Source organism: Amycolatopsis saalfeldensis, from assembly GCF_900110575.1.
GTDB lineage: Bacteria > Actinomycetota > Actinomycetes > Mycobacteriales > Pseudonocardiaceae > Amycolatopsis > Amycolatopsis saalfeldensis.
The window spans coordinates 56463-113679 of sequence record NZ_FOEF01000020.1; the positions used below are offsets into that span (position 1 = coordinate 56463).

Sequence of the window (57217 nt, forward strand, 5' to 3'; positions counted from 1 at the left end):
CGCGCGTGCGCTCGGCCCGGGCCGAGGCACCCGTGGACGCCGCACTGCCCGGCAGCGGGGCTGCCGGGCAGTCTGCGCTGTTCTCCGAGAAGGCCGGCCGGCGCAGCCCGGGACGGCCGGTTCACGCGCCCGTGACGGAAGCGGCGGAGCCGCGGTCAGCGCCGCCCGGGAGCCCGCTGCTCCGCGACGAGGTCTTCGAGCACTCGGACCGTGTCGTTCGGGCTCGGCACGCTCTTGGCTTCCCGGCTCAACCTGATCGCGTTGGCCGCCATGCCGGGATCGCCGAGCGCCTTGACGAGGTGGTCGTGCAGCAGCCCGGCGGTCAGCTGGTCGGAGTCGCAGACGTAGGCGCCCGCACCCTGCTCTTCGAGCCCGTTGGCCAGTGCGATCGGGCCCCACCACTTCTCCGTCGATTCGACGTTGGGGACGATCAGCTGCGGCACGCCGTATTCGAGGGCCGCGGCCATCGCGCCGTAACCGCCGTGGTGCACCACGGCCGAGCAAGTCGGCAGCAAGACGTTCAACGGCGCGAATTCGACGACCCGGACGTTGGGCGGCACCGTCCGCGAGCCGATCTGCGCCGGGTTGAACAGCGCGATCACTTCCGCGTCGAGGTCGGCGACCGCGTCGAACGCCGTGCCGACCCAGCTGTTCTGGCCGAAACCGTGGTCCCGGTGGGAAATACCGAGTGTCACGCAGACGCGCGGCCGCGCGGGCGCCTCGTGCATCCAGCGCTCGACCCGGTACGGGCCGTGGAACGCCAGCGGGCGAGTCGGGAGGTAGTGCACGTCCGGCGGCTGCCAGGTCCAGGCCGGCCAGCCGATCACGGACCGCAGGCCGAGCACGATCTGCTCGTCGAAGGTCTGGCCATGGCTTTCGAGGATCGGCTGCAGCCAGTCCCGCACCGGATCCGGTTTGCCGAGGCTCCGCTGCCGGCCGTTGCCCGCGCCGAAGCAGGCGGCGCGGATCTGCCCCATCGTGTCGGAGCCGAAGAGCATGCGGACGTCCACGGCGCCGCAGACCCTGGCGGCGACCGCCGCGGCGAGCACGAAGGGATCGCGGATGATCAGGTCGGGCTGCCAGTCGCGGCCGAGCTTGATCAGGTCGTCGAAGATCTTCTCGTGGTTGAACAGGGTGCGATGGCCCCAGGCGGTGTACTCGAGTTCGGTGAAGGGATCGTCCTGGGTGTACTCGGTCTGCGCGGGTTTCCGCACCGGACCGGATCGCGGCGGACCGGGTTGCTGCTCCGGCGCCGACATGATGGCGGCGAGGTCGATGGTCCCGCCCACCGGGAAGCCCGGCAAGCCGGTCGTCGCGATGATGTCGGCCATGTCCGGCGCGGCGGCGACCCGGACGTCGTGCCCCGCGTTCCGGAAGGCGGCCGCCAGCGGCACCTGCACGTACAAGTGCGCTTTGAAGGCGGCCGTCACGAACAAGACGCGCATCGGAGTCTCTCCTTTGAACGTACTACGGGACGAGGGCACGCAGCTGTCGCCGACGAGTGTGGCGGGACGCCGGTGCCGTGAGCACCTCTTCGGGTGCTGCCTTCGGCCTCGGGTATCGCCTGTGGCGGACCCTTTTCGCCTGCGGCAAGGGCAGGCGACGAGTTGGCGGCAGCGCGGACGGCGCGTTCTACTTTGGCCGCAACAGGAACACCCATCGCGAGGAGGCATCGTGACTCAATGTTCCGGACTTTCCGAGTGCCACCAACGGAAACGTGACCGCGGCGAACAACCGAAAACCCTGGTTCGCACCCAACCAGCCGGCGACGACTTGCCGTGAGCACGGTCGAACACCAATTGACCTGCGCTGCCTGCGGGGCACCTTTCCGCTGTGGTGAACTGCCCGATCTCGAGCCACTCGTCGACGGTGCGATCCGCTACGTCGCCGTGCACGCCGGGCACAGCACCTACCCACGGCGGGATGCACGGCCGGAGCTCGGTCGCGTCGAGGCGCCGGCGAGCGCCGCGGCCGATGATCGTGAAGCCGTTGGGGGACAACCGCTATCCCGCCGCGGAGCCGAGCGGATCCCGTTCGCCCTCCTCCGCTGACCCGGCGCACCGCCGGCGACAGAGCATGGATGAAGGTGCGGCGAGTGTAACAAATCCGGACGATGAATCCCATCATCTGGGCATCGACGTGATCGACCGAAGGAGCAACGGCTTGCTACGAGAGAGCACAGTGGAACTGGTGCGATGGCCCGCGGAATCCGAACGTCGTAAGCGTTACCACCGGACTCGGACCCCCTGTCTGCTCGTCGTCGAAGGGGGAGCGGCCGCGCCCCTGTGCCGTGATCCGTGGGAGGACTGGGTTCGCGCGCCGATTTCCGCGCGGGACCTGGACATCCGGATCACTGCCATCGAGGAACGTGTTTCCGCGAACCCGCGCCTGGACGCGAGCGGCCTGCTGCGGTTCCGCGGCCGGTCGACCGAGGTCTCGGCCACGCAGTTCACGCTGCTGGAGCCACTGGTCGCCGCGTTCGGCAAGGTGATACTGAGGGAAGTCCTCCATGCCAGGCTGAGGACGCCACGACAGCGCCGTCCGTCCCGGAACGCGCTCGACCTGCAAATCCTGCGGCTACGGCAGCGAGTCGATCCGCTGGGGCTGGTGATCAGCACCGCGTGGGGGCGTGGTTACGCGCTCGAGTCCGGGTCGACCGGGTGAGTTCGTCGTGATTGGCGGCGAACTCGCGGACTGAAGCGGAGCCGCGGTCAGTGAACATCCGGTATTTCCGGTCCGGAATATGTCAGCCGTGACATAGGGAGTCTCGGCTCGATCGCGCCTGGGGGTGCCATGCAAGGTGAATCCATAGAAAAACTGGTCCTCGGTGAAATTCTCCAATCCCGGGCCGAATCACACCGGGACGAGACATTCCTCGAATTCCGGAACGGCACGCTCAGTTTCGGCCAGGTGGACGAAGAGTCGAATCGGGTGGCTCAAGGGCTCAGCTTCGCCGGGGTCCGGGCCGGCCACCACGTCGCGGTGATGCTGCCGAACTGCCCGGAGATCGTCTTCGTGATCTTCGCGCTGGCCAGGCTCGGTGCGGTGGCGGTGCCGGTGAACGTCGCCTACCGGGGCGAGCTGCTGTGGCAGCTGCTGGCCGGTTCCGACTGCTCCACGCTGATCATCGACGAGCAGTACGCGGATCGTCTGCCTGGCACGCCGGCCGCTCTGCCGGATCTGCGGCGGGTGGTGGTGCGCGCGGATGGCCTGCCGCCGGACCGGGCAGGCAGCGGCGGCGAACACCCACCGCGCGACCGGGGCTGGCAGCAGCTCAGGCTGTCCGGTCTCCTCGTCCACGGTGCCGCGCGGCCGGCGCACCGGGCCCGCTTCTCGGACCTGCTGGCGATCATGCACACCTCCGGCTCCACCGGTCCGTCGAAGGGAGCGCTGGTTCCGCACGCGCTGGCACTGACCTGTGCGCAGGACGTGTTCGATTTCGTGAATCCGGGTGGTGGGCGGATCTACTGCCCGCTTCCGCTGTTCCACGCCGCCGGGTTGTGGGACGGCGTGCTGTCCGCGCTCCTCAGCGGCGGCTCCATCGCGGTGGTGGAGCGCTTCAGCGTCTCCAGGTTCTGGGACGACGTGCGCCATTTCGACGCCAAGGTGGCGATTTCGGTCTTTTCGATGCTGCCGATCCTGCTCAACCAGGCGCCGACGGCTCGCGACAAGGACCACCCGCTGGAGGTCTTCTACACCGGGAAGTCCACTTTGGACGCGAAGCTCCACGAGCGGTTCGGGGTCCGCTCCGTGGAGGCCTACACCAGCACGGAAGCCGGGGTTCCGCTCGCCAGTCCCTTCGGGCACTGGCGGACCGGGTCGTGCGGGCAGGTCAACGGGCGGCGGTTCGAGGCCGCGGTGGTCGACGAGTGCGATCACCTGCTGCCTCCCGGCGTCCCCGGTGAACTGGTGCTCCGCCCGAAGCAGCCGTATGTGCTGACCGGTGGCTACTACAAGCGTTTCGACGCCACCGCGCACGCGTTCCGCAACATGTGGTTCCACACCGGAGACCGGGTCCGGCAGGACGGTGACGGGTATTTCTACTTCATGGACCGCATGAGCGACGGGATCCGCCGGTGCGGCGAGAACATCTCCGCCTTCGACATCGAACTCGAGGTGAACACGCATCCCGCGGTCCAGGAGTGCGCGGCGATCGCGGTGCCGTCGGAACTGGAGGAGCACGAGGTGAAGCTGACGGTGGTGTTGCGGCAAGGAGCCTCGCTCACCCATGAGCAGCTCCTGGCCCACTGCCTCGAGAAGCTGCCCAAGTTCATGGTGCCGCGTTATCTCGAATTCGCCGCCGCGTTGCCGCGGACGCCGACGGACAAGGTGGCCAAACACGAGCTGCGCGCCGCCGGTGCGCGCGGGATCACCGCGTCCACTTGGGACAGGCAGCGGCCGGGTTTCGTCCCGGTCCCGCGGGCGCAGGCAGGAGCCCCGGTGTGAACTGGGACGACACTCCGGCGGAGGCCGCGTTCCGCACGGAGGTGCGGCAGTTCATCAAGGACAGCTTTCCGGCGGCCTATTCGCCGGACGTGCACGCGGAGCAGGGCCTCGAGCCCGAGGACGTCCGGGGCTACGACTGGCCGGCCGACCGCGACTGCGCCGACCGCGCGCGGGCCGCGGGTGCTCGCGAATGGGCGGCCGCGCTGGCCGCGCGCGGCTGGATCGCTTCGCGCTGGCCGGTGGAGTACGGCGGCGCGGCCCTGCCCGTGGCCGCGGAGTTCGTGCTCAACGAGGAACTCGTGCGCGCCAAGGTACCCACGGTGAACAGCCTCGGTGTCTCCCTGCTCGGGCCGACCCTCCTCCGGCACGGCACGGCGGCCCAGAAAGCCACGCACCTGCCGCCCATCGCCCGTGGTGAACGGACTTGGGCCCAGGGGTTCTCCGAGCCGGACGCGGGCTCGGATCTGGCCGGCCTGCGGACCAGGGCCGTGCGTGACGGCACGTACTACGTGGTGAACGGCCGGAAGGTCTGGACCTCGCTCGGGCAGCACGCGGACTGGTTGTTCATCCTGGTCCGCACCGGCACGGACCCGGCGGAGCCCCGCCACCGGGGGCTGACCTACCTGCTGGTCGACGCGCGCAGCGAGGGGGTGACAGTGCGCCCGATCAAGGACATGCGCGGAGCCGAGCCGTTTTCCGAGATCCTCTTCGAGGACGTGCGCGTGCCGGTGGCCGATCGCGTCGGCGAGGAGAACCGGGGCTGGTACGTGGCGATGGACACGCTCAGTTTCGAGCGAGCGGCCATCAGCACGGCGGTCAAGCTTGAGCAGGCGCTGACCGGGCTGGTGGATTACGTCAACTCCGAGTCCGGTGCCGGCCGGCTGCACGAAGGCTGGGGGAGCGGCATCCGGGCCGAGGTCGCCCGGCGGTACACCGAGGTCCGGGTGCTGTACAACGTCGCCCGCTACACCGTCTCCCGACAGGCGGCCGGCTCGGTTCCGGGCTACGAGGCGTCCGTCAACCAGCTCTTCGGTGCCGAGCTGCACCAGCGCCTGGCCAAGACCGGGGCGCGGGTTTTCGGCCAGCACAGCCTGATGTGGCGCGGGGACAAGGCGTCGGGGGCTCCGCTGGACGGGGAGTTCACCCACCGGCAGTTCGACGCGGTGGCCGCCACCTTTCTCGGCGGCACCTCGGAGATTCAGCGCGGCATCATCGCCACCAGGGGCCTCGGGCTGCCCCGGGCCTGAACCGGGCCGGGCCCGGCAAGGAGCGTCATGGACCTTACTTTGACCGAAGAGCAGGCGTTGATCCAGGAAACGGCCAGGAGGTTCCTGGACGCCAACGCCGGTGTGCGTATCGGCGGGGCGTCGGTGGCCGGGGAAGAACCCGGCTGTTCCCCGGGATTGTGGCCGGAGCTGGTCGAGCTGGGGTGGCCCGGCCTGGCCGTGCCGGAGGCCTACGGCGGCGTCGGCCGGGGCTTTCTGGAGAGCTGCTTGCTGTTCGAGGAACTGGGTGCCGCGCTGGTGCCCAGCCCGCTCCTGGTCACGATCGCGTGTGCGGCCATGCCGATCCTCCGGTTCGGCACGGCCGCGCAGCGGTCGCTGTGGCTGGGCCGGATTGCCGCGGGGCGCACCGCGGCCTACGTCCGGGCCGCTCCCCGGGCCCACTGGGGTGCCGACGGCTCGACCGTCACCGCGACCCTGCGCGGTCACGGCTTCGTCCTGAACGGCACGGCGGGCTTCGTGCCGTTCGGCGGAACCGCCGACGGGCTCGTCGTAGCCGCGGACACCGGCGCCGGGCTGACTGTCTTCCTGGTCGGCCCCGGCCGGCCGGCAGGCATCGCGGCGGAGTCCTTGCCGGTGATCGGCCCGAATCCTTACCACCGAGTGTGTTTCGACCACGTCGAAGTCCCGCATGAGGCCGCGCTGGGGCCGGTGCACGGCGGTCGCGACGTGGTCCGGGTGATCGAAGCGTTCGGCACCGCGGCCACCTGCGCCGAGATGGTGGGCGGGGCCCGGCGCGTGCTGGACCGGACGGTCGAGTACGCGGGCCGACGCCGGCAGTTCGGTCGGCCGATCGGCAGTTTTCAAGCCGTGCACCAGCACTGCGCCGACATGGCGACCGACACTCTGGGCGCGCGGCTCATCGCCTACGAGGCGATCTGGCGGCTCGCGGCCGATCCAGCCGGCGACGGGACCGCACTGACCGTGTCGGCGGCCAAATCCTGGGTGAGTGAGGCCTACCAGCGGGTGTGCGCCCGCGGCCACCAGGTGCACGGGGCGATCGGTTTCACGGCGGAACACGATCTCCACCGCTATTCACGACACGCGCTCTCGGCGTCACTGGCGTTCGGCGACGCGGACGTGCACACCGGCCGGGTCGCCGATGCGCTCGGACTGCCGAGATGAGGAACTCAACTCGCACCACCGAAGATTGGACAGTTCCAGTATGACTGACACAGCGCTCGACGAGCGTCGGAATTCCTGCCGGGCGTTCACGATTCCCGACTGCTCGTCACCGGGGGACCTGCGTTTCGCGTATCTCAACCTCGAGTCCCACCCACGTGGGGAAATGATGCTCGAGCGGCTCATCGCCGCCGGGTTCGTACCCGATCTGGTCATCGACGAGAAGTCCCAGCTAGCGCGAACCGGGCGTGATTCACAGCTGAAGAAACTCTGCCGGGTTCCCGCGTTCAGCCCGTCCACCTCGACCGTTTCCCAGTGCGTGAAACATGAAATCCGATACGTCAGCGTGGAGAATCACAATGACGCCGCGACGCGGATCGCGCTACGGGAAATGGACCTCCACGTCGCTGTGCTGGGTGACACCCGTATTCTGAAATCCGACGTGATCGAGAGCGTGCCATACGGGATCATCAACGTGCATCCGGGATTTCTGCCGAAGGTCCGGGGGAACAATCCGTACGTCTGGTCGATCATCCACAATCTGCCCCAGGGGGCCACCGCGCACCTGATCAACGACGGCGTCGACCGCGGCCCGATCCTGGTCGCCCGGGAGATGCCGCTGCCGGCCGGCTGCACGATTCCGGAACTGGTGCGCCTGGTCAACCAGCTGTGCGCCGATCTCGCCGTCGAGAGCCTCGGCCAGCTGGTCAAAGGCGAGGCGACGCTGACGGAACAGCCTTGCGACGACGGCGTGACCTTCCGGGAAGCGCGCCCGGAAATCTGGTCGCTCGCGGAGAAGATGCTGCGGGAGAAGGCGGCGCGGCATTCCGGCCGGCCGTATGTCCGGTAACGAGGCCACCCGTCGCCCGCCGGATCGGAAACCGAGAGGAACCTAGGCAATGTCCACAGTAGAGGCCACTGAAGACTGGGCCGACGTCGTCCTGGAGGACGCCACCCCCGATGGCCGGGTCGGGCTGCTGGCCCTGGCCACCGATGCCAACATCGAGGACAACCTGCGCGCACTCCTGCCGGCGAGCGTCGGGATGTACACCACCAGGCTCTCGCACACCAATCCGATCACCGTCGGGACGCTGCGATCCACCGCGAGCGGGATCACCGAAGCCGCCCGGGAGATCATGACCGGGTCCGACCTCGATGTCCTGGTCTACGGCTGCACGGCGGGCGCCGCCGCGATCGGGCACGAGGAGATCGTGCGCCTGCTCAAGGAGGCCAAGCCCACGGCGCACTGCGTTTCACCGGTCAGTGCCGCGACCGCGGCACTGCGGCACCTCGGGATCACCCGCCCGTCGATCCTCACCCCCAACATCCCCGAGATCAACGACGTGATCGCCGGCTGCTTGTCCCATGCGGGCTTCGAAGTGCAGACCGTCGCCGGGCTCGGCATCCGCGACGACCCGGACATCACCCGGGTCCCGCCGCAGTCCCTGCTCAAGGCGGCGCGGCACGTCTGTGCCCCGGAGTCGGACGGGCTGCTGATCTCGTGCACCTCGCTGCGGGCGACCGCCGTGATCGACCGGATCGAGGCCCTGATCGAGCGCCCCGTCGTGACCAGCAACCAGGCGCTGGCCTGGGCGATCACCCGCGAACTCGGCGTCACCCTGCCCGGGGCCGGGCTGGGGCGGCTCTTCGCCGTGTAGCGCCGGTCGCGCCGCGCCGGGTCACCGGCCGGCCTCCGGGGGGAGGCCGGCCGGTGCGCGGGATCTCCCGTTCGCCACGACGAGCCGTACCGCACGCAGCGCCGAGAGGTCGGTGAGCGGATCGCCGTCGACCACCACGAGGTCGGCGCGGTACCCCGGCGTCAGCTGCCCGGTCCGGTCTCCGATCCCGAGCAGACGGGCCGATTCCGCGGTGGCGAGTTCGACGATCGCCTCCGCGGAGAACCCCAGCCACTCGTAGAGTTCGAGCGTGCCGACGAAATCGTCGAAGACGGCGGCGTGGATGCCGGCGTCGGTCCCGACGATCAACGGGACGCCGCGCTCGTGCATCCACCCGATGCGTCCGTAGAAGGCCCGGGCCGCAGCCTCGCCTTCGGTTTCGACCTTCCGGCGCCAGTCGTGCCCGCTGACGGTGCAGCACGCGGCGATACCCTGTTCGGCGAGTGCGCGGACGTGCTTCTCGGGCCTGGTGACCCGGTCGTCCTCGTCCAGCCAGAGACAGTGCTCCACGGTGCGCACCCCGGCGTTCGCCGCCGCGACGATCGAGGCGATCCCGTGCGCGTGGGCGGCTACCGGCAGCCCGAATCGGCCCGCCTCGGCGACGATCAGGCCGAGCTGCCGCTCGTCGAACTGGGACTCCCGCATCTCGGCCCCGCCCGCGGTGATGTAGCCGCCGCTTGCCATCACCTTGATGACGTCGGCCCCCGCCGCGGCGTTGCGCCGGACCTTCGCCAGGATCTCCTGGTCTCCGGAGACTTCCCCGCCGAGGAACCAGCAGTGGCCGCCCGGCGGCGTGAGCGGCGCGGAAGCCGCGAGAATCCGCGGCCCCGGCAGCGCTCCCGCGCTGATCTCGTCGCGCAACCGCACCGCGGCGTCGGCACGGTCGCCGAGGTCGCGCACCGTGGTGACGCCGGTGCTCAGGAGCAGCCGCGCGCGTTCGGCCACACCGGCCTCGAGCGCGGCGGGCCCGGACCGCAGCAAGGCATCGACGGGATCCTCCCCGCCGTCCAGGCTCAGATGCACGTGACCGTCCACGAAGCCGGGCAGTACCGTGCCGTGGGGGTAGACCAGCCGTGTGGCGGCCGGACCGGCCATGGCCGCCACCTCCGCGGCAGGACCGACGGCCGCGACGACACTGTCACGAAGCAGGACACCGCCGTGCGGCAACCGCAGGCCGCGTGGTCCGCGCAGGACCCATCGCGCGGTGATCAGCAGCTCCGACGGCGTGGTCATGACTCCGCCCGCGCGCCGCGGACCATGCGGCGCAGGATCTCCTGGAGGATGGGCCGGGAAGTCGCGAAGTTCAGCCGGACGAAGCCTTCGCCACCGGGATCGAACCCGGTGCCGGAGCTGAGCCGGACATCGCAGTGCGAGCGGAACCGCCGGGCCGGATCGCTGCCCCAGCCGAGCGCCCGGCAGTCCAGCCAGGCCAGGTAGGTCGCCTCCGGGCGGTGCATCGTGATCTCGGGCAGTTCTTCGCGCAGGGTTTCGGCCACCAGGCGCCGGTTGGCGGCCAGGTAGCCGAGTACCGACGTCAGCCAGCCGTCGGCCTCCGTCCAGGCCGCAATGCTCGCGTGCACGCCGAACGTGCTGGGCTCGCCGAGCACCTCGGCCGGCAGCCCGGCCAACCGGCGGCGCAGCCTGGCACAGCCGACGTGGCCCACCGCGCAACGGGTACCGGCGAGATTGAACGCCTTGGCGGCCGAGGTGATGGTGATCGTGCGCGCTTCGACCTCCGGATCGAGTGAAGCGAACGGGATGTGTTCGTCCGGGGGGAAGGCCAGGTCGGCGTGCACCTCGTCGGCGATGACGAGCAGGTCGTGCCGGTCGGCGACCTCCGCGAGCGCCCGCAGCTCCTCGCGGGTGAACATCCGGCCGGTCGGGTTGTGGGGGTTCACGAGCAGCAGGACCCGGCATCCGGTGGCGGCGACGTCGTGCGCGAACCGGTCCGCGTCGAACGCCCAGCCGGTGCGCGTGTCGATCATCGGGATCGGTACGAGGGGCCGTCCCAGACCGGCCAGTCCCTGCCGGAACGGCCCGAACGCGGGGGTGTGCATCGCCACCGGGTCGCCCGGTTCGGTGGCGAAGTAGAGCGCGGCGTGCACGCCCTGTGTGACGCCGGTGAACTGCACGACTTCCCCGACGGGCGGCTTCCAGTCGTAGCGTTCCGCCATGCGGAGGGCGAAGCGCTCTCTCAGCTCGCGCAGGTCGGCGGACCGGGGGTAGCCCAGCGCGCCACCCCCGGCGATCGCGGACAGCCGCCGCCGGATGGCAGGGGCGATCGGGAAGTCCATGTCGGCGATCCAAGCCGGAAGCACGCTTCCGTTGTCGTCACGCCACTTCTTGCCGGGCCCGGATCGCAGCACTGCCGGGTCGAGGCGGTCCAGCTCGGCCGCGAGGCGGGCATCGTCCTGCGCGTCAAGCGAAGCCACCGGATTCTCCTTCGCGTTCAGGTGGGTTTTCACGCTATTCGGTGCGGGGAACGGGGCCGGTACATCTTTCATGAATCTTTTGAAACCCTGCGCCCCGTCGGAGAGCTGTGAAGAATGGCGCCGGGCAGATGATTTCCGCGATTGTTCCGCGTGAGGTGCTATCCGTGGAGACACGATGACGACGACGGTGCCCGGCCTCGCCGGGCTGACCGGGCTGGCCGGTATGGATCTGGGGCGTACGGCCTGGGTCCGGCTGACGCCGGATCTCGTGCGCGGCTTCGGCGTCGCGACCGCGAACCCGGCCTCCTCGCACAGCCCGGACGCCGACGCGCACGACGGCCCGTACGGGTTCGCCGTCGTGGACGGGTTCCACACCCTGGCGCTGGCCGGCATGTTGTTCGACCGCCTGCTGGAGGTCCGCGACATCAGGATGACGGTGATCTACGGGGTGAACAAGCTCCGGTTCCCGGCTCCGGTGCCGGTCGGGGGACAGGTCCGGCTGGCGGCCGCGATCGGCACCGTCGAGTCGATGGGCGGCGGCTGCGTGCAGCTGGTGGCCGACTGCGCCATGGAAATGCCCGAGGCGGAAAAGCCGGCCTGCGCGGGGAGCATCGTCTACCGGTTCTACGCGTGACCAGGCCGGTCGAGGGGAACGGAGTGCCGAATGGCCGTGTACGCGTTGGGGGACCTGTGCCCGGAGATCCACCCGGACGCCTACGTGCACCCGGATGCCACGGTGATCGGCGATGTGCGCATCGGCGCGCACGCGTCGATCTGGCCTCAGGTCGTGCTTCGGGCCGATGACAACCACGTGCGGATCGGCGCGCGGACGAACGTCCAGGACGGCAGCGTGCTCCACGCCGCGCCCGAGACGCCGGTGACGGTCGGCGAAGGCACCGTCATCGGGCACTGCGTGCACATCGAGGGCGCGAGCATCGGCGCCGGGTGCCTGATCGCCTCGGGTTCGATTCTGCTGAACTCCACGGTGATCGAGGACGGGGCGGCCGTGGGTGCCGGGGCGCTGATCTCCTTCGACGGTCACGTCCCGGCCGGGCAGATCGCGCTGGGAGTCCCCGCACGCAATCGGGAGAACACCTTTTTTCCGATGGCGGAAGTCGCGACGATCGTGGCCGACTATGTGCGCAACGCCGAACGTTTTCGGGCGCGGTTACGTCGCTTGGATTGAGCCGGGCAGCGTGCGGAGCACGGTTGAATCGTTTATCATGGTCAACAACGTGACCGACCTCGGCGGCGAACAATTCCGGCTCGATGCCGCGGCTGCAACGGTCCGTTCGTCTGGGGCAAAGGGGATTCTGCGGATGGTACTGGCTCGTCGGCGTCGGCTGCGCAAGGAGTTCGTCTCCCCATGACCGGAAGCCAGGACAGGGTCATCGGCGCGGAGAGCGGCGTGGCCTCGGTGCGCCGGCCGCAAGCGGCGTTCGCACTGCTGGGAACCGTGCAGGTGACCCTGCTGATGGCGATGATGGTGATCGCCGTGGCGCTGCCGACCATTCAGCGGGAACTGGGGCTCGATCGAGCCCAGCTGGCGCTCGTCAACAGCGCGTACCCGGTTTCGTTCTGTGGCCTGCTGTTGCTGGGCGGCAGGCTCGGCGACGTCTTCGGTCACCGCCGGGCCTTCATGTGGGGCACGGCGATCTTCGCTGCCGGTTCGGCCGCGACGGCCGTGGCCTCGGGACTCGGGCTGATCCTGCTGGCCCGTTTCGGCCAGGGAATCGGTGCCGCACTGGCCACTCCCGCCGCGATGGGGCTGCTCGGCCCGGTGTTCCCGGAGCGCCGGGCCTATGCCAGGGCGATGGCCGTGTGGGGCGGTTTCCCCATCATCGGCGGTGTCGTCGGGCTCCTGCTGTCCGGTCCGATCGTCAGCTGGGCGTCGTGGCGCTGGGCGTTCCTGCCCCCCGTGCTGGTCGCCATCGCCGCGGTGGCCCTCGCCCCCGTCCTGCTGCCCGGTGTCCGGCCGTCCACCCGGCAGCGGGTGGACGTGGCCGGCGCCCTGCTGGTGACCGCCGGGCTGGCGGCGACCTGCTACAGCCTGGAGGAAGCGGGCGAAGGCGCCTCGAGTTCCATCGTGGTCCCGTCGGCTTGTTCGGGCGTGCTTTTGCTGGTGGCGTTCGGTTTCGTCGAGGCCCGGCGGCGGAATCCCTTGCTGCCGGTCGTTCTCCTCGCCTCCGTGCGCAGGCTGGCCGCACTCGCCTGCATAGCCTCGGGGGCGGCGGCCGTGTTCTCGTTGTCGTTCTTCCTGCCGCTCTACTTCCAGCAGACGTACGGATTCTCGCCGGTCGCCACTTCGGCCGCCTACCTCCCGTATGCCTTCATGATGTTCCTGACCTCATCGTTGTCCGGTCGGCTGGTCGACTGGATGGGGCCCCGCGTGACGACGATCGCCGGCTTCGCGATCGGGTCCGCCGGATTGTTCCTGCTCGGCACCATGAGCACCGGACAGCCGTATTTCGGGCCGATTCTCGCCGGGATGATAACGTTTCCGCTGGGAGCGGTGCTCATTTTCTCCGGTACCACAGTCGTGATCATGGAAGGCGTGCCCGCGGAGCACGCCGGGGTCGCGGGTGGACTGCTCAACGCCACCATCGAACTGGGGCCGACCATCGGGTTCGCCGCGCTGGTGTCGATCGCGGCGTCGTGGACCGCGGGCCTTCTCGATGTGGGCATCGCGCCGGAAAAGGCCCTGCCGGCGGGATACGGAGCCGCGCTGACGATCGGCGCCGTCGGTTATCTCGCCATCGCGATGTCCTCACTGGTGTACATCTGGCGCCAATCCTCGCGGCGGCGCGCAAAACCACGGCCGGTACCTCACACCGGAGCGTGATCGACCGGGCCACCCCGGACCGTGCGAAAGAACTTCCGCACGTCGCCCACGTACAGCTCGGGTTGTTCCAGCGCGCTGAAGTGCCCGCCTCGCTCGAACTCGGACCAGTGGGTGATGGTCGGGAGATCGCGGTCGGCGAAGCGCCGGATGGGCACCACCATGTCGTACGGGAACACAGCCACCCCGACCGGAACGGTGACCGGCGGATCGGGCACCGGGGACGTCATCAGCTGCTGGAGGTATTCGTAGTACAGCTGGGCGGAGGAGCCCGCGGTGCCGGTCAGCCAGTAGATCATGACATTGGTGAGCAGGTGGTCGCGATCGACCGCGTCCTCGGGGCTCTTGGCCGAGTCGGTCCATTCCCAGAACTTCTCGACGATCCAGGCGAGCTGCCCGGCCGGCGAATCCGTCAGGGCGTAGGACGGCGTCTGCGGCCGGGTGGACTGCAGCTTGAAGTGCCCGGCCAGATCGGTGTCGAACCGGACGTGCTGGGCGAGGCGGGCCCGGTCCTGCTCGTCGAGCGTCGCCAGCTCCGCCGGGTCGCCGGACGGTGGCGCGACCAGCATGCTGGTGTGCACGCCCACCACGTGCGCGGGGTCGGCCCGGCCGAGTTCCAGTGAGATCATCGAGCCGAAATCACCGCCCTGCGCGCCGTACCGGTCATAGCCGAGCCGGCGCATCAGCTCGGACCACGCCCGGCCGATCCGGCGGATGTTCCAGCCGGGTTCCAGTTCGGGGCCGGAGAACCCGTACCCCGGAATGGACGGGATGACCAGATCGAAGGCGTCCGCCGGGTCTCCGCCGTGCGCGGCCGGGTCGGTCAGCGGCCCGATGACGTCCGTGAACTCGACGATGGAACTGGGCCAGCCGTGGGTGAGCAGCAACGGCAACGCATCCGGTTCCGCCGAGCGCACGTGCAGCAGGTGCACCGTCGCGCCGTCGATCTCGGTGCGGAACTGGGGAAATCGGTTGAGCGCCGCCTCGGCCCGGCGCCAGTCGTAGCCGTGGCGCCAGTGCTCGACGAGTTCCTTGAGGTACTGCGGCGGGACGCCGCGGGCCCAGCCGGCCACCGGCGGCTCGGCCGGCCACCGGGTGGCGGCGAGCCTCCGCTGGAGGTCGTCGAGGTCGGCCTGCGGGATCTCGATCCGGAACGGTTGCACGACAAATCCTGCCTTTCGGATCGCCGCATTAATGAAAAATGCGCGGGGATTTTCCGGTGGCTCGAGAATGGCCACACGGCCACGATACGCTCATTCCAGGAAGTTCCTCAAGCAATGGCGTTCGGCAGAATCAAGCATGACCGAAGACGGCATTTTACGAGATGGTGACCCGTAGGGAATCCCGTACCGTTCGACAAAGGTGCACGACGGATCACCGAGGGCATTGCCCGGCCGGCGGAGGGATGAATCAGATGATCAACGTGTTCCAGCCGTCGCTGGGGGAGCAGGAACTCGCCGCGGTCCGCGAGGTCTTCGAAAGCTGCTGGATCGGCAAGGGCTCCCGGGTCGCGGCGTTCGAGGCGGCGTTCGCCGCGCACCTCGGCGCCGCGCCGGAGCAGGTCATGTCGACCAATTCCTGCACTGAGGCGACCTTCATGGCGATGGAACTGCTCGGCGTCGGACCGGGTGACGAAGTCGTGCTGCCGACGGTGTGTTTCGTCGGCACGGCCAATGCCGTCGCCGCGCACGGAGCCCGGCCGGTCTTCTGCGACGTGGACCCGCGCACCCTCAATGCCACGGCCGAACACGTGGCGGCCAGGCTGAACCCGGCGACCAAAGCCGTGATCCTGCTGCACTACGGCGGCTACCCCGGGCAGGTCGCGGAGGTCGCCGAGCTCTGCCGCGACCGTGGCGTCAAGCTCGTCGAGGACGCCGCGAACGCCCAGGCGTCGCGAGCCGGCGGCCGGGCCTGCGGCACGTTCGGCGACGTCGGCGTGTGGAGTTTCGACCACGGGAAAATCGCGGTCGCCGTGGACGGCGGCATGCTCTACGCCCGCGACCCGGAGCTGGCCGGACGAGCGCGGAAGCTCGCGTATTTCGGGCTGGAGCAGACGAGTGGCTACGACCAGGCGATGCGCGCGCAGACCCGCTGGTGGGACTTCGAGATCTCCTCCTTCGGCCGCCGGTCGGTGATGAACGACGTGCTGGCTGCCATCGGCCACGTCCAGCTGGGCAAGCTGGGCGACTTCGTTGCCCGGCGGCGCGAGGTGGTCGCGGCCTACGACGAGGCGTTGCGCGGCGTTCCCGGCCTGCTCACTCCGCCGCCCCTTCCCGACGGCCACGAGACCTCCTTCTACCTCTATTGGGTCCAGCTCGCCCCCGGTCTCCGGGACCTCGTGGCCAGGCGGCTCTACGAACGCGGTATCTACACCACGTTCCGCTATCCGCAGCTCCACCGGGTCCGCGCCTACGGGGCGGACGATGTCGCGCTGCCGGGAGCGGAACACGCGGCGGCCGTCACCCTCTGCCTGCCACTGCACCAGGGACTCGGCGACCGGGACGTGGAGTTCGTCAGCACCGCCCTCGTCGAGGCGGCGGCGGGCCGCCGCGGCGATACCCCGGACGGCCAGGTCGCGTGACGCCGTCAGCGGGAGGCGGCGCCCGCGGCAGCGCCGCGCCCCGATTCACCGGGCCGGCGGCTCGAAGCTGGACCTGATCGCGTCGATCAGCTCGGCCTGGTAACGGGAATCGTCGTTCGGCCGGGCCCCTGAACGCACCGCGGCGGCGAACGAGGCGACCGTGTTGGCCACCTGGTCCTCGGCGCGAAGCCGGACCACCCTGGTACCGCCCCGATTCTCGACCAGTACGACCGGTTCGTGGTCCGCGGGCGGGGTGAACGCGCGCTCTACGCTGATCGAGCCCTTGCTGCCGTCGAGCCGGTAAGCCGAACGGTAGCCGTGGTCGAGGCCGAAGGTCAGCTGCGCGCTCACCCCACCGCGGTCGACCAGCAAGGCCGCGCCACCGGTGTCCACCGGGAACTCCGGCCGCCGCCACTGCACGGCGCCGGCGACGCGCAGGCTCGCGCCCAGGAAGTCCAGCGCGACCCGGACCGGGTAGACGCCGGTGTCCCACAGCGCGCCACCGCCCAGATCGGATCGGTACCGGATGTCGTCACCGCTGCGCAGCGGTACCGTGAAGGCGGCGTGCAGGGACCGGAGTTCGCCGATCGTGCCGTCGTCGAGCAGGGCCCGGACCGTGGCGTGCTGACTGTGGTGGACGAAGGACAGGTTCTCCATCAGCACCAGGCCGCGGGAGGCGGCAAGGGCGAGCAGACCGGTGGTCGAGGCCGCGTCGATGGTCATCGGCTTCTCGGCGAGCACGTGCTTGCCCGCCAGCAACGCCGCCTCGATCCAGCCGGCGTGCAAGGCGGGCGGCAGCGGCAGGTAGACGGCCATGACCGAGGCGTCGGCCAGCAGTTTGTCGTAGCCGCCCACCGCGCGGCACCCGTGTTCCGCCGCGAGGGGCATCGCCTTGGCGAGGTCCCGGCTCGCGATCGCGGCGATCTCGACGTCCTTCGCGGCGGCGAACGCGGGCAGCATCCGCCGCCGGGCGATGTCCGCGCATCCCATGACTCCGATCCGCACGGGTTCCGTCACAACTCGACCGCCCTCGTGTTCAGGATCGCCAGCAGGGTGCGCGCCTGCACGTTGAGGTAGTGCCCGTGCCGGGCCAGCAGGTTCAGCTGACCCGGGGTGACCCAGCGATAGCCGGGCGGCGGCTCGGCGGGGGCGCTCGCCTCGTCGGCTTCGACGAGGACGTACCGGACGTTCGCGTTGAGGAACCGGCCGCCCTCTTCGGACAGGATCGTCGAGAAGCGGACCCGGCTCGAACCGGCCCCCAGCACCAGGTCCAGGAACGGCGGGCGGTCGGCGGCGGCGAGGTGGGCATAGCTTTCCGCCGTGTACTGGGCGGTCGGGCCGAGTTCCACCGTGTCCAGGAAACCGCCTTCCGCCCTGGCGTGCGCCAGCACGTGGGCCACCCCGTGGAAATAGCGGAACACGAACGCGGCGAGGCCGGTCGCGACCGGTTCGATCAGCGGCTGGGTCCACTGGGCGACCTCTCGGTTGTCGGTCCGCACCGACACGGCCACCACCCGGAAGTAGCGGTCCAGCTCGTGCTTGACGGACCACTCGCCGCGCTCCCAGTTCTCCACCTTGCTCAGCGGGATCCGCTCGGCGTGCATCTCGCGCCGCGCGCGCTCGGTGGTGAACCACGACAGCAGCTCGGTGTCGGAATCGCGCGCGGCAGGCTCGTCGGGCGCCAGCGGCGCGCAGGCCAGCACGGTGCGCGAGTCCATGTTGACGATGTTGTCCTGGTGGAGCAGCTGCCCGATCTGGCCGAGCGTCAGCCACCGGAAGTCGTCGTCCGCGGGCACGTCGTCCTCGGTCTCGACGATCACGTTGCGGTTCGACTTGCGGAAGAACCACGCGCCGTGCTCCGACTGCAGCACGTCGGTGAGGACGCGGCCGCGCCGCCGGTTCGTGAAGTATTCGAGGTATTTCACACTCCGGCCACTGTGGACCTTGGTGTAGTTGCTCCTCGTCGCCTGCACGGTCGGCGAGAGCTGCAGCTTGTTGGGATTCCCGGGTTCCATCTTCGCCTGCATCAGAAAGTGCAGCACGCCGTCGAATTCCTTGCCGAGGATGCCGAGAATGCCCACCTCGGGTTGCACGATGATCGGCTGGTGCCAGCGGGCGCCGTCGGCGCCCATCGACACAGCCAGCCCCTCCACCGAGAAGAACCGGCCACTGCGGTGAACCAGGTTTCCCGCTTCCGGGGTGAAGGACCAGGCGTCCAGCTCGTGGAAGGGGATGCGGTCCACCTGGAAGCGCTGCGCGGCGCGGCGGGATTCGAACCAGTGCCGGAAGTCTTCGGTGATCGGACGTGAACCGGCCGTCCCGGCGGCCGCGGACCTGGCGAACCGCCGGTGCAGCCCGTCGTCGGCGCGTGGCCGTAACTCGCTACCGGTGGTCGTCGTCATCGTGTCTCCCGAATTCTTCGGCTCATGATGCAGGCGTGTCGAACCAGTTGGGCGCCACCGTGGTCAATGGTCGCCCGGTGCACCTGGCCGTGCACCTCTAGCCTTGCGCTACCGCGGTGGTGACCAGCGCACGATCGGAAAAGATTCGCCACGCGCGGCCGGGTAACGTTGTCACAGCGAATGCGACCTGACTCGAGACGCCCGAAATCTGCGAATCGGGTACCCTGCGTGACAGAAGGGCGAATTGGGTGGACAGCGACAGTAAAATACAGTACGGGTGCCGTATTTGTGGTGGCCGGTTGCGGGAATGGTGTGATTTCGGCCGGCAACCGGTTTCCCAGTCGTTCCGCGATCCGGGCGCGACCGACAGCGAGTTCTTCTTCCGCCTCGCGGTCGGGTTGTGCCTGTCCTGCACGATGGTTCAGCACGTCGAAGAGGTCCCGCGAAGCCTGATGTTCCACGAGAACTATCCATACCGCTCGTCCGGATCGGAGTTCATGCGCCGGCACTTCGAGGAGGTGGCCAGGCATTTCCTGAAAACGGAGCTGGCCGATCCGGGCTCCTTCGCCGTGGAAATCGGCTGCAATGACGGAATAATGCTCCGCACGATCAGCGAAGCGGGCGTCCGGCATCTCGGCGTGGACCCCTCGCGCCGGGCGGTGGAAGTCGCTCAGGCCAGTGGGATCCGGGTGCGGCCGGAGTTCTTCGAAGAGGAGACGGCCAAGGCGATCCGGGCGGCCGAGGGGCCGGCCGACCTGATCTATTCGGCCAACACCATCAGTCACATACCGTACCTGGACTCGCTTTTCCGCGGAGTGTCCGCGCTGCTCTCGGCAAACGGGGTGTGCGTCTTCGAGGACCGCTACCTCGGCGACATTCTCGGCAACGCATCCTTCGACCAGATCTACGACGAGCATTTCTACCTCTTCTCCGTGCGCTCGGTGCAGGCCATGGCCGTCCGGTTCGGACTCGAGCTGGTCGGCGCCGAGCGGATGACCGTGCACGGTGGCTCCATCCGCTACACCCTGGCGCGGCCCGGCGCCCGGGCGCCCCGGCCGGAGGTCGCGGAACTACTGGAGCAGGAACGGGAACAGGGACTCGACGGGACCGAGCAGCTCCAGCGGTTCAGCGCCAGGATCGAGGAGATCCGGGTCGACCTGATCCGGCTGCTCGGCGAGCTGCGGGCCGACGGCAAGCGGGTCGTCGGCTACGGTGCGACCGCCAAGAGCGCCACCCTGACCAACTACTGCGGGATAGGGACCGGCCTCGTCGAATTCGTCTGTGATTCGACGCCGGGCAAGCACGGTCTGCTCACCCCCGGCATGCACCTGCCGGTGCGCCCGCCGGAGGCGTTCGCGAGTCCCTATCCGGACTACGCCTTGCTGTTCGCGTGGAACCACGCCGAAGAGATCATGGCCAAGGAGCGGGTATTCCAGGAGCAGGGCGGCAAGTGGATCCTCTACGTGCCCAAGGTGCACGTGGTCTGACTGCCCGGGCGAGGCCGGTGCGTGGCCGGGAACCCGGCTCACGTACCGGCCTGGCCCTGACCGGCCAGGTCTTCGAGCGTTCCGACGACCTCCAGCGGGGAAGGCTGTGCGGCGATCTCACGGGCGACGAGCGAGGCCGCGTCCGTGAACTCGGCCGTTTCGAGGATGCGCAGACAATGGCCGACCACCGTGTGCGGCACGATCTCCGGGCGCAGCAGGCGGATGCCCGCACCGGCTTTGACCACGGCGTCCGCGTTCTCGAACTGGTCGTCGAACTGCGGTAGCACCAGCTGGGGCACGCCGGCCGCCAGTGCGGTCAGCGTGGTGCCCTGGCCGCCGTGATGGATCAGCAGAGCACACCTGTTCAAGACTTGGACCATGGGCAGCCAGCCCACGTGCCGGATGCCCGCGGGCCACGGTCCCCACGCGGCGGCCGTCTGGTCGTCGATCGCGACGACCAGCTCGAAATCCAGCCGCACCAGCTCGCGGACCACGGACATCAGCTCCTCCCGCAGCAGGTCCAGGCCGAGTTTCGGGACCAGGGTGCCCAGCGTCAGGCAGATCCGCGGCCGGGCACCCGGTTCGAACATCCAGCGGCGCAGGCGGGCGGTGCCGCCGTAGGACACGTGGCGCAGCCCGACGTGGTCCGTGGCGTGCGGGAGACGCAGGCTCGGCGGCCAGGAGGCGAGCATCAGGTCGGGCTCCGGCAGGCCGTCCATCCCCAGCTCCGCCAGGTCGTGTCCGAGCACTTCCGCGGCGGCCGTGCGGTACTCGGCCAGGTCGGCGACGCCCCACCGCAGGTCGACCGAGTGCGTGCCGTGCCGGGCCGCCGCGACCGGGCCGGCGAATTCCGCGCGCTCGTGCACCACCAGCCGGGGTTGCCATCGCTCCACAATGGACATCGTCGCGGGCAGGGTGACCGAGCCGATCCGGCCGAACATCCGGCCGTGGGCATGGCGGAGCAGCCCGTCGGGGCGGTCCGAGCCGTTCGGGGACAGGTCCAGGAACTCGGTCGGTGGCCCGCTCGAAACGGCGGGAAGGCCGGCGCGCAGCACCGTGTCGGCGAAGTTGTCCGGGACGGCGACCAGCACGTCGTGGCCGCTCGCCCTGGCGGCCCAGGCCAGCGGGACCAAGGGGAAGAAGTGTCCTGGCAGCGGCTCGGTGGTGAACAGGATCCGCATGAACCCCTCCGTTCGTGTGCCCGAAGAACGTGTGCCCGGCGGCGGCGCGCGCCGGCTATTTCCGAGTGCCGACGAACAGCCCCGGGCTGTTGGGCCTGCCGCTGGCCAGCCGCAATCCCGGCACGAACTCGACGGTGCAGCCGGCCCGCTCGAACGCGGACCGGTAGTCGTCCCGCTCGAACAGGGTCACCTGCAGCAGGTCGGTGAAGTCGGTGATCCCCGAGGCGTCGGCGACAGTGAACTTCACCTCCATCCGGGTCACCCCGCCCTCGCGCACGGACCGGGTGATCCGGGAGACCACCCGGTCGTTCTCCTTCATCAGATGCCCGTCGACGTACCCGTCGATGAAGTCGGCGGGGAACCACCACGGTTCGACGATCACGACGCCGCCGGGGACCACGTGCGCGGCCATTCCGGCGATCGCCGTGTCCAGGTCCGCCGGGTCCGGCATGCAGGCCACGGAATTGCCCATGCACACCAGAACGTCGAAACTCCGGCCGAGTTCGAGGCGCCGCATGTCTCCCGCGTGGATCGGGACGTCCGGCAGCCGCGCCTGCGCGACCGCGCGCATGGCCTCGGCCAGTTCGAATCCGGCTACTTCGTCGAAGAGGTGCCGGAAGGTCTCGAGGTGCGCGCCGGTGCCGCAGGCGACGTCGAGCAAGGACCGGGCCGCCGGGAAACGCGAGCGGGCCAGCTCGGTCAGCGCCTCGGCCTCGGCCGCGAAGTCCTTCCCACGGCTACGGAAAACCAGGTCGTAGAGCTCGGCGTGATCCTTTGCGTACTGCATCAGATCTCCTTGAAGTCGTGGGCGTGAGGCCGGGTGGCCACGCGGGCGAGAGCACCGCGGCTGCGGGTCGCTCAGCTGCCGGGAGGCCTGGCTGCGGCGAACTGGCCGGGGGCACGGCCCGGTCCGGCCGGCCCCCGGTAGGCCTGGGCGATGGTGAGCCAATGGTTCGCTTCGGCGCCGGTCGCGGAGAGCCCCAGGTCGTCGGGGTGCCGTCGCCGGGTGACGAGCAGGCAGAGGTCCTCGGCCGGGCCGCTGATCGTCTGGGCCGCATCGGCGGGCCCGAACGTCCAGAGCTCGCCGGAGGGCGCGGCGAGCCGGTAGCGGAATTCGACGTCCGGCACGGCCAGGCCCCGGGCGAGGTAACCGAAGTCCCAGGTGCGGGTGGCGAACGCGCAGAGGTGGCGGATCCGGTCGGTCCGGTTCCGGCGGACGGCGAGTGCGTCGGCGATGTCCTGCCCGTGGCCGAACAGCTCCATCAACCCGGCGGCGGCGAGCACGGACGGCGGAAGCGGCCGGACGAGCCACGGCACGACATCCTCCGGCGCGCGGGCGGCGAGGGCTTCGGTCGCGGTCTTGAGTTCCTTGCGCCACCGGCCGAGGAGGACCTCGGGCGAGTCCGCGAAGTACGGGGCCAGCGCAGCGTCGACGTTCGCGTCGAAGTCGTCGCTCAGCCGGCCGATCATCGTCCGGAAGGCCGTGGGATCGCCGGCGGCGAGGCCCGCCATGCGGAAGATCGCGGCGAGGTGGGCGATCTGGTGCTTGACGGTCCAGCCGGGAGCAGGTGTCGGACTCATCCATTGTGCACTGTCGAGATCGGACACCAGCCGGTCGATCTCGTCGCCCTCGGCGGTCAGGGCGAGGAAGACATTCTGTGACTCGCTCACGCGGTGGTCCTTTCACTCGGGGAGTTCTCGCACAGGTGCGCCGGTGCCCGCGTCCGGGTGCGGGTGCCGGTCCGGAGCGCCTTCGGTGTCCGGTCCCGCGGTGCGTGCGCGCGGGCCGAGCCAGCTGCCGGCCTGCCGCGCCGCGGTCAGGCTCGCCCACGACGTGAGTTCGATCAGTACGCGATCCCCGGGCTGCTCCCGCCGGAATTCACCGATGACGGACTCGTCGACCTGGTACGACGCCAGCGCGGTCAGCAGCGCCAGCCTGCCCGCGGCCCGATTCGCCCCGGGCAGGACCGAGACGGCGTCGTCGGCCCAGGCGCGGCTGGGGCCTGCCGGTCGCCCGTCCCAGCCGGAGAGCGTGGTGCCCAGCAATTCGCGCACCGGCCGCGGGACCGATCGCCCGCCGGCCGCGTCGATCACGGCGCCCGCCCGCGCGAAGGCGTCCTCGATGTACCGATTGCTCCCGGCCCAAGCCAGGTCCTGGTGGACGGGCGCGGCGGGCAGCAGGCCCAGGTCGCTCCCGGGCCGGTGCCGCTCCTGCGCGATCTGCCGCATGAAGCGGCCGAGCAGCCGCAGCCCGCCGGCCCGTGCCGCGGTGGGCAGGACCGGAGGCAGCGGGGATCCGCCGAGGAAGACGTTGACCATGCGGTTCAGGTATTGGAAGGTCACCGCCACCCCGGCGAGTTCCGCGGTCTGCCCGGCCGTGAACCGCGCCGGGTACCGAAGCGCGGCCGCCCGGGTCGTGCTCGCCTCGGCCCACCCGGCGACCTCCCGCAGGACAGGATCGGTGATCGACTCGGGATGCCCGCCGGTCAGGGCCGTCCCGTCCCGGCCCTGGCCGAGGCCGTCCAAAGTGGATCCGTGCACGTCCACGCAGTACGGGCAGGCGTTGCCGAGTGACACCGCCGTCGCCACCACCTCTTTGGCGGCCCGGTCGAGCTGGTGGCAGGCGACCAGGGTCTCCCGGAGCATCAGCCACGCCGCCGCCAGGATCTCCGGCGCCGGCGAATGCAGGGCGATCGGCGGTGCGAGCAGGCCGAAGTCCCGCTCCGTCCTGGCATAGACCTCGGCGACGAGGCCGGACGCCTCGGCCGGCCGTACCGCTGTGACGTGGCGGATCCGGCTCGGCGACCTGCGAAGAACCGGTCCGAGCAGCGATCCGCTCACCGGACGGCGCTCACCATCGGGCTCGTGGTGCCGCCGGCCGGAGCGGGCGCGCCGTAGGTGACTTGCACTCCGCGCCGCTGCGCTGCTCGCACGATCCCGGGCATGGCCCGCTCGGCCAGCGCGGCGATGGTCATGGCCGGGTTGACCGTCAACGCGCCGGGCACGGCGGAACCGTCGGTGACGAAGATGCCGGGATGGCCGCGCAGCTCGTGGCTGTCGTCCAACGCCGAAGTCTCCGGATCGTCACCGATGCGGCAGGACGCCAGCGGGTGCACGGTGTAGGCGCCGACCAGGTCGTTCGTCCACGGCATCACCTTGGCCAGGCCGTCACGCTCCAGGATCTCCTTCACCTCGGCGTCCGCCTTGGCCCAGCCGCTCAGTGTGTTCGGCGACGGGACGTAGCTGAGGGTGCCGCGCCCCAGCATCTGCTGGGAGATGCGGTAGGCGTTGCCGGACGGCGGGGGCGGGCCGAAGACGCCCTCGTTGTCGTCCTCCACCATCAGGAACAGGATCAGCCACGAACGCCACTGCCGCAGCATTTCCTTCTTGTCGACGCCGAACCAGCTCGGCCCCGTCGCATCCGGTGCCTGGGCGAGGATGGTCCCCAGCCCGGGCGGGAAGTACAGCTGTTCCAAGGAGAAGCGCGAGTACTCGGGCAGCGAGCCGTCGAGGTGATCCCAGTTTGCGACCACCGGCCCCTTGCCGATCTGGTTGGCCGCGTAGGCGAGGCCGCCGCCCCGGCTCAGGCCGAGCACGTCCCGCACGCGGTCCTCGTTGACGACGGCGGTGTTGAGGCGTTCACCGTTGCCCGAGAAGTACCGGCCGACGGCGTGCGGCATCCGGCCCAGCTGCGCCTCCGAGCGCTGCAGGATCACCGGTGTGGCGCCGGCGCCCGCGGCGAGGATGACGATCTTGGCGTCGATCGTCCCGCCGTCGGTCCGGATCCGGTAGTCCTCGCCGTCGATGTGGCTGTAGTGCACCCGGTAGTCGCCGTCGGGGGCTTTCGAGATGTGCTGCACCTCGTGCAGCGGCCGGATCTCCGCCCCGTGCGCCACCGCGGCGGGCAGGTAGCTGAACAACATTGACCGCTTGGCGTCGAACCGGCAGCCCGCCATCATCCAGTTGCAGTTCGTGCACTTCTCGCGGTCGACGCCGACCGGCACCGGGTTCGCGGTGCGGCCCGAGTGGTCGCAGGCCGCCGCCCACAGGCCGCCGGCGTAGCTGACGTCGTTCCAGTCCTGCTTCACCACCGGGATCGCCTCGGCGACCCGGTCGTACCAGGGCTCCAGCGTGTCGCGGCTGATCGCCGAGGGCCACATCCGCCTGCCGATGCTCCCGTGCCGCTCGAAGGCGAACCGCGGGGCGCGCGGGAGCGCGGCGAAGTACACGACGCTGCCGCCGCCGACGCAGTTGCCGCCGAGCACGCTCATGCCGTCGCCCGCCACGAAGTCGAAGACCCGGGTGTAGGACGAGCCGAGCAGGTAGTCGTGGTCGAAGTCCTTGCCCTCGAGCCACGGGCCCCGTTCGAGGACGACGACCCGCGCGCCGCCCGCGGCGAGGTGGTAGGCGGCGATCGCCCCGCCGAAGCCACTGCCGACCACGAGGACGTCTGTGCTTTCGCGGGCGGTCATGCGGGACTCCCGGAGGGGGTTGTGCCGGGGTGGATCCTGGCCAGTTCCCGGCCGTAGGAGTACTCGGGAAAGCGCCACAGGCCGTCCGCGTCCGGCTTCGCGAAGCCCATCGCGGTCAGCCCGGGGTGCCCGGCGGCGAGCGCCTCGGCGGTGTGCCGGTGGGCGGCGGTGTCGAAGGCCATGTTGCTGAACAGGGCGAGCAGGACCCAGCCGTCCTTTTCCGGGTGCCCCGGCGCGGTCAGCCGCTCGACCAGCGCGGTGCGCGATTCGAAGGTCAGGGCGACGAACGGGGGCACCGATTCGTCGAGCGACAGGCCGAGCTCGGCCGCGTAGGCCAGGGCGTGGCCGTTCAGGGAGCGGGCGAAGTCCGCCAGCCCGGCCGAGAGGCCCGGGGCGGGCAGCTCCAGCAGCTCGAGGGCGCCGGCGGCGACCGCGCCGCCCCCGTCGCCGGCTCCCGCGATGGCCCGGTCACCGGGAAATCGCTTCTCGCCGGGGATGATCGTGTCCGCGAACGCTTCGAGGGTACTGATTCTGGTCCGTTCTTCGTCCGGGCTGTCTGGTGTCACGAACCTGTCCTCCTGTCGATCGGATATGTCGCGCGATCAATCGATAATGAGTCGAAATCTCGCGAACCCGACCGGGAAGGAGCAGGTGGTCGTGTATTTCCACCGCGGACAACAACAGTTCAGAGATTCGATCTCAGCGCCTTCATTATCCAAGATCTGTCCGGAATTTCGCACCTCCGGACTTGCTGTGTTGGTCACCAGTGGAATGCTACGGCCGGCCGGGGTCTTGGTTGGTCAGCGCCTTGCGTGATTGTCGACATGATGGTATATTCCTGACGGGGGTGGTAGGTCAGCTGATGATCAATCAGGAAACTCGCACAATGGTCAGGCATGCATGCTTGCCGTGCCTTTAGTTTTCCTGCCGTAATCGGTATTGCCGAGGTCGGTACGGCCCTGGGGTGGGATAGTCGGCGCAGACGCGGGAGAGCCGGGCAATAGATTGCCTGACGTGGGCGGCTTCGGTCTGTTCGCATTAATGAAGCGGGGTCTGGGGAGTTCTTGCCTGCGAAAAGACTGTTTGTGCGACAGCCGATTGGGGAGGTTTCATGGAAGGCGCCATCGAGCAAGCTGTCGGCAGAGCCATCGTTTCCATGCGGGAGAACTTCGGTGATCAGCTCACGGTCGACGACATGGCCCGGGCGGCGATGTTCAGCAAGTTCCATTTCACCAGAATCTTTCAACGAGTTACCGGTGTCTCGCCGGGGCGCTTTCTCTCGGCGGTTCGGCTCCAGGAAGCCAAAAGGCTGCTGGCCACCACATCGCTGACCGTGACGGAGATCAGTCATCAGGTCGGCTATGCCAGTGTCGGCACCTTCAGTTCGCGCTTTCGCTGCTGTGTCGGGGTGTCGCCGACGATGTACCGCGAGGTCGGTGGATTCCCGTCCCGGGCCTGCGTCGAAAACCGGGGGCGGGCTCCGGTCCGGCGCTGCGGCACCGTCTGTGGTCGTATCCGGCCGCCGCTGGAAGCCAAGGCCGGCCTGGTCTTCGTCGGCCTCTTCCGCGACCGGCTGCCCCAGGGACAGCCGGTCAGATGCATGATTCTCCAGGAGCCCGGCCCCTTCGTGCTGGAGAAGGTGCCCCCGGGTAGCTGGTATCTGCTGAGCCACTCGGTCGCCGCCGATCGCCACGAGGTCATCCGTGGCCCCCTCGACGACGACCCGGGGCTGTTCGTGGGCTCGCGGGGCCCGGTCACCGTCCGTTCGGACGTGCCGGTGCGGGTGGCCGACATCTGGCTGACCCCGGCCCGCGTGTTCGACCCTCCGGTACTGCTCGCGCTGCTCGACCTGCGGGCCGCGGCGTTCCGCAAGCGGATCTGCTGACGAAGGCGCCGGCTCGGCCGGAGACGGCGAGGCCCCTTCCCCGCACTGCCGGGAAGGGGCCTCGCCGTCATGCCGCCGCGACACTCATCGGCAGCCCGCCGCGGACCCGGAGGGACAGCATGGGCTCGGCCACGACCTCGTAGCCGGGCACCTTGGCCAGCCGGAGGTCGCGGGCGATCATGGCGGTCACGAAGGTCGCTTCCATCATGCCGAGGTGGTTGCCCACGCAGAACCTCGGCCCGGCCCCGAACGGGATGAACGCGTACCTCGGCCGGCTGTCCGACCGGTCCGGGTGGAAGCGGTCCGGGTCGAACCGCGCCGGGTCGTCCCAGAAGCCCGGATGCCGGTGCAGGGTGTACGGGCAGACCAGCACGTCGGAGCCCGCCGGCACGTGGTAACCGCCGACCTCGTCGTCGGCCTGCGCCTGGCGCGGCAGGATCCACACCGGCGGGTAGAGCCGCATGACCTCGTTCAGGACCATGGCCGTGTACTTCAGCCGGCGCAGGTCTTCGTAGCCGGGCAACCGGTCCCCGAGCACCTCGACCGCCTCGGCGTGCAGCCGGGCCAGCACCTCCGGATGCCGGTCGACGAGGTAGAGCGTCCAGCCCAGCGTGCTCGCCGTGGTCTCGTGCCCGGCGAGCAGCAGGGTGATCATCTCGTCGCGCATGCGCTGCTCGCCGACCCGGTGGTCGCTCTCCTGCGCGGTCGACTCGATCAGCCGGGTCAGCACGTCGTCGCCGTCGGGCCGGGGGCCGCGGACCCGGTCGTCGACCAGCCGGTCGACGACCAGCTGCAGGTCCTTGCGCGCCCGCCGGAAGCGAAGCTGCTTCGGCAGTGGCACCCACATCGGCACCATGCTCATCGACTGCATTTCGAACATCGCCTGGTCCTGCACGGCTTCGAACGAATGCCCGATCGAGTGGAAGGAGCCGAGATCGGCGTCGAGCAGGCTCTGCCCGAGTACCCCGAGCGTGAACCCGGTCAGCTCTTCCAGGACGTCGACCGGCCCCCCGCCCTCCTTCGCCCGCAAGCGCGCGACCAGCTTCGCCGACTCCTCGGCCACCATTCCGGCCTGCGCGGCGATGCGCTTGTGCTGGAACACCGGCTGGATCGTCCGGCGCTGCTCGCGCCACAGCTCGCCCTCACTGGTCAGCAAGCCGTCACCGAGGGCCCGCCGCGCCTGGACGTAGCCGATTCCCTTGTGGTAGTTGGCGGCGTTGTCGGCCAGTACGTGCTTGGCGTGGTCGGGATGGTTGAAGAAGTACAGCGTCTTGGGCCCGATCGCCATCCTGACCGCGTCGCCGTACCGGTCCGCGGCCGAGGTCATCAGGCCGAGCCGATCCTCCGCCAGCTTCCGGAGCAGGCCCACCATCGCGGTGCGCGGTGGGCCCGGCGGCACCCGCCGGGAGCTCATGTCCGTCCCCCGGCGCCGTTGGGCAGACTGCCGACCGGGGTGGGGGTGCTCCCGGTGCCCGGGGCCGGCACCTCCGCGGCGGACGATCCGTTGGCCGAGGCCGCGACGGCCGCGGCCTCGTCGAGCTCGCGCTGCCGCGCCTCGTGCTGCTTGCGCGCCTTGTCCACGAAGTGCAGCGACCAGAGGAACAGACCGCGGATGAGGCACGCCGTGGCGGTGGCCAGGAACAACCCGTACGCGATGTGCGCGACCATGAAGAAGCCGTAGAGCAGCGCGATCCCGGCGCCGAACGCGACCTGCGGGAACGGTTTCGACGGGGTCGTGCCGGGATCGGTGACCATGTAGTTGGTGAAGAGCACGAACGCGACGCCGGTCATCATGCCCAGCGCGCCCGGGATCGCCGTGTCGAACAGCAGGCCGCGGACGATCGCCTGCAGCGCGAAGGTGATCAGCCAGGCGCCGATCAGCCACATCCGGCCGGTGAGTTTCGCGTTCAGGACGGTGCCGGAGATCAGGATGACGGCGACGATGAGCCAGCCGACCCAGGTGTCCACCTTCTCGGTGAAGTGGTACGGCGGGGCGATGCTGGCCCAGGGGAACAGCAGCAGGATCACCGTGATGCCGAGGTTCGACGGGTTCATGTAGTGCCGGAGCTTCCCCCGCACCGGCGCCCGCAGGATCCACTTCGCGCTGACCGCGACGACGACGCCGAACATCATCACGAGGACCCGGTCGTTGACGTAGATCAGCATGTTCAGTGCGAGACCGGTGATGTGCGCGGGCAACAGGAACTCCATCAGCCCGCGCGGCCCGTTGCCGGTGAACCGCGGCGCCCGGTGCTCCGCTCTGGCCCCGATGAGTTCGAGGCCGATCTCGGTGGCGTACGCGGTGGCGAGCGCGATCAGCGGCCACAGCCACGGTTGCTCGAATCCGAGCACGGTGTACCCGAGGATGTTGAAGACCGTGATCGAGATGGCGAACCGGCGTAGCGCGGTGACCACCTTCGGATCGTGCCGGGGAACGGCAGTCGTCTGCTGCCCTGCCATGTCGTTCACCTTTCCTTGGCCGTGGTGCCGAGCTGGAAGGAGTGGCTGCCGGTGGTCATCGAGAGGTCCTCCTGGCGCAGCTGCCCGGTGCGGTCGCGCCACTGGAGGTGGACCCGGAGGGGACCGGTGACGTTCTTGCCCAGTCCGATGTGGACTTCCGAGCTGCGACGGCCGGAGTGCCCGCTGCTGCCGTCCACCCGGTCGATGAACTTGCGGCCGTCCGCGGTCGTCACCGTGACCTCCGCGCCGGTCGCCGGCGAGCCGCTGGCGGGCATCGGGCCGGGGGCGGCAGGGGTGTCGGCGGTGAGCTTCAGCTGCAGGAACGCACCCTCGTCGGGGCTGTCGTTGTGGTAGAAGACCGGCTCGGCGAACTGGCGCGCGACCGCGAAGTCGAGCTTGCCGTCGCCGTCGGCGTCGCCGGTCGCGATGGCCCTGGTGGGCACCGGTACCGCGAGACCGAGCTTGCCGGCCAGGTCCACGTAGCGGCCCTCGGCGTTCTTGGCGAAGAAGTGCAGCGTCTGATCGCCGGCGAGATCGTCACCGGCGCGCAGGTTCGGCCACCAGAACGGATTGGCCAGCAGGGCGTCGTTCGCGGTCGCCAGCTCCTGGAGGTTCGGCCAGCGGTCGACCTGACCCCGGACGAAGCCGGTGGCCTGGGCGATCACCGGGTCGCCGCAGTTGTTGAAGTCGGCGATCTTGACGTCCCAGCCCCAGCCGGACCAGGCGGTTCCCGTTTCGGCGCTGGTGTCCTTCCACGGCGCCACCCCGCTCTTCAGCTTCGCGCGCAGGTCGTTCTGGTCCTTGGCGGTGTTCATCCACTGGAAGTTGCTCTCCTGGATGCCCCATGACGTCGTGATGTCGCTGACGAACATGTCGTAGAGGCCGTCGTGGTCGAGGTCGCCGAAGTCGACGCCCATGCCCTTGAAGGAGTCGTTGCCCAGCACTTTGGACTTGGGCGTCATCGCGTCCCGGACGCCGGTGACTTCGGAGAACTTGAGGTGGCCGGGCGTGGACTGGTTGTACAGCAGGTGGTCGTGGCCGAAGTCGTTGGCGATGTAGAGCTCCGGCAGCCCGTCACCGTCGACGTCGGTCGCGCTGGCGGCCAGCGACCAGCCTCGCTGCGCGTCCGGAGGCAGCGCGTCGTCCAGCTTCCGGTACGAGACGGACGGGTGGGCACCGGTGGTGGCCCCGGTGAAGCGGAAGATGTACTTCCCGCCGCTGTTGACCGCGTGGGACATGGAGTGGTTCATCGCGACGCCCCCGCTCACGCGGTCGTCGAGGACCGGGCCGTCGGGGAAGTAGTTGCCGATGAAGACGTCCTGGTGGCCGTCACCGTCGAAGTCGGCGACCGTGGCGGCATTGGTGTTCCACTGTGGACCGACGTACTTGCCGTCCGGGGAGTCGGCGCCGGGCACCAGCTCGGTGGGCTGGTAGGCGCCGGCATCCAGCCCAGTGGCACCGGGCCGGGCGAGGAAGAGGATCGGCGTGCGGCCCCAGTAGTAGACCAGCAGGTCCATCCGGCCGTCCTCGTTGAAGTCGCCGGGGACGCAGCCCATCGGTGCCATCGTGTCGGTCATCGGCAACGGGGCGGCGTTCAGCGCGAAGGGCGCGTACCGGTTGCCTCCCTTGCCGGGCACCGGCGTGACCACCACCTGGTCGCTGCGGGGGTCGACCAGGCACAGGTCGTTGGCGAGGCCGTCGCCGTCGAGGTCGTTGATCGCGACCGCCGCGCCCACCGAAGAGATCCAGGCCCGGATGTGCTCGTAGTCCTTGTTCACCTTGCGGATCGACTGCTGCTTGGCCGCGGCGGGCAGGGCGATGGTCATGGGGGTGAACTTGTACATTCCCGCCATGCGGTCCTGTTCGGCGGCCGAGGTGGTGGGCAGGCCGACCACGAAGTAGCCGGTGATCACCACCAGCACGGCGACGACTCCGGGCAGTTGCCTGCGCAGGAAGCCGGGTTGGGTGGGCATGGGCTACTTCCTCCCGATCGAAACCAGCTCGTCGGCGATGCGTTGCCGCCACGCCTCGTACGCGGGTAGCGGACCGCTGTCCGGGGCGTCGTGACGGACGTCCTGGGTGATCCGCGCGGCCTTCTCCGCGGTGGTGCCGCAGAGCACCTGTGTGGCGGCCTCGGTGTGGGGGACCAGCAGGCCCGCGCAGATGCGTGCTTCGGCGGCGAATGCGGAGCCCTGCGCCAGCTGCGGGCGGTGTGCCCCGGCTCGCTCGCGGAGTTCGTTCAGCTCGTCCTCGCTCGCGCCGCCCGCGTAGGTGGCGGCCAGCCCGACCCCGGCGTACAGGTCGGCACGACGGGATTCGGGGAATTTCCCGATCATCCCGGTCACCTGACCGACGTCCGTGCAACCGACGAACCACAGCGCGCGGCCGATGCCCTGGTCGATGGCGCGGTTGGCGTAGGCGGCAGGCCCCTCGGCCGGCCAGGGGAACCGCGGGTCCTGAAAGTGCTGATGCACGTAGCGCTCGGTGCGGAAGTAGGCCTGGTGGAAGCCGTACCCGTCGAGCACGAGCCACCGCAGCAGCGGATCGAGCCCGCGGCTGTCGGGCCAGCGGAACTTCGGCAGCCGGGCCATCGCCCAGCCGATCCCGCAGTAGGAGATGTAGACCTGGTGCCGTCCCGGCCCGGCCAGGAACTCGGCGACGTTGCGGCTGCGGCCCACCGGCAGGCCGTCGCGGACGGCGAAGCCCATCGCGGCGCCTTCGTAGGCGAAGCCCCGGAACCGCTCGGGCAGTCGGTCGAGGTTTTCCGCCGCCTCGGCCGGTGTCCGCGCCTCGGCCGCGTGGCCGTAACCGGTGAGGAATGACTTCCCGACCGTTTCGAGCAGTTCCTGGGATGCGGTGTCTTTCTTGTGAAAACCGCGTACGTCGAGCTGTGTTTCCGAGACATCGGGCGTCAGGATTCGGCGCCTGAATTTACGCCAGTGACTCGTCAAGGTGCTCACCCCCGTCGGGTGGATATCGTCGAATTTTCGCGGGACGGTAAATAGCGCAGTTTTTACTGCTTGTTCTTTCCGGAAGTTTGCCTCTGCTTGGCAGTGGCGGCCAGGAAGTGCGCGCGTATCCGGCCGCGCCACAGTTCGTACGGTGGTGTGCTCGCCGAACCGCCCTCGTGCACCGCGGTGCCGTCGGCGAGTTCGAGGGCGGCGCCGACCGACAGCTCGCCGAGCGCCGCGGCCGCGGTTTCGGTGTGCGGTGGCACGAAGCCGGCGTAGGTGCGCGCCTTGACCGCGAACACCATGCCCTGGGCCAGGTCGGCGCCGTGCCCGGCGGCGGACCGGCGTAGCTCGGCCAGTCCCTCGAGGTCGCTGCCACCGGCAAACGTCGCGGCAAGCCCGACGCCGCTCCACAGGTCTGCCCGCCGGTGGTCGCCGAACCGCTCCACGGCCGCCGCGACGTCGGCCACCCGGGCGCCGTGGATGAACCACAGCGCCCGGCCGATGCCCTGATCCACGGCTCGGGGGAAGTACTCGGCGCACCCCTGCCAGGGGTAGGACGACGGTACTTCCTGCTGGTCCACCCACCGCCGGGTCTTGAAGTACGCGAGGTCGAAGCCGTAGCCGTCGACCGCCAGCCAGCTCATCGTCGGGTGGTACGGCGAGTCGCCGAGGTCGGGGAGCACGCGCTTCCACAGTCCTCTCGGCAGCCGCGCCATCGCGAACCCGATCCCGATGTAGGACAGGAAAAGGTGTGGCCGGCCCGGCCCGCGCAGCAGGTCCCGGGTCCGGTGCCCGCGGCCCATCGCGTCGGTGATCGTGAAGGCCATCGTCGCGCCTTCGTAGGCGAAGCCGCGCAACTCCGGTTCCACCAGGTTCAGCCTGCGCTCGACCTCCCACTGGTCGCGGGCCTCGATTCCCCACTCGAAACCGCAGACCACGGCCTGCGGGACGGACTCCAGTTTTCGCGTGGCGCCGGACGTCTGCCCGGGGAAGCCGCGGCCCGCGAAACCGACCTCGGTCAAGGACGGGGCCAGGAGGAACCTGCGGATCGAGCCGATAGCCGTGGGCATCGGGTGGGACTCCCGTTCACGAGATGGCGGGTGAACTCTGTGTGCGCTTCATCGTCATCCGGACGCCTGGTGAACGCCATCTTCAGACGTGCCCGGCGGCGCCGCAATCTCGGAGAAGGGCCCGGGTCGCACGGTGCGTGGTGCGCTCGCCGCGTCGCGCCATTGTGTCCTATGTGGATTTTCCGGCCACGCCGGACGGTGAAAACAGCATAATCAGAGGTGTCGTTACGATACGCGCTGATGCATGCTGGTTTCGAAGATTTCACCTGTCGCATTCACCAAATGATCATGACCTCTCTCGCCACCGCTGCGCCGGTGCGAATTCCATCGAACCAGTTACAGGGGTAGTGAGGAAATGGGCAGCGAACGGATCGCAATCGTCGGCATCGGTCTGCGGTACCCCGATGCCGGTTCTCCTGGCGAGCTCTGGGAGAACGTGCTCGGCGGGCGCCGGGCGTTCCGGCGGCTTCCGGACGAGCGCATCAACCGGGCGGACTACTTCTCCGCGGACCCGGAAGCGCCGGATCGTTTCTACGCCGACAAAGCGGCGGTGCTGCGCGACTTCGAGTTCGACCGGGTGAAGTACCGGGTCGCGGGCAGCACGTTCCGCTCGACCGACCTGACTCATTGGCTCGCCCTCGACGTGGCGGCGCGAGCGCTGGCCGACGCCGGTTTCCCCGATGGCGCCGGCCTGCCGAGGCAGTCCACCGGCGTGGTGCTCGGCAACACGCTGACCGGCGAGTTCTCCCGCGCGAACCTGATGCGGCTGCGGTGGCCCTATGTCCGTCGCACCCTGGCCGCCGCGCTGGCCGGGAAGGGCTGGGACGACGACGAGACCGGGCAGTTCCTGAGCGGGTTCGAGGCGCAGTACAAGGCCCCCTTCCCGCCGGTTGACGAGGACACCCTCGCCGGCGGCCTGGCGAACACCATCGCGGGCCGGATCTGCAACCACTTCGACTTCGGCGGTGGTGGCTACACCGTCGACGGCGCCTGCTCGTCGTCTCTGCTGTCGGTCGCCACAGCGGCCAAATCGCTGGAAGAGGGCGACATCGACGTCGCGCTGGCCGGCGGGGTGGACCTGTCCATCGACCCGTTCGAGGTCATCGGATTCGCCAAGACCGGTGCTCTCGCCAGGAGCGTGATGAAGGTGTACGACCGCGACTCCAACGGTTTCTGGCCCGGTGAAGGGTCCGGCGTGGTGGTGCTCCTGCGGGAGGACGACGCGCTCGCGCGCGGCCTCCGGATCTACGCCTGTATCTCCGGGTGGGGAATGTCCTCGGACGGCAAGGGCGGCATCACCAGGCCGGAGGCCGGCGGTCATCGGCTCGCGTTGTCCCGCGCTTACGGGCGGGCCGGGTACGGCGTGGAGACGGTCTCCTACTTCGAAGGCCACGGCACCGGAACCGCGCTCGGCGACGCGACGGAGATCGACGCGCTGTCGTCGGCCCGCCGTGCCGCCGATGCGAAGGCGAAGCCGGCCGCGCTCAGCACGATCAAGGGCAACTTCGGGCACACCAAGGCAGCGGCGGGGGTCGCCGGGCTGATCAAGGCGACCCTCGCCGTGCACCATCAGGTGATCCCGCCCGCCACTGGGCACGACAACCCGCATCCGCGGCTGCTCGAGGACGACTGCGCGATGTACGTGCCGGGTGAAGCCGCACTCTGGCCGGACGGGCAGCGGGTGCGCGCCGGGGTGTCGGCGATGGGATTCGGCGGTATCAACACGCATATCGCCGTGGAACAGGCGGCGGGCGCGCCACGCCGCCGGAACCTCGACGAACAGACCAGGGCGCAGGTGGCCGGCCGTCAGGACGCCGAGCTGTTGCTGTTCGACGGCGGGGATCCGGCCGCGCTGCGCGCTCGGGTCGCCGAGGCGGCCGGCCTGCTGCCCAAACTGGCTTTCGCGGAACTGGCGGACCTCGCCGCGGCATTGGCCGGCCGGCTGGACGGTGGGCCGGTCAAGGCCGCGGTCGTCGCGACCGACCCCGAGGATGCCGAGCGCCGGCTGACGCGCCTGCTCACCGCACTCGACGACGGTGAGCGCTCGGTGTTCTCCGCTGAGGACGGCATCTTCCTGTCCCGGGGCGCCGGGCCGCCCCGGATCGCCTACCTCTTCCCCGGCCAGGGCTCCGGCCGCGGGACGGCAGGCGCCCTCCGGCGCCGGTTCGCCGCCGCGGCGGCGGTTTTCCACGGTTCGGGCCTCCCCGCCGGCGGCGACCAGGTGGCGACCGAGGTCGCGCAGCCGCGCATCGTCACCGGATCCCTTGCCGCCCTTCGGGTCCTGCGCGACCTGGGAATCGAAGCCGACGTCGCGGCCGGGCACAGTCTCGGTGAGCTGACCGCACTGCACTGGGGCGGGGCGATGGACGCTGCCCAGGTGCTGGAGCTCGCCGGGGTCCGCGGCCGGGTCATGGCCGAGGCGAGCCACGGCGGCGGCGCGATGGCGAGCCTGGCGGCCGGTCCGGACGAGGCCGAGCGGCTGGCGATGGGCGAGGACGTGGTCGTCGCCGGCTACAACGGGCCCGGCCGGACGGTGGTCTCCGGACCCGCGGAGGCCGTGGACCGGGTATGCGGGAAGGCCGCCGCCGGCGGGGTGACCGCGTCGCGGCTCGCCGTGTCACACGCCTTCCACTCGCCGCTGGTCGAGCCTGCCGCGATCGCGATGACCGAGCGGCTGGCCGAAGTCTCCTTCGCGCGGCTCAGCCGGCCGGTCGTCTCCACCGTCCACGGTGACCTGCTCGATCCGGACACCGATCTGCGATCGCTGCTGCGCGACCAGATAGTCCTGCCGGTGCGGTTCCACGAAGCCGCCGCCAAGGCCGCCGCGGAAGCCGACCTGGTGCTCGAGGTCGGGCCGGGGCGGGTGCTGAGCGGTCTGCTGGCGGAGATCGCGCCGGGCAAGCCGGTACTGCCCGTCGACACCGACAGCGCCTCCCTGGGTTCGTTGCTGCGGGTGGTCGGCGCCGCGTACGCGCTCGGTGCGCCCGTGCGCACTTCGGCGTTGTTCACCGGCCGGGTCGTCCGGCCGCTGCCGCTCGACGGCCGGATGACCTTCCTCGCCAGTCCCTGTGAAGCGGCCCCCGCCATCGATGCCGGCCTGGTCGTCGCGAGCCAGGACGACGTCCCGGCCGAACCGGTGCCGGATCGGGACAAGGAGCCCGTGGCCACTCTCGACCTGCTGTGCCGGCTGGCCGCGGAACGGGTCGAACTGCCGGTCGAGATGATCGGGGCGGACACCCATCCGCTGGACGACCTGCACCTGAGTTCCATCACCGTCGGCCAGATCGTCAACGAGGTCACCCGGGAGCTGGGCCACGGCGTGCTCGCGGCGACCCCGAACTTCGCCACGGTCCGTCTCGGTGAACTGTCCGGCCTCATCGACGAGCTGGCCGAAGCGGCGCCGGCGAGCGAGACCGGGCGCGAAGTGCCCGGGGTGGCTTCGTGGGTGCGCGCGTTCTCCGTCGAGCAGGTGGAAAGCTCCGGCGTCACGCCGCATCGGCCGGCTCCCGGCGCGCCGGGAAGCGAGTGGACGGTCTACGCCCCGCCGGGGCATCCACTGGCCGTGCCGCTCCGGTTCGCGCTCCGCGAGGCCGGCGTCGGCGACGGGGTGCTGGTGTGCCTGCCGCCGGTCGGCGAAGAGCATTTCGGGCTGTTCCTCGAAGCCGGGCGTGCGGCCGCGGCCGCCGCCGGGGTCACCCGCTTCGTCGTGGTCCAGCACCGGATGGGTGCGTCGGGGCTGGCCAGGACCCTGCACCTGGAGCACCCGGCCGTGCTCACCACCGTGGTCGACCTGGCCGACCCGGCGCCCGCCGGACCGACGGAGGTGCGGGCGGCCGTGGCGCGGGTCGTCGACGAGACCGCCGCCACGACCGGCTACCGGGAGGTTCGCTACGACGACTCCGGAGCACGCTCCGTGCCGAGACTGCGCCCGTTGGTGCCGGCCGAGCCGGGCCCCACGCCACTCACCGCAGCGGACGTGCTGCTCGTGACCGGTGGCGGGAAGGGCATCACCGCGGAGTGCGCGCTCGCCGTCGCGACGGATTCCGGGGCGAAGCTGGCCTTGCTGGGCCGCGCAGATCCGTTGCAGGACAGTGAACTGGCCGCCAATCTGTCCAGAATGGACGCCGCGGGCGTCCGCTACCGCTATCAGCGGGCCGATGTCACGTCACCCGGGCAGGTCGGTGCCGCGGTGGACCGGCTGCAGGCCGAGCTGGGGCCGGTCACCGCGTTACTGCACGGCGCGGGCCGGAACGAGCCGGCCGCACTGGCCGGCCTGACCGAGGAGGCCTTCGATCGGACACTGGCGCCCAAGGTATCGGGGCTGCGCACGGTGCTCGACGCCCTCGACCAGGACCGGATCAAGCTGCTGGTCACCTTCGGCAGCATCATCGGGCGGGCCGGACTGCGCGGCGAGGCGCACTACGCCACCGCGAACGACTGGATGACCGAGCTGACCGTGCGCTTCCAGCAGGAGCATCCGCGGGCCCGCGCCGTGGCCCTGGAGTGGTCCGTGTGGTCCGGCGCGGGGATGGGCGAGCGCCTCGGCGTCGTCGAAGCGCTGATGCGCGAGGGCATCACCCCGATTTCCGCGGAAGCGGGGATCGCCGTGCTCCGGCAGGTTCTGGCGGATCCCGGGGCCGGACCGGTGCTCGTGGTGAGCGGCCGCGCGGGCGGACTGCCCACCGTTCCCCTCGAGCGACCGGAACTCCCGCTGCGGCGGTTCCTGGACCGGGTGCTGGTGCACTACCCGGAGGTCGAGCTGATCACCGAGGCCGACCTGTCCGCGGGCAGCGATCCGTACCTCGGTGACCACCTGTTCGAGGGCGACCTGCTCTTCCCCGCGGTACTCGGGATGGAGGCGATGGCCCAGGCGGCCACCGCGGTGACCGGCACGGACGGACCGGTCCTGCTGGAGAACGCCGAATTCCTGCGGCCGATCGTGGTCCGGCCGGGTGGTTCCACCACCATCCGCCTGGCCGCGCTGGTGGTGGCCCCCGGAACCGTCCGGGTGGTCATCCGGAGCGAGGAAACCGCCTTCGGCGCGGACCACTTCCGGGCCGAGGTGCGGGTCCCTCGCCCCGGCGTGCCGGACCTGGGCACGCCGTTCGACGCGGTCCGGCCGGCCGTGCCCGTGGACCCGGTCGCCGAGCTGTACGGCGGCGTGCTGTTCCAAGGCAAGCGATTCCAGCGGCTGCTGGCCTACCGGCGGGCGGCGGCCCGGCACGTGGTGGCCGAACTCGCGACGGGCTCACCGGCCCCGTGGTTCGCGCCCTACTTGCCACACGACTTCCTGCTGGCCGATCCGGGCACCCGGGACGCCGTGATGCACGCGCTCCAGTGCTGCGTCCCGGATGCCACGCTGCTGCCGTCGGGAATCGAGCGGCTGTATCTGGCCGGGCGAGCCGGGCCGGAATCCGACTACGTGGTGCTGGAGGCGCGCGAGCGGTCCCAGGACGGGGACAGCTACACCTACGACCTCGACGTCCGCACGCCGTCCGGAACGGTGGTGGAGCGCTGGGAAGGACTGACCCTGCGGGCGGTCCGCCGTCGTGACGGCGCCGGTCCCTGGGTCCCCGCGCTGCTCGGGTCCCAGCTCGAACGTTCGCTGGAACGGGTTCTCGGTGGCCGCCGAGCGGTGGCCGTCGAGCCGGATCCGGTACCGGGCGGTGCCCGGACGAGGGCCGGCCGGCGCGCCCAGACCGAACTCGCGGCGAGCCGTGCGCTGGGCCGGCCCGTCGCGCTGCGGTACCGGCCGGACGGCAAGCCCGAGGTCGACGGCGTCACGGTGTCGGCTTCCCACAGCGCCGGGCTGACCCTGGTGGTGGCCGGTTCCGGCAGGCTCGGGTGTGACGTCGAGACCGTGCTGGACCGTGGCGAACAGGACTGGGCCGGGCTGCTCGGGACCGAGCAGCTCGCGGTCCGCGATCTGCTGGCCGCCGAAGCCGCCGAGGACAGCTCAGTGGCGGCGACGCGGGTCTGGGGCGCTCTGGAGTGCCTGCGCAAGACCGGCGCGACGACCCAGGTACTGACGCTTGAACGGGTCGATCCGGACGGCTGGGCAGTGCTGTCGGCGGGTGACGCCAGGATCGCCACCTGGCCGACCAAGGTCACCGGCCGACCGGATCCGGTGGTCTTCGCGGTACTCGAGGGAAAAGAGGTCTGAGGTGCCCGGTTACTACGAAATCCGGCACACGGTCGGATTCGAGGAGACCAACCTCGTCGGCAACGTCTACTACGTGAACTACCTGCGCTGGCAGGGGCGATGCCGGGAGCTCTTCCTCAAGGAGAAGGCCCCGCTGGTGCTCCGGGACCTGCAGGACGACCTGAAGCTGTTCACGCTGAAGGTCGACTGCGAGTTCTTCGCCGAGATCACCGCGTTCGACGAGCTGGCCATCCGGATGCGGCTGGAAGAGCTGACCCAGACGCAGATCCAGTTCTCCTTCGACTACGTGCAGCTGAGAGACGGCCTGGAGACCCTGGTCGCCAGGGGCCGGCAGCGGATCGCCTGCATGCGCGGGCCGAACACGGAAACCCTGCCCACTCGAGTGCCCGAAGCGCTGCGGGAGGCGTTGGCTCCCTACGAGGAAAGCCGTGCCGTCGACGCGGCGCGGAGGGCATGACATGAACAAAAACGGGCAGTTCGTCCCGGTGAAGACCATGGAGACCCGGCCGGCTTCGCTTCGCGAGGTGATGGCGGCGTTCGCGACCGGGGTCACCGTGCTGACCGCGGCGGGCGTGCGCTGCCACGGCATGACTGCCAACGCGTTCACCTCGGTTTCGCTGGACCCGCCGCTGGTCCTCTGCTGTGTCGCGAGGACCGCGCGGATGCACGACGCCATCACCTCTGCCCGGTGCTTCGCGGTATCGCTGCTCGGGGCCGGGCAGGAGGACGTGGCGCGCTACTTCTCGGACAAGCGGCGTCCTCGCGGGCTCGGGCAGTTCGACGCGGTCGGCTGGACTCCGGGGCCGCATACCGGCGCGCCACTGTTGTCGGATTCGCTGGGGTGGCTGGAATGCGAGCTGGCCGAGTCCTACGCCGGCGGCGACCATTCGGTCTTCATCGGCCGGGTACTGGCGTCGAACCGCGGCGCGGGCCAGTCCGGGCTGGTGTTCTTCGGCGGCGGCTTCCACCAGGTCACGTCGGGCAACGGTGACCGCGGCAAGTGAGGAGAAGCCGGAAATGACCCGTGCGGACGAGTACGCGCCGGAGCACCCGCTCTCGATGCGCTTGCTGCGCGAGCGGCACGCGGCACTGCGAACGCGGACGACCACGGGCAACGAGGACACGAACGGCCGGCAGCGGGCACTGGGCAAGCGAACGGCCCGCGAGCGGTTGGAACTGCTGCTCGACGACGGCTCGTTCCTGGAGATCGATCGCTACCGGCGCCACCAGGCCGCCGGCCCGAAGCTGGACGACCAGCGCCCGCACACCGACGGGGTGGTCGTCGGCTCCGGTCTGCTCGACGGGCGCCAAGTTTTCGTCTACGCGCAGGACTTCACGATTTTCGGCGGGTCGCTCGGCGCCGCGCACGCCGCGAAGATCCACAAGGTGATGGACCTGGCCCTCGCGACCGGGTCCCCGATCATCGGGCTGAACGACAGCGGCGGCGCGCGGATTCAGGAGGGGGTGATGTCGCTGGACGGCTATGGCGGCATCTTCCGCCGCCATGTCGAAGCGTCCGGCGTGATCCCGCAGATCAGCGTGGTGCTCGGCCCGTGCGCCGGCGGTGCCGCCTACTCGCCCGCGCTGGCCGACTTCACCTTCATCGTCCGGGACACCTCGAAGATGTACCTCACGGGGCCGGACGTCGTCGAGGCCGTCAGCGGCGAGCGGGTCAGCCACGAGGAACTCGGAGGGGCCGACGTCCACGGCGGCGTCTCGGGAGTGGCGACCTTCGTCTACGACGACGAAGTGACCTGCCTGGAGGAAGTGCGGCAACTCGTGTCGCTGCTGCCCTCGAACAATCTCGAGTCCCCGCCCGCCAAGGCGGCGCGCGGCGCGGTGGGCGACGTCCGGCCCCGCCTCGCCGAAATCGTCCCGGTCGCGCCCAACCAGCCGTATGACATGCGGCTGGTTGTGGCCGAGCTGGTCGACGACGGCGAGTTCCTGGAACTGCACGAGGGCTGGGCGGCGAATGTCGTCTGCGCGCTCGCGCGGATCGACGGCCAGGTGACCGGGCTGGTCGGCAACCAGCCCATTGTGCTGGCCGGGGTGCTGGACGTTCCCGCGGCGCAGAAAGCGGCCAGGTTCGTGCGATTCTGCGACGCCTTCGGCATCCCGCTCGTGACGCTGGTCGACGTGCCGGGTTTTCTGCCCGGCACCGAACAGGAGCGGGCCGGCATCATCCGGCACGGCGCGAAACTGCTTTACGCCTACTGCGAAGCCACGGTTCCGCGAGTCCAGGTGATCGTGCGCAAGGCCTATGGCGGTGCCTACATCGTGATGGACTCACGCTCGATCGGCACGGACCTCTCGCTGGCCTGGCCCACCAACGAGATCGCGGTGATGGGGGCCGAGGGCGCGGTGAACGTGCTCTTCCGGAAAGAGCTCGCGGCGGCGGCCGACCCGGCTGGTCTCCGCGCCGAGCTGATCGCCGACTACGTCGCGCGTTTCGTCCACCCGTACTACGCCGCCGAACGGGGACTGGTCGACGATGTGATCGACCCGGTCCACACGAGGGCCGTCGTCGCCCGGAGCCTGAGCATGCTGCGGGAGAAGCGCAAGCAGCGGCCGCGACGCAAGCACGGAAACATGCCACAGTAACGGTTCGGGGCAAATCGGGACGGCGACTGGCAGGGGGAGAAACGCGATGGCGGGTGGGGAGCGGGTGCCGCACAGGGTCGCCTACCGGCAGGTGCGGGCGAACGTCGGCCGGTTGCTGCACGACCGTCCGGACGCGGCTGGATACCCGGTGCCCGCCTGTCCCGGCTGGACTGTGCGCGACCTGGTCGCGCACCTGGCCGAGGTCTCCTCGGCGGTGATCTGCGGCTGGGAGGGGCGCCCGGACAGCGCACGGCTCTCCGGCGAAGGACTCGGGGTCGAGGTTCTGCTCGCCGAGTGGAACGCCATGGCCGAGCGGGCGGACCGGCTGTTGTCGGAGGCTGATCCGCGGCAGGGCGGCATCGCCGTCATGGACGCGTTCACCCATGAGCTCGACCTGCGTTACGCCCTGCGAGTGCCGCCGCCGGCCGAACATCCGGCGTACCCCGGTGCCCTCGACACCTTGGTCCAGGGTTTGTCCAGGTCACTGACCGCGCACGGCCTGCCTGCGCTCGGTCTTGAAGCCGAGGGCGACCAGTGGGTGGCAGGTGCGGGTGAGCCCGGCGCGACAGTTCGCGCCGACCGGCTCGATCTGTGCCGCTCACTCGCCGGACGGCGCACTCCGGAGCAGATCGGCGCGCTGTCCTGGGACACCGATCCGACCCGTTGGCTGCCGGCCTTCACCTGGGGCCCGTTCCGGCCGCCCGTGGAACCCCTCGCGGAACCCCTCGCGGAACCGCTGTCGACCGCTCGGCAGGACGCCGGCCCGACATCGGCTCCGAGACACCGATCCGGCCGCTGAGCGACCCCTGCAGGCAATCCGTTCGCCTGCCGGCCAATCCCGCGGGCGCCCGCGGCCGCGATGCCCGGGTCCTGGACGCCTGGCGGAATGCTGGCTGCGGTCCCTGGCCGCGCTGTATCCGGGGGAGCGGGTGAGGCTGGTGTCCGTGGTTCCCGCGCCTGCGGTCCTGGCACCTGGAACCCGGCTCAGGGCCAATCGCCATTTCCTCGCTCTCAGACGACTGAAGCCCCGCTCCTCCGGAGAGGAACAGGGCTTCTGACCTGCAAATACTGCTGGTGCGCGATACTGGGATTGAACCAGTGACCTCTTCCGTGTCAGAGCTAATTACCCATCCAAATGGCAACCTGCTCAGCGGGGTCCTGGGTACGTTTTAGCTGGTAGAATGGGGTGTATAGATCCTGTTCGGTGTTGATCTATGGGGCATCATTACACAGAGTCCACGGTCAAACGACGGTCAAACGATCATGAAGCGGGAGCGGTGATGGGATACCTGAAGGAGAGGAAAGATCGAAACGGAGCCACCCGTTACACGGCTTACTACCATGACGCGTGGGGGGAGGAGCGTTCTGCTGGAACGTTCGGCAGCAAGAAGCTCGCTAATAAGGCTTGGCAGGATGAAGAAGCCAGCGTCCGGAAGGGGCGCATTTGGGACCCCGCACGAGGGCGTATCAAATTCGCGGCCTACTCGGTAAAGCAGTGGCTTCCAAATCACCAGATGGAATTATCAACTCGCCAGACCTATACGTACACACTGCATCGGCACGTGGTGCCTAAGTTTGGCAAAATGGCAATGGTTGACATTCTGCCGGAACATGTCCGCGAATGGATCAAGTCCCTCAAAGAGAAAGGCGTTAATCCGCCAACGATTCAAAAGTGCATGACGGTTATGTCCGCCATCTGCACAACCGCGTTTAATGACAAAATAATTTGGCTTCACCCGTGTCGGGCGGTGAAGATTCCCACCATTGAAGAAAATTCGATAGAAGTCATCACTCCTGAGCAGTTTGACCTTATTTACCAAGCATTGCCGGACGCGGACTCTCAACTGTTGGTGGAAACAGGTATTGAGACCGGCATGCGGTGGGGTGAGCTTACGGAGTGCCGAGTGAAGGACCTCAACTTTACGACTCGGATCCTGTTGGTGCGGCGGGCTGTGGCTGAAATTAACCCGCGATTTCATCCTGAAGGAAAGCGTTTCGTTGTTACCCCTTATACAAAGAACAAGAAGAAACGTCGGTTTAAGTTGAGCGACCAGATCGCTAATAAGCTCAAGGCGCATGCAGAAGCTCAAAGTCGTGGACGTGAGGATCTGTTCTTTCTCAACAGAGACCAAGGAACGCCGACGCCTGTTCCTATGAAGCCCAACCTGGAAGACCTTGGGGATACGGAACCCAACGACAAGGGCAAGACGTATAAACATGGAACGTTAAGCGGTTACAGTCTCGGGCTGTGCAGGGATGATTGTTGTCGGGCCGCTATGGCGGCGTATCGGGCCGAGCGGCGTGCTGCGGGCAAGGACGCTCCGCGAAAGCGTCGTGTGAGGGAGACTGACGAGGACGGGCACATTTCGGCCGATTGGTTCAGGCGACGAGTTTGGAAACTCTCCGTAGAATCCGCTGGGGTCGGGCATCCGGTGCGCATTCATGATCTCCGACATGCACATGGGAGCTGGCTACTGGCTGGCGGCGCGGATCTGCAAGTGGTGAAGGAACGTCTTGGGCATGGCTCCATCAAGACAACGGAGCGCTATCTGCACACTCTCCCGACGGCCGATGAGACCGCGCTCAACGCGTTGTCAAAGATCCGTAACCGCTAAAGGTCTGAATTTCACTCGCTGCCGGAGTTGGTGGACGAGACTGTCGTGGATGCTTCGTCTTCCGTGCGCAACCGTTCCAAGATCGCTGAGATGAGCCTGGCAAGCGCGGTCGGATCGGGGCTCGATGCCTCGATCCGACCGCCCACCGCTAGGCCGTCCGGAAGTCGTGCCCGCATGCTTGGCAGGTGATCGAGGCTTGTTCGAGGGTGCTGGGGGCGACGCGGATTTTGCGGGAGCACAGGCACAGGGCGACCGCGAGGTTGCTGCCGCCTCCAGGTTTCGTGGTGGTGCTTTGCTCGGCGTGTCGGTAGGCGGTGATGGCGTGGTTGATGGCGGTGATGGTGTCGGCGTAGCGGTCGGCGGTCTCGGGAGGCACGGTGGTCACGCTCCACCCGATGCGGGGGTCGTTCTCGACGGTGAGTCCGAGTTCTTCAGCGATAGCACGGAATTTTTGGTTGTGGTAGCGGCCTTGCCGGGAGGTGTCTTGGATGTGGCGGGTGTGGGCGAGGCCGTGCGCGGCTTCGTGTAGCAGTGTGCCGAGCACGTCAGCGGCTCCGCGTCGCAGGCCTTCTCCGGAGACGAACAGCTCCGGCAGCCGTTCGCTGTCGTGCTGCCAGCGTTCGGCGGCGAAGTGGCCCAAACGGAGGGTGCCGACTTTGGCTCCGATGCTGCCCGATCCGATGGTGAGCACCACATCGGGCACGTCGGCGTGGCGGGCTTGGATGATGATCCAGGCGGTTTCCAACGCGTGGACCAAGGGGCTGGTGATGCTGGCACTCATGGCGGTCTCTCTCCCTGACGGGCTTTGACGCTTAAGGGTCAAAGCGCTTGTTTGTCGTCGAGGGGTGCCGACCTGGCCTCGCCTGCTGGCGTGATGTCCGGCCTAGCCGGTCCCCTTTCCCGATAGGGAGCCGCCGTATGTGGCTGGACGGGTGTGTCAAGGCATCTTTCCCGCCTTGACACGGCTGGCCGGCTATATAACAATCCGGCGTTCGAGGAAGGGGCTTCTTCCTTGTATCCTTTGGTTTTTCGACCGCAGAGGTCGTTGCTGTGTTCGCTCTGTCGCACGATCGCCGGGGCGACGGCGTCTCAGGCGTTCTCGCGGCCGTTGACCCTCACCCGGCCGTCGACGGCGAACGTGTGGTCAAGCCTCGGTTGATAGGCGATCGCGTCTCCTGCATCCGGCTGTGGGAGCGCTGCATCGTGCACACCCGGTACTCATCCCCGGGCAACTGGATCGACCGTCAGGAGGTGCCGTTCGCGCGATTGACGGTAGCGGCTGGTAGCGAGTGCACCCGTTCGACTGAAGAACAAGGCCACGACCTCCTACTGAGGTTCCTCGGGAACTCGGATGTAACGCCGTGGAGTGAGCTATGCGACTAACCGTGCATGCCGATCATCCCTGAGGCCATCCCGATGGTGTGTGCCCACTGCTCGAAGTCGGTACTCGGCCAGACCGAAGGAAGCCACCAAGGCTACGACCCGGAGCATGGACCGCCGCTGTTGAGCTTGTTGATCAGCTGCACCAACTGCGGCCAGTCCAGCTTGTTCCTCTCCGAAGACTATGGAGGCGGTTGGGATGAACCGGCTCGTGTCTGGCCGGCGCCCGGACGACGGCTCGGGCTCTCGGTTCCGCGAGAACTCCGTGATGAACACGAGCAGGCGCGACTCTGTTTCGAGGCCAAGGCGTACACCGCCGCCGGAGTGATGGTGCGCCGGACTCTGGAGGGCGTGTGCGCGGTGAAGGGAACCACCAAGCGCACGCTGTTCGAGGGGCTTCGGGAGATGAAGGAATCCGGAGCGATCGATGAGCGCCTGTTCGAGTGGGCGCAAGCCTTGCGGATCTTGGGCAACCAAGGCGCGCACTACACCGGAACGCAGATCTCGCGAGAAGACGCCGAGGACGCGTTGGACCTGTGCGAGGCGCTGTTGGACTACATGTTTGAGCTGACCGCGAAGTTCACCGCGTTTCAGCAACGGCGCAAGCCGCCCTCCGCAGGCGAAGACCAGCAGTGATGGGTGATCCGACGCCGTGGTGGGGAACGCTCGTCGTGGCTGCTGTCGGCTTCGGTGGCGTGCTGTGGACTCAGCTGGCGACAGCCCGACGGGAGAGGCGGCGTAGTGAACGCGAGGAGCGGGAACGCGGCCGGGTACTCCGTGCTGAGCTGTATGCCGAGTTCTATCGGGTAATGGCGGAGTTCCGGCGGATCGCCGAGGAGTACGGCACGGGCCGGGTGCCCAAGACTGAGGCCACCGCGCTTCGGGATCGTTTGCGCGAGGTCGCTGACGACGGCGCAGACGTGTTCGGACGATTGCGCCTCCTGGCGGCTCCGGCGGTGGTTGACGCCGCTGAAGCGGTGATAAACGCGACCGACCGGTATCAAGGGGTTCTCCTGCGCGGTAGCTCCACCGAGGACGACATGACGCGGATGCAACGGTCGTTAAAAACGGCGGTGGACGCCATGCGAGTCGACGTGAATCCGGACGAGCCTGCCACGATCGCCCGCCGCATGCGCGGTTGGCTTCGCCGGCCAAGTCGACTTCGGCGCGTCGATGAGCGCCGTGAGTGACTGATCAAGGCTTCGTGGGTCGCTGCCGGGTGGGTCCCGGGGACCGGCCGCCAGGCCGCATGCCCCGGGTGCCCGTCCCGGCAGCGCGGCCCCGCAGGGGCCGCCTTGATGAAGAGAAGAAACTTTGAACGCGGCACGCCCAACGTCCCTGTCGTGGTTCGACTGATGCTTGACACACTGGCTTCACCTGACGCTTGACACCGCCGGTCGCGGGTTCGCTGTCACGAACATGTTCGTTCGTGATGAGGGCGCTCGGGCCTGATGTTGGTGGAGCTGAGTGTGATCGAGCAGCGGTATCACGCCGTGTTAGCGGTTCTCGGGGGTGAGTCGGCGGTGTCGGTCGCGGCCCAGGTGGGGGTGTCGCGGCAAAGGCTGGCGTGCAATTGGTTACCAACTTGTGACCTGTGCAAACAAGCGTCGCGTCGTCTGTGCAGGCCACAAGCTCCAGCAGCCGATGCGACGGGACATGCGCGTGACGGTCTAGCATTCGGACCTTCGAATATTGCGCGTGGCGTCCGGCAGGTTGGAGTTTAGGTCTTGTCGAGAGCGTCGAGCGCCTCGGGTGCAAGAGAAGCGATGGGTTGCGTATTTCGACGTTCTTGCCAGGTCTTTAAGGGAACCATTCGAATGCCGAAGTCAATGAAATTATTTGAAATTCCGAACCCGCCACCTCGCTCAAATAGTATCAGTAGAGGCTCATAGAGGTCAGGAAGGTCGGGGATGCCCGCCGTCGATGCGTCACGCAAAGTGGCCAAATGAAGCGATGACTCGACCACGATACGCACCTGAGGAGATGCGATATACACCGAAATCTCATCAAGCTGCTTGATAGTTTTGGGATCTGCTCGAAGGTTGGGATCTAAGTGCGCGGCGACATCTAAAAAGGGCCATTCGTCGCCCGCATCGAGGGCGTCAGCCCAAATTGCTGCACGCCGGAGATACTCCACCATTAACCGCGCACGGGATACTTCGTGCTCGAATTTTGCATCATCGTTCGCCCAGTCGATCGCCAAGATTCGCGCAAGCGTTTCCTGTGTGGCACTGTGGTTCATAGGCCAAGCCCTTCCCTTGCTGCTTGAACAACGTCATCCAAATTGGACAGATCTTGAGAAATTCCGCCTGGAGGTGGCGTAAGTCCTTGCTTTTTCCAGTGACGCAGTAGGTCGGTTTCTGGATTAGATTGTTCGCCTAAAGGTGCAATCATGTGCGCAGAAGGATTTTTGGGGTCCCATACAGGACCGGTCTCATCCCAGGTGGACGGCTCGGGAGAAAGATACGGGATTCCAGTTTCTTGCATGAGGCGCGACTCGACATATTCATGTGCCATCAGTGAGCGAAACTGGTTGTATTCTTCCGAGTCTAAATTGTCCCTGGCTGCCCAATCCCACAGATTTGAGAAGGCAACATTAGGGACGAAGTGGTCGTACCTAACCTTTTCTAATCCGGGACCGTCCGGAATGTCATGCTTTCGGACAAACAGGTTTTGCCAGGCTTCCTCAAGCACCTCGGCGTTTAGGCCCGTGTTTTTGGCGATAATCGGGATATCTTCAGGCGAGTTTCGAATTCGTTCGTATGCGGCGAAGGCCTTGGGGGTGTCGCCCGCCTCAAGTAATCTGCCGCCACCAGTCCAGCCGACTGCGTGTGTATAGTTTCCAGAGATCGTATCCGTACTGCGAGCCCCTGAACTCCCGTCAGCTTCTTGGTTAAGCATCGACGAAACCAGGGGGCGAAATGAGGAAATGGCTTCACGTTTGAACGCTTCCGCCGGACGATTATTTCCCTCAGGCCTAGATCGCGTAGATTTCAGTGTTTGCAATTCTCTATTCGAAATCGAATCGCGTACTTGATTCCAAAATCGTTCCTGTGCGGCCACTTGCTGACCACCGTGTAGAACACCGTTAGATGAATACGACAGAGTTCTACTGAGAGCACGTGCGGGTGCTTTGAGTGTTTGGGACAGGCGGCGTAGTGGTCGGGCAGCGCCCCATATAAGTGCGGTGGTGATGCCCGCGATCCCTAGTTGCGCCATAACGGGCATGTTGGCGGCGAACACCGCTTGCAACAGCAGACTGTGGACGCCCGCGAGAGTGGACACCACGAGCAGGTTGAACCCGACGATCCCGGCAACCTTGGCCAGAGTGCGCAGCAAGCCGGGATGCAACAGCGCCATCAACCCCAGCAGCGGCGAGGTGATGATCAGCAAGCGGAGGATGACTTGCGCCAGCAGCACCGTCAACGCGGCCAGGAACGGGAACAGCGCGTAGGTGACGCTTTCGAGCAGGGCGAGGAGTCCGGCTCCGATCCTGCCGCCACGCTCGCCGGTGAAGCTGTCCGTGGCGGGTCCGAGTTTCCCGGAAATGTCGATATAGGACTGTTTTTTGGCGTCGATCACGCTGACTTTCGCGTCGTCGCCGTTGACCAACTCGGCCACGCTGAACGCTTGCGCATCCAGGAGCGGACGTCCGAACTGGTCGGCTTGCGGCGCAGTGGGTGCGCCGAACTCTCCGCGTAGCCAGTTCTGGTAGATGATCTGGTTGTGCAGCTGTCTCGGGAACGCGTCGGCGGCGGGATCTCGGTCGCTGTCGGGAATGAACCCGTTCTGGATGTCGGTGGTGAACCCGACCACGGCGTGGTCGAAGGGTTCGAGGTAGCGCAGCAGCACCACCGAGGACGCGGCAAGCCAGAGCGCGGCGAGGCCGTAGAGGGCGCGTTTGCTGACGGTGGCGAGGTCTCCCCGCCACACCGACCGCAGCACGATCAGCGACAGCAGCAGCGCGCACAACGCGAGAAGCTGGGTGTAGATGTTGGTGTAGACCTTGTTCGCACCGGACTGCACCGCGCGGTAGATCGGTCCGAGGAGGGTGCTGTCGGTGACGGCGTGGTGCAACCCGTTGGTGGATGCGACGAGGAGTTTCGCGCCGTTGAACAGGAAGTTCCCGGCGTCGGTGGCCAGGTCCCCGGTGGGGTCGCTGAGCGAGGCGAGCGGTCCGCGACAGTTGGTGTGGAAGGTGTGCCAGACCATGCCGGCGTAGCCGTAGGTGTCGTACGGGCTCGGGTCGCTGGTCAGACCGGGTGTGTCGATCGTGCCGACGAGGCCGGCTCCGGGGCGTTGGGGGTTGGGGGCCTGCCCGCAGTCGTCGGCGAAGGCTGGGGGCGCGCTGATCACCACCTGACAGCCCAGCACAAACACCACGGCCACCAGAGCACGGTACTGCGACCCAGGCGAACGAGCTGGCCTCGATGAAGACCCGGTGCGGCCCATACGGCGTCGCGCCCGCCAGCAGCCGAGGGCGGCGAGAAGTGCCGCGATGGTGATGGCGGTCATGCGGGCCGCGTGCGAACGTGGCCGTGACCTGCACGCTCGGGTGTGCCGCGTCCGTCCGAAGCGGTCACCCCTCGTGCCCTCCGCGTCACGTCGCTACCCGGTGCGGCCGAGCTGGTCGCGGCGTTCAGCGTAGCGGACTGGTCACTCATTCGAGACCACAGAGAGCGGGCGGGATGAAACGCCGGGGGTTCGACGCGGCCAGGCCCACGGGTCACTTCGTGGTTGACGGCTCGCGGCCTGGGGCCTGACGTGGGCGAGCCGCGCATGGATCGCGGGATGCCGGACAAGGGGTCATCGGGCGCGGGTTCGTGCGGGCGGGTGGAGTTGCTCGCGGTGGGCGGGTTTTGTCGGTGGTGGCCGCTATGGTCGTCTCATGACTCGATCGTATGTTCGATACAGGGGGTGGTGATCGTGGTGAGGGTTCGAATGGGCACGTGGTTCACGCTCCGCACGACGGTGCGTGGTCGGCGGGGGCCGTCAGGATAGAGGATGACGCTGATGGGTGACCCTCGGTAGCGTGGGTGCGCTGGTAGCCTCCCCTGTTCACTGTCGGCAGCGTGGGAGGGTCTGGCGTCGCGATGATGAAGAAGACCGTGCGTTTTTACGAGCTCCGTGTGGTGAAGTCGAGCGGCGGCAACGATGAGGTTCTTACCGTGGGTAACGACTTTTGGCAGAAGATGGGCGACCATGTCGACACGTTGACGGCGCAACAACGTCAGATCCAGATCAGGGGCCGTTACGTGCACGGGGAGAGTCGACGTGCTCGGCGGCCGGCTCAACGGTACTTCTACGTCGCGGGGGTGCGGGAGCGCGCCGAGTGGCCCGACGGGTTGAGCAGCGCCACGGGTGTTGTCGGCGACTTGCAGCCGCAGGACCGGAACATGGTGCTGATCGATCCGACCTACATCGTGCCGTTCGGCGGGTCGAACCAGGTGGCGGTGTTGACGATGTCGGCGGCGTCGCCGCGTGTGACGGCGTTGGAGTCGTGGTTCACGGCGGTGCACAAGCCCAATAGCCCGTCGATCACGTACATGCTCGCTCCGGTGATCAACTCGCGGGTGTCTCATCGGCTCGCGGAGGCGGAAGGCGCGACGGTGTTGCGGGTGACGGTCGCGCAGGGTTCGGAGGTTCCCGAAGTCGGCGGCGGCCATATCGGTGAGGCCGCGCGGGCGGCCAAGGCGGTGTCGTCGGAAACCGACATCGAGTTGGGGTGGACGCTGAACCGTCGCACCGGGGGTGAGCACACCACCTCGGCGTTGCTCGATGGCGCGCGGTGGGTTCGGGAGGATTTCGTCAGCAAGGCCGAGGTCAATCTCGTGCTGGCCGAAGGCGACAGTCTCAAGCGTAAGAAGTACGACTTGCTCAAACAGCAGTTCACCGCGATGGAGAAGTTCGATATCCAGAGCGATGAACGGCCGTCGGAGTTCGCGGTGATGACGGGTGTGAACCTCGCGATCGCGTCGTTTCGCAAGGAGTTCAGTAGCTGAGGTGGCCCGGATGCGCGTGGCGCAGCCGAGCGCTAGCACTCTGGGAGGTGTTTGTGGGCTCGCCCGTGTCAACGTTGTTCGACAACCCGTCGCGGCTCGCGAAGAAGTGGCGGGCGCTGATCGATGCTGTGGTGAATCACTCGGTGCTCGTCGCTGTGGGGCTTGCGGGCATCGTCGCGGCCCATGCGGTGTCAACCGTCTTTTGGGGTTGGCTCAACCCGTATAAGAGCTTGGCGATCGACGCCAACACGGGAACGGCGGTCACGCTGTATCTCGGGGCGGCGGCTGCGGCGGCGATCGTGGCCGGCTTCGCCGGGGTGGTGATCGTGTTCACGATCGGGTCGGAGGCTGACCGGATTCAACGATTCCGCGTCAAGTCCGGCAAAACGCTTCAGGTCGCGTGGATGGCCGTGGTGGCCGAGCCGTTCGCGGCGACCTTGTTGGGGGTTGTGGCGGCGATGATCCAAGTGACCTCCGGAAAACACGTCGCGCCCTGGTTTTTCGAGCTGGGGCTCGCGTTCCTTATTCACGGGGCGTTGCTGCTGCTCAAACTCCTGTCCGAGGTCGTGCAAATCGTCCACGCGCAAGACCGGGTGGCCCAGGTCAAGAAGACGGAGGTCCCGACCAGTGAGCTATTCGACTAGCCCACGCACCGTCGTTCGCGGGGTGCGTTGGTGAGAAGCCGCAGGAATTCAGGTGTTTAGTGCTTTGGGGTGATCTCCGGGAGTTTCGCGTCGCATGATGGTTATCGCCGCCATGCTGAGGTTATGAATGATGTTCACAATCGGGGAATGAATGGCGAAGACGGGGACGAGCACTGGCGCGAGTTCACCGAGGAATACCAGGATATTCGGGGGCTGCCGACCTCGCCGGAAGACAATTCTCGTATCGAGCCCGCCCCGGCTCGGGCGGAGCACGATGACCTGGTGGCGATTGCTCTGCGGGCTGTCGAGGCGTTGGAGTTGACCGCTGAAAAGATGGTCGCTTTGGCTACCGTTCTCGGCGAGTTGATGGAAGCTGGCGGCCCGGATAATGCTGCGGCGTATGCGGAGTACCAACGGAAAGCGCTAACGATCGCCGCTGAAATACCGCGTGCGGTCATACGGCAGTGTGCTCAGGAGATCCAGCGCATGCTCGATGAGCGCCGGTTAGCCTTGGACGAGGACTGACAAGCGATGGCGTAGTCGCCGGTTTACCGGTCGGCCCTGGTGTCGCGGGTCCAGATGAAGCTGATGGTGGTCACGGGCCTGATCCAGCCTTCGACGGTGCTGGTGATGGTGGTGATGTCGTGTCCGGTGCGTGTGTGGTGGACGCGGGTCGGCTGGTAGCCGGGAACGGCGATGACGGGTTCGACGTGGCGTATCGCTGAGTCGTAGGTGGTGAAGTCGACGGCTAGGCGGTGGGTGATGGCGGTGATGTCGAGCCGCATTCCGTGGTCGTCGCGGTCGATCAGCGCCTGGTACTCGTAGTCGACGGTGTAGAGCTTGCCGGGTTCTACGGTGGTGGTCGGGGTGACGGTGAAAACGCGTTCGCCGGAGGCGGTGGTGTCGGTGATGGCCTGCGGGACTCCGTTGATGTCGTAGCGCAGCAGGGTGAACACGTCGGGACTGGCGGCGGCGAGTGGGCCGTTGGGCGGGAATATCCGGCCGGTGACCGTGTTCGGGTCGCGTAGTCGGGCGGCGTAGTCTTCGGGGCTGGCGACTGCCCGGAAGTACTGCCTCTCCAGCTCCCCTAGGGGAGCCTCTGTTCGATGCGAGCATCGAACAGAGGCCATATATAAGGACAAGGATTCCGCGTCGTCGATGTCGTGCGGTGTCCATGGGGTGATGGTGATCGAAATGTGTTGGTCGTAGCGCAATCGCCCTTGCGAGTGGGTGACTTGATCGGACAGGTCGCGCACTATGTCGCGGGCGAGGTCGGCGTTGCCGAGACGACGCGTGAGACGATACTGAGTGATTCGATCGAAAGCGTCGTCGGTGACGTGCCGAAACACGGCGGGATCGTCGGCGGCGAGTCCTTCCAGCACGCTGTCGCGCAACTCTGTCGTGAACTCGCGCAGGGAATGTTCGAAGGCTTGACGCTGCTCGTCCAGGGCTTCGCGGTGCTGCTCGGCGGCGACTGACCGATTTCCGTATTCGAAGACGATGCTCACAACGCCGAGACCGAGAAGAGCCAATGCGATGTTGTCGAGCTTGTCGGAGTGGGACACGATCAGAAGAACTGTCCCCAACGCGGTGAAAACTATTGCCGCGATCGTCAGTCGAAGTCGATATATCCGATGAAGAAGTGATTCGACCGTGCCGCGCATGATTTGAAATCATACGCATACTCGAATTGACCGATACGCGGAATACGACATGCGAGAACCCCGGCGCGAGTGGTGGTCGCGTCGGGGTCCTCGTCGTGTGTGGGTGGTGGGTGGCTACTTCTTCGTGCCGCTGCCGCTCTTGCTGCCGGAGCTGATGCCGCTGACGCCCTCGGGGATGTCTTCGTTCGTGTCGATCACGCGGTGGTCCTCCTGTCGTGTGGTGGTGCTCTCGTCCGTCGGGTCGCTGGTGTGCGTCCTGACGCGCCCCGCCGTGGCGGGTAGCAGCAAGGTTAGACGGATATGCATGTGGCTGCGATACGCCAGGCGGATACACATGAGGCGAAGATGCTCTGGATCCGAGTGCATGGGGCGTTTTGACTAGGCCGACCATGACGACACCACCTCCGCGCGACGACGGCCCCACCCTCCGAGAAATGGGCGCGCGGATCCGTGCGCGTCGGGCTGACCTGGGGATTTCGCAGGAACGACTCGCGCTCCGGTCGGGGTTGCACTGGACGTTTGTCGGCCAGGTGGAGCGGGGCCAACGCAACCCGTCGACGACGAACCTGTTGCGGATCGCGTACGGCTTGGGGGTGGACGCGGCTGAGCTGGTCACGGGCCTGCCGGTGCCGTTGATCGAGCAGAAGCCGACCTGGTAGCTCTGCGCGTGTCGGCGCGGGTTACGGGTGTGGTGGCGGGTGGCTGGCTCACTCGGACGGCCTAGCGCTTCAGCGGCTGGTGTCCGGCGAACCGGGTAGCCGTGCCAGTGGGGGCGTGTGGCGTGGTTTGTGGTGACTTTCTGGTCCGTAACGCTCCACGCCGGGTGAGTGATCGGCTACGGTGATACGCGCGGCTGATCGGCCTGACTGGTCATGCCGCGATAGGTCGCGCCGACACGGTGCGGCGTTGGTGGAGGGGCTAGAGGGGACCGGGGCACGGTGACTGATCCAAGCGGGCAAGGCGGCTTCGCGGCGGCGAGTCTGCGCATCCGTCAAGAGTTGGATGCGACAGCCGCGCAGGATGCGACAGCTCTGGCGGCGGGCGGGCGCGCGGGGTTCACGCTGGACCCGCCGCAAGCGAACGCGATGTTGACCGAGGTGAGCAGCATCCTCGACGAGCTGACCGACATCCAGTCACAGACGCGCACTTTGACATCGTTAAAACCGCCCGCTGACGACAACGTGAGCACCGGTTACAACAAGAAGCTCACCAGCAATATCTCGTTGCTCTTCGGTGCGGTGACCCCGTGGACCACGGCTGCCGCGTTCGACGCGGCCGGCGAGCAGATGCAGGCGTTGATTGACTATCTGACGACGTTGCAAGAGAAATTGAACAAGGCGCTCGGTAAGGTTCAGGCGACCGAGCACGATAACAAGGGGGCCGTCGATCAAGCGGTGCCGAAGACTGGGGGGTACATGTGATGGGGCGTCGCTTGGTGGTCACGGTTGTCGCAGGATTCGCTGCGGTGACGATGACGGCATGTTCCGGCGGGAACACCCCAGGGACTCCCAACCCGACCGGAAGCGAGTCCAGTTCCGCTGGAAGCCCGTCGGGGACGTCTTCCGCGTTGCCCTATGCCGGTGCGCCGAAGGTTGCTAATCCGCTGCCCGCGTCCGTGCTGTCCGGCGATCCTTGCACGGACGCGTTGACGCCACAGCAGGTGACTGGCGCGCTGGGTTCGCCGGTGAAGACCAAACAGGACACTATCGGTGGTTTCGGGCCTTTCTGCTCGTGGACCAACACTGACACCACCTCATCCGCCAAAATCACTGTCGCGTATGACACGACCACTCACCAGGGCCTTAGCGGCGCTTATCAAAACTCCAAGCCACAGTCCACAATCTGGCAAGAGATGAGT

Annotated in this window: 49 protein-coding genes (1 of these 49 running past the window's edge); 27 read left to right on the top strand and 22 right to left on the bottom strand. The window is 68.2% G+C overall.

Features of this window, described 5'->3' with window-relative positions; genetic code table 11:
• Nucleotides 1-155 precede the first annotated feature (155 nt).
• Entirely contained in the window at nt 156-1445 is a 1290-nt protein-coding gene (locus tag BMY97_RS34700; protein ID WP_091625576.1) for a nucleotide disphospho-sugar-binding domain-containing protein, read from the bottom strand.
• A 529-nt stretch (nt 1446-1974) separates the two neighbouring features.
• Here BMY97_RS34700 and BMY97_RS34710 point away from each other — a divergent pair.
• The 6 genes from BMY97_RS34710 (at nt 1975) to BMY97_RS34735 (ending at nt 8509) form a co-directional block, all read left to right on the top strand.
• On the top strand, nt 1975-2664 hold the full coding sequence (locus BMY97_RS34710; protein ID WP_245787651.1) for a winged helix-turn-helix domain-containing protein: 690 nt from the start codon (nt 1975-1977) through the stop codon (nt 2662-2664).
• A 129-nt stretch (nt 2665-2793) separates the two neighbouring features.
• A complete protein-coding gene (locus BMY97_RS34715; RefSeq protein WP_091625581.1) occupies nt 2794-4446 on the top strand; it encodes an AMP-binding protein in 1653 nt (550 codons plus the stop codon).
• Complete coding sequence (locus BMY97_RS34720) at nt 4443-5693, top strand: acyl-CoA dehydrogenase family protein (protein ID WP_091625583.1); 1251 nt, start codon at nt 4443-4445, stop codon at nt 5691-5693. Before BMY97_RS34715 ends, BMY97_RS34720 begins: the two co-directional genes overlap by 4 nt.
• Before the next feature lie 27 nt (nt 5694-5720).
• Nucleotides 5721-6854 (top strand): acyl-CoA dehydrogenase family protein, encoded by a 1134-nt coding sequence (locus tag BMY97_RS34725; RefSeq protein WP_091625586.1) that lies wholly within the window; start codon nt 5721-5723, stop codon nt 6852-6854.
• A 40-nt stretch (nt 6855-6894) separates the two neighbouring features.
• Complete coding sequence (locus BMY97_RS34730; protein ID WP_177231681.1) at nt 6895-7701, top strand: formyltransferase family protein; 807 nt, start codon at nt 6895-6897, stop codon at nt 7699-7701.
• 49 nt (nt 7702-7750) lie between these two features.
• Entirely contained in the window at nt 7751-8509 is a 759-nt protein-coding gene (locus BMY97_RS34735) for a maleate cis-trans isomerase family protein (protein ID WP_091625593.1), read from the top strand.
• 21 nt (nt 8510-8530) lie between these two features.
• Here BMY97_RS34735 and BMY97_RS34740 read toward each other — a convergent pair whose 3' ends face one another.
• Nucleotides 8531-9760, bottom strand: a complete 1230-nt coding sequence (locus BMY97_RS34740) for an amidohydrolase family protein (protein ID WP_091625595.1) — start codon at nt 9758-9760, stop codon at nt 8531-8533.
• Entirely contained in the window at nt 9757-10959 is a 1203-nt protein-coding gene (locus tag BMY97_RS34745) for a MalY/PatB family protein (RefSeq protein WP_245787652.1), read from the bottom strand. The genes BMY97_RS34740 and BMY97_RS34745 overlap by 4 nt, the downstream gene beginning before the upstream one ends.
• 175 nt (nt 10960-11134) lie before the next feature.
• On the opposite strand from BMY97_RS34745, the gene BMY97_RS34750 reads away from it, so the two are divergent.
• The 4 genes from BMY97_RS34750 to BMY97_RS34760 are packed head-to-tail and all read left to right on the top strand — an operon-like array spanning nt 11135 to nt 13801.
• Nucleotides 11135-11593, top strand: a complete 459-nt coding sequence (locus BMY97_RS34750) for a MaoC/PaaZ C-terminal domain-containing protein (RefSeq protein ID WP_091625601.1) — start codon at nt 11135-11137, stop codon at nt 11591-11593.
• A 30-nt stretch (nt 11594-11623) separates the two neighbouring features.
• Complete coding sequence (locus BMY97_RS34755) at nt 11624-12145, top strand: gamma carbonic anhydrase family protein (protein WP_091625604.1); 522 nt, start codon at nt 11624-11626, stop codon at nt 12143-12145.
• Nucleotides 12146-12182: 37 nt separating this feature from the next.
• Nucleotides 12183-12329: a hypothetical protein gene (locus BMY97_RS47360; protein ID WP_177231682.1), complete on the top strand. Its 147-nt coding sequence runs from the start codon at nt 12183-12185 to the stop codon at nt 12327-12329.
• A complete protein-coding gene (locus tag BMY97_RS34760) occupies nt 12326-13801 on the top strand; it encodes an MFS transporter (RefSeq protein ID WP_091625606.1) in 1476 nt (491 codons plus the stop codon). The genes BMY97_RS47360 and BMY97_RS34760 overlap by 4 nt, the downstream gene beginning before the upstream one ends.
• On the opposite strand, the gene BMY97_RS34765 is transcribed toward BMY97_RS34760, so the two are convergent.
• On the bottom strand, nt 13786-14961 hold the full coding sequence (locus tag BMY97_RS34765) for an epoxide hydrolase family protein (RefSeq protein ID WP_091625609.1): 1176 nt from the start codon (nt 14959-14961) through the stop codon (nt 13786-13788). The two genes, BMY97_RS34760 and BMY97_RS34765, sit on opposite strands and share 16 nt — an antisense overlap.
• 251 nt (nt 14962-15212) lie before the next feature.
• Between BMY97_RS34765 and BMY97_RS34770 the strand changes: the two genes are divergently transcribed.
• Entirely contained in the window at nt 15213-16379 is a 1167-nt protein-coding gene (locus BMY97_RS34770) for a DegT/DnrJ/EryC1/StrS family aminotransferase (RefSeq protein ID WP_218156942.1), read from the top strand.
• Nucleotides 16380-16424: 45 nt separating this feature from the next.
• On the opposite strand, the gene BMY97_RS34775 is transcribed toward BMY97_RS34770, so the two are convergent.
• Complete coding sequence (locus BMY97_RS34775; RefSeq protein WP_281246950.1) at nt 16425-17396, bottom strand: Gfo/Idh/MocA family protein; 972 nt, start codon at nt 17394-17396, stop codon at nt 16425-16427.
• On the bottom strand, nt 17393-18781 hold the full coding sequence (locus BMY97_RS34780) for an NDP-hexose 2,3-dehydratase family protein (RefSeq protein ID WP_091625615.1): 1389 nt from the start codon (nt 18779-18781) through the stop codon (nt 17393-17395). The genes BMY97_RS34775 and BMY97_RS34780 overlap by 4 nt, the downstream gene beginning before the upstream one ends.
• 266 nt (nt 18782-19047) lie before the next feature.
• Here BMY97_RS34780 and BMY97_RS34785 point away from each other — a divergent pair, with 266 nt between their 5' ends.
• Nucleotides 19048-20268, top strand: coding sequence for a methyltransferase domain-containing protein (locus BMY97_RS34785; RefSeq protein WP_425425372.1), 1221 nt, complete (start codon nt 19048-19050; stop codon nt 20266-20268).
• Nucleotides 20269-20306: 38 nt separating this feature from the next.
• Here the strand turns inward: BMY97_RS34785 and BMY97_RS34790 are convergent, their stop codons facing one another.
• The 6 genes from BMY97_RS34790 to BMY97_RS34815 all read right to left on the bottom strand — a co-directional run bounded on the left by BMY97_RS34790 (nt 20307) and on the right by BMY97_RS34815 (nt 26487).
• Nucleotides 20307-21449, bottom strand: a complete 1143-nt coding sequence (locus BMY97_RS34790; RefSeq protein WP_091625618.1) for a glycosyltransferase — start codon at nt 21447-21449, stop codon at nt 20307-20309.
• Between the two features lie 55 nt (nt 21450-21504).
• Nucleotides 21505-22236, bottom strand: coding sequence for a class I SAM-dependent methyltransferase (locus BMY97_RS34795; protein ID WP_091625621.1), 732 nt, complete (start codon nt 22234-22236; stop codon nt 21505-21507).
• A gap of 71 nt (nt 22237-22307) precedes the next feature.
• Nucleotides 22308-23120 carry a TIGR03084 family metal-binding protein gene (locus tag BMY97_RS34800; RefSeq protein WP_091625623.1) on the bottom strand — a complete coding sequence of 271 codons (813 nt, stop codon included), beginning with the start codon at nt 23118-23120 and terminating at the stop codon, nt 22308-22310.
• Between the two features lie 12 nt (nt 23121-23132).
• Nucleotides 23133-24290 carry a carboxymuconolactone decarboxylase family protein gene (locus tag BMY97_RS34805; RefSeq protein ID WP_091625626.1) on the bottom strand — a complete coding sequence of 386 codons (1158 nt, stop codon included), beginning with the start codon at nt 24288-24290 and terminating at the stop codon, nt 23133-23135.
• On the bottom strand, nt 24287-25921 hold the full coding sequence (locus BMY97_RS34810; RefSeq protein WP_091625629.1) for an FAD-dependent oxidoreductase: 1635 nt from the start codon (nt 25919-25921) through the stop codon (nt 24287-24289). Before BMY97_RS34810 ends, BMY97_RS34805 begins: the two co-directional genes overlap by 4 nt.
• Complete coding sequence (locus tag BMY97_RS34815; protein WP_091625631.1) at nt 25918-26487, bottom strand: DUF5987 family protein; 570 nt, start codon at nt 26485-26487, stop codon at nt 25918-25920. The genes BMY97_RS34810 and BMY97_RS34815 overlap by 4 nt, the downstream gene beginning before the upstream one ends.
• A 545-nt stretch (nt 26488-27032) precedes the next feature.
• On the opposite strand from BMY97_RS34815, the gene BMY97_RS34820 reads away from it, so the two are divergent.
• Nucleotides 27033-27806 carry a helix-turn-helix domain-containing protein gene (locus BMY97_RS34820; protein WP_091625634.1) on the top strand — a complete coding sequence of 258 codons (774 nt, stop codon included), beginning with the start codon at nt 27033-27035 and terminating at the stop codon, nt 27804-27806.
• Between the two features lie 67 nt (nt 27807-27873).
• On the opposite strand, the gene BMY97_RS34825 is transcribed toward BMY97_RS34820, so the two are convergent.
• The 5 genes from BMY97_RS34825 to BMY97_RS34845 all read right to left on the bottom strand — a co-directional run bounded on the left by BMY97_RS34825 (nt 27874) and on the right by BMY97_RS34845 (nt 34290).
• Nucleotides 27874-29220: a cytochrome P450 gene (locus BMY97_RS34825; protein WP_091625638.1), complete on the bottom strand. Its 1347-nt coding sequence runs from the start codon at nt 29218-29220 to the stop codon at nt 27874-27876.
• The gene (locus BMY97_RS34830) at nt 29217-30266 is read right to left on the bottom strand and encodes an enediyne biosynthesis protein (protein ID WP_245787654.1); all 1050 of its coding nucleotides are present in this window, start codon (nt 30264-30266) and stop codon (nt 29217-29219) included. Before BMY97_RS34830 ends, BMY97_RS34825 begins: the two co-directional genes overlap by 4 nt.
• A 5-nt stretch (nt 30267-30271) precedes the next feature.
• Nucleotides 30272-32239: an FG-GAP repeat domain-containing protein gene (locus tag BMY97_RS34835; RefSeq protein WP_091625641.1), complete on the bottom strand. Its 1968-nt coding sequence runs from the start codon at nt 32237-32239 to the stop codon at nt 30272-30274.
• 3 nt (nt 32240-32242) lie between these two features.
• The gene (locus tag BMY97_RS34840) at nt 32243-33217 is read right to left on the bottom strand and encodes a DUF1702 family protein (RefSeq protein ID WP_091625922.1); all 975 of its coding nucleotides are present in this window, start codon (nt 33215-33217) and stop codon (nt 32243-32245) included.
• Between the two features lie 62 nt (nt 33218-33279).
• Entirely contained in the window at nt 33280-34290 is a 1011-nt protein-coding gene (locus BMY97_RS34845) for a DUF1702 family protein (RefSeq protein WP_091625643.1), read from the bottom strand.
• A 355-nt stretch (nt 34291-34645) separates the two neighbouring features.
• Between BMY97_RS34845 and BMY97_RS34850 the strand changes: the two genes are divergently transcribed.
• From BMY97_RS34850 to BMY97_RS34875, 6 genes are all read left to right on the top strand, one after another.
• A complete protein-coding gene (locus BMY97_RS34850; RefSeq protein ID WP_091625646.1) occupies nt 34646-40453 on the top strand; it encodes a type I polyketide synthase in 5808 nt (1935 codons plus the stop codon).
• Between the two features lies 1 nt (nt 40454).
• A complete protein-coding gene (locus BMY97_RS34855; RefSeq protein ID WP_091625649.1) occupies nt 40455-40910 on the top strand; it encodes an acyl-CoA thioesterase in 456 nt (151 codons plus the stop codon).
• A 1-nt stretch (nt 40911) separates the two neighbouring features.
• Nucleotides 40912-41457 carry a flavin reductase family protein gene (locus BMY97_RS34860; RefSeq protein WP_091625651.1) on the top strand — a complete coding sequence of 182 codons (546 nt, stop codon included), beginning with the start codon at nt 40912-40914 and terminating at the stop codon, nt 41455-41457.
• Between the two features lie 13 nt (nt 41458-41470).
• Nucleotides 41471-43054 (top strand): acyl-CoA carboxylase subunit beta, encoded by a 1584-nt coding sequence (locus tag BMY97_RS34865; protein WP_245787655.1) that lies wholly within the window; start codon nt 41471-41473, stop codon nt 43052-43054.
• Between the two features lie 46 nt (nt 43055-43100).
• The gene (locus BMY97_RS34870; RefSeq protein WP_091625653.1) at nt 43101-43853 is read left to right on the top strand and encodes a maleylpyruvate isomerase family mycothiol-dependent enzyme; all 753 of its coding nucleotides are present in this window, start codon (nt 43101-43103) and stop codon (nt 43851-43853) included.
• A gap of 481 nt (nt 43854-44334) precedes the next feature.
• Nucleotides 44335-45669, top strand: a complete 1335-nt coding sequence (locus tag BMY97_RS34875) for a tyrosine-type recombinase/integrase (protein WP_091625927.1) — start codon at nt 44335-44337, stop codon at nt 45667-45669.
• 148 nt (nt 45670-45817) lie between these two features.
• On the opposite strand, the gene BMY97_RS34880 is transcribed toward BMY97_RS34875, so the two are convergent.
• Complete coding sequence (locus BMY97_RS34880) at nt 45818-46450, bottom strand: hypothetical protein (RefSeq protein ID WP_091625656.1); 633 nt, start codon at nt 46448-46450, stop codon at nt 45818-45820.
• A gap of 608 nt (nt 46451-47058) precedes the next feature.
• On the opposite strand from BMY97_RS34880, the gene BMY97_RS34885 reads away from it, so the two are divergent.
• Together BMY97_RS34885 and BMY97_RS34890 are read left to right on the top strand one after the other, a co-directional pair.
• Nucleotides 47059-47685, top strand: a complete 627-nt coding sequence (locus BMY97_RS34885) for a DUF4145 domain-containing protein (RefSeq protein WP_091625659.1) — start codon at nt 47059-47061, stop codon at nt 47683-47685.
• A complete protein-coding gene (locus tag BMY97_RS34890; RefSeq protein WP_143086365.1) occupies nt 47685-48239 on the top strand; it encodes a hypothetical protein in 555 nt (184 codons plus the stop codon). Before BMY97_RS34885 ends, BMY97_RS34890 begins: the two co-directional genes overlap by 1 nt.
• 530 nt (nt 48240-48769) lie before the next feature.
• Here BMY97_RS34890 and BMY97_RS46380 read toward each other — a convergent pair.
• Nucleotides 48770-49291, bottom strand: a complete 522-nt coding sequence (locus BMY97_RS46380) for a hypothetical protein (protein ID WP_143086366.1) — start codon at nt 49289-49291, stop codon at nt 48770-48772.
• On the bottom strand, nt 49288-51564 hold the full coding sequence (locus BMY97_RS46385; RefSeq protein WP_143086367.1) for a magnesium transporter: 2277 nt from the start codon (nt 51562-51564) through the stop codon (nt 49288-49290). Before BMY97_RS46385 ends, BMY97_RS46380 begins: the two co-directional genes overlap by 4 nt.
• Nucleotides 51565-52145: 581 nt before the next feature.
• On the opposite strand from BMY97_RS46385, the gene BMY97_RS34900 reads away from it, so the two are divergent.
• The 3 genes from BMY97_RS34900 (at nt 52146) to BMY97_RS34910 (ending at nt 54220) form a co-directional block, all read left to right on the top strand.
• Nucleotides 52146-53051, top strand: coding sequence for a hypothetical protein (locus BMY97_RS34900; protein WP_143086368.1), 906 nt, complete (start codon nt 52146-52148; stop codon nt 53049-53051).
• A 53-nt stretch (nt 53052-53104) separates the two neighbouring features.
• Nucleotides 53105-53695 carry a hypothetical protein gene (locus BMY97_RS34905; protein WP_143086369.1) on the top strand — a complete coding sequence of 197 codons (591 nt, stop codon included), beginning with the start codon at nt 53105-53107 and terminating at the stop codon, nt 53693-53695.
• A 147-nt stretch (nt 53696-53842) separates the two neighbouring features.
• Entirely contained in the window at nt 53843-54220 is a 378-nt protein-coding gene (locus BMY97_RS34910) for a hypothetical protein (protein ID WP_091625673.1), read from the top strand.
• Between the two features lie 23 nt (nt 54221-54243).
• On the opposite strand, the gene BMY97_RS46390 is transcribed toward BMY97_RS34910, so the two are convergent.
• Nucleotides 54244-55359, bottom strand: coding sequence for a hypothetical protein (locus tag BMY97_RS46390; protein ID WP_143086370.1), 1116 nt, complete (start codon nt 55357-55359; stop codon nt 54244-54246).
• A gap of 114 nt (nt 55360-55473) precedes the next feature.
• On the bottom strand, nt 55474-55665 hold the full coding sequence (locus tag BMY97_RS34925) for a hypothetical protein (RefSeq protein WP_143086371.1): 192 nt from the start codon (nt 55663-55665) through the stop codon (nt 55474-55476).
• A 128-nt stretch (nt 55666-55793) separates the two neighbouring features.
• Here BMY97_RS34925 and BMY97_RS34930 point away from each other — a divergent pair, with 128 nt between their 5' ends.
• The 3 genes from BMY97_RS34930 to BMY97_RS34940 all read left to right on the top strand — a co-directional run.
• A complete protein-coding gene (locus BMY97_RS34930; protein WP_245787656.1) occupies nt 55794-56018 on the top strand; it encodes a helix-turn-helix domain-containing protein in 225 nt (74 codons plus the stop codon).
• A 279-nt stretch (nt 56019-56297) separates the two neighbouring features.
• The gene (locus BMY97_RS34935) at nt 56298-56780 is read left to right on the top strand and encodes a hypothetical protein (RefSeq protein ID WP_091625687.1); all 483 of its coding nucleotides are present in this window, start codon (nt 56298-56300) and stop codon (nt 56778-56780) included.
• 50 nt (nt 56781-56830) lie between these two features.
• Nucleotides 56831-57217 carry the 5' portion of a DUF3558 domain-containing protein gene (locus tag BMY97_RS34940; RefSeq protein ID WP_245787666.1) on the top strand. It continues 198 nt past the right edge of the window, so 387 of the gene's 585 nt are visible here — the first part of the coding sequence; the start codon lies at nt 56831-56833; the stop codon falls past the right edge of the window.

Bases quoted from the DNA above. Each gene is read 5' to 3' on its own strand.
- BMY97_RS34825 (WP_091625638.1), bottom strand. From the start codon at position 29,220: ATGAGCTCCCGGCGGGTGCCGCCGGGCCCACCGCGCACCGCGATGGTG.
- BMY97_RS34735 (WP_091625593.1), top strand. From the start codon at position 7,751: ATGTCCACAGTAGAGGCCACTGAAGACTGGGCCGACGTCGTCCTGGAG.
- BMY97_RS34870 (WP_091625653.1), top strand. From the start codon at position 43,101: ATGGCGGGTGGGGAGCGGGTGCCGCACAGGGTCGCCTACCGGCAGGTG.
- BMY97_RS34710 (WP_245787651.1), top strand. From the start codon at position 1,975: ATGATCGTGAAGCCGTTGGGGGACAACCGCTATCCCGCCGCGGAGCCG.
- BMY97_RS34885 (WP_091625659.1), top strand. From the start codon at position 47,059: ATGCCGATCATCCCTGAGGCCATCCCGATGGTGTGTGCCCACTGCTCG.
- BMY97_RS34835 (WP_091625641.1), bottom strand. From the start codon at position 32,239: ATGCCCACCCAACCCGGCTTCCTGCGCAGGCAACTGCCCGGAGTCGTC.
- BMY97_RS34910 (WP_091625673.1), top strand. From the start codon at position 53,843: ATGAATGGCGAAGACGGGGACGAGCACTGGCGCGAGTTCACCGAGGAA.
- BMY97_RS34930 (WP_245787656.1), top strand. From the start codon at position 55,794: ATGGGCGCGCGGATCCGTGCGCGTCGGGCTGACCTGGGGATTTCGCAG.
- BMY97_RS34700 (WP_091625576.1), bottom strand. From the start codon at position 1,445: ATGCGCGTCTTGTTCGTGACGGCCGCCTTCAAAGCGCACTTGTACGTG.
- BMY97_RS34755 (WP_091625604.1), top strand. From the start codon at position 11,624: ATGGCCGTGTACGCGTTGGGGGACCTGTGCCCGGAGATCCACCCGGAC.
- BMY97_RS34860 (WP_091625651.1), top strand. From the start codon at position 40,912: ATGAACAAAAACGGGCAGTTCGTCCCGGTGAAGACCATGGAGACCCGG.
- BMY97_RS34790 (WP_091625618.1), bottom strand. From the start codon at position 21,449: ATGCGGATCCTGTTCACCACCGAGCCGCTGCCAGGACACTTCTTCCCC.
- BMY97_RS46380 (WP_143086366.1), bottom strand. From the start codon at position 49,291: ATGAACCACAGTGCCACACAGGAAACGCTTGCGCGAATCTTGGCGATC.
- BMY97_RS34865 (WP_245787655.1), top strand. From the start codon at position 41,471: ATGACCCGTGCGGACGAGTACGCGCCGGAGCACCCGCTCTCGATGCGC.
- BMY97_RS34730 (WP_177231681.1), top strand. From the start codon at position 6,895: ATGACTGACACAGCGCTCGACGAGCGTCGGAATTCCTGCCGGGCGTTC.
- BMY97_RS34715 (WP_091625581.1), top strand. From the start codon at position 2,794: ATGCAAGGTGAATCCATAGAAAAACTGGTCCTCGGTGAAATTCTCCAA.
- BMY97_RS34795 (WP_091625621.1), bottom strand. From the start codon at position 22,236: ATGCAGTACGCAAAGGATCACGCCGAGCTCTACGACCTGGTTTTCCGT.
- BMY97_RS34810 (WP_091625629.1), bottom strand. From the start codon at position 25,921: ATGACCGCCCGCGAAAGCACAGACGTCCTCGTGGTCGGCAGTGGCTTC.
- BMY97_RS34900 (WP_143086368.1), top strand. From the start codon at position 52,146: ATGAAGAAGACCGTGCGTTTTTACGAGCTCCGTGTGGTGAAGTCGAGC.
- BMY97_RS34740 (WP_091625595.1), bottom strand. From the start codon at position 9,760: ATGACCACGCCGTCGGAGCTGCTGATCACCGCGCGATGGGTCCTGCGC.
- BMY97_RS34830 (WP_245787654.1), bottom strand. From the start codon at position 30,266: ATGGCAGGGCAGCAGACGACTGCCGTTCCCCGGCACGATCCGAAGGTG.
- BMY97_RS34880 (WP_091625656.1), bottom strand. From the start codon at position 46,450: ATGAGTGCCAGCATCACCAGCCCCTTGGTCCACGCGTTGGAAACCGCC.
- BMY97_RS34875 (WP_091625927.1), top strand. From the start codon at position 44,335: ATGGGATACCTGAAGGAGAGGAAAGATCGAAACGGAGCCACCCGTTAC.
- BMY97_RS47360 (WP_177231682.1), top strand. From the start codon at position 12,183: ATGGTCAACAACGTGACCGACCTCGGCGGCGAACAATTCCGGCTCGAT.
- BMY97_RS34820 (WP_091625634.1), top strand. From the start codon at position 27,033: ATGGAAGGCGCCATCGAGCAAGCTGTCGGCAGAGCCATCGTTTCCATG.
- BMY97_RS34750 (WP_091625601.1), top strand. From the start codon at position 11,135: ATGACGACGACGGTGCCCGGCCTCGCCGGGCTGACCGGGCTGGCCGGT.
- BMY97_RS46390 (WP_143086370.1), bottom strand. From the start codon at position 55,359: ATGCGCGGCACGGTCGAATCACTTCTTCATCGGATATATCGACTTCGA.
- BMY97_RS34780 (WP_091625615.1), bottom strand. From the start codon at position 18,781: ATGACGACGACCACCGGTAGCGAGTTACGGCCACGCGCCGACGACGGG.
- BMY97_RS46385 (WP_143086367.1), bottom strand. From the start codon at position 51,564: ATGACCGCCATCACCATCGCGGCACTTCTCGCCGCCCTCGGCTGCTGG.
- BMY97_RS34770 (WP_218156942.1), top strand. From the start codon at position 15,213: ATGATCAACGTGTTCCAGCCGTCGCTGGGGGAGCAGGAACTCGCCGCG.
- BMY97_RS34845 (WP_091625643.1), bottom strand. From the start codon at position 34,290: ATGCCCACGGCTATCGGCTCGATCCGCAGGTTCCTCCTGGCCCCGTCC.
- BMY97_RS34925 (WP_143086371.1), bottom strand. From the start codon at position 55,665: ATGCATATCCGTCTAACCTTGCTGCTACCCGCCACGGCGGGGCGCGTC.
- BMY97_RS34850 (WP_091625646.1), top strand. From the start codon at position 34,646: ATGGGCAGCGAACGGATCGCAATCGTCGGCATCGGTCTGCGGTACCCC.
- BMY97_RS34890 (WP_143086365.1), top strand. From the start codon at position 47,685: ATGGGTGATCCGACGCCGTGGTGGGGAACGCTCGTCGTGGCTGCTGTC.
- BMY97_RS34725 (WP_091625586.1), top strand. From the start codon at position 5,721: ATGGACCTTACTTTGACCGAAGAGCAGGCGTTGATCCAGGAAACGGCC.
- BMY97_RS34760 (WP_091625606.1), top strand. From the start codon at position 12,326: ATGACCGGAAGCCAGGACAGGGTCATCGGCGCGGAGAGCGGCGTGGCC.